Source organism: Caulobacter sp. GW456-12-1-14-TSB4 (assembly GCF_059424195.1).
Map to the genome: position 1 here is coordinate 1 of NZ_JBWKZF010000034.1, position 54,924 is coordinate 54,924.

Annotated in this window: 44 protein-coding genes and 1 pseudogene; 20 read left to right on the top strand and 25 right to left on the bottom strand. The window is 67.9% G+C overall.

Features of this window, described 5'->3' with window-relative positions:
* Positions 1–87 precede the first annotated feature (87 nt).
* Positions 88–2,496 carry a glycoside hydrolase family 3 N-terminal domain-containing protein gene (locus AC07YH_RS22950; protein ID WP_494749228.1) on the bottom strand — a complete coding sequence of 803 codons (2,409 nt, stop codon included), beginning with the start codon at positions 2,494–2,496 and terminating at the stop codon, positions 88–90.
* 250 nt (positions 2,497–2,746) lie between these two features.
* Here AC07YH_RS22950 and mrdA point away from each other — a divergent pair, with 250 nt between their 5' ends.
* Complete coding sequence (mrdA, locus tag AC07YH_RS22955; RefSeq protein ID WP_494749229.1) at positions 2,747–4,720, top strand: penicillin-binding protein 2; 1,974 nt, start codon at positions 2,747–2,749, stop codon at positions 4,718–4,720.
* 180 nt (positions 4,721–4,900) lie between these two features.
* Here the strand turns inward: mrdA and AC07YH_RS22960 are convergent, their stop codons facing one another.
* The 4 genes from AC07YH_RS22960 to AC07YH_RS22975 all read right to left on the bottom strand — a co-directional run bounded on the left by AC07YH_RS22960 (position 4,901) and on the right by AC07YH_RS22975 (position 11,095).
* Positions 4,901–5,956: an MBL fold metallo-hydrolase gene (locus AC07YH_RS22960; protein WP_494749230.1), complete on the bottom strand. Its 1,056-nt coding sequence runs from the start codon at positions 5,954–5,956 to the stop codon at positions 4,901–4,903.
* A gap of 63 nt (positions 5,957–6,019) precedes the next feature.
* Positions 6,020–7,801, bottom strand: a complete 1,782-nt coding sequence (locus tag AC07YH_RS22965) for a DUF885 domain-containing protein (RefSeq protein ID WP_494749273.1) — start codon at positions 7,799–7,801, stop codon at positions 6,020–6,022.
* A gap of 278 nt (positions 7,802–8,079) precedes the next feature.
* Positions 8,080–10,026 (bottom strand): M61 family metallopeptidase, encoded by a 1,947-nt coding sequence (locus AC07YH_RS22970; RefSeq protein WP_494749231.1) that lies wholly within the window; start codon positions 10,024–10,026, stop codon positions 8,080–8,082.
* A gap of 199 nt (positions 10,027–10,225) precedes the next feature.
* Complete coding sequence (locus AC07YH_RS22975) at positions 10,226–11,095, bottom strand: BON domain-containing protein (protein WP_494749232.1); 870 nt, start codon at positions 11,093–11,095, stop codon at positions 10,226–10,228.
* A gap of 231 nt (positions 11,096–11,326) precedes the next feature.
* On the opposite strand from AC07YH_RS22975, the gene dnaG reads away from it, so the two are divergent.
* Both dnaG and rpoD read left to right on the top strand, forming a co-directional pair.
* Positions 11,327–13,285 (top strand): DNA primase, encoded by a 1,959-nt coding sequence (dnaG, locus tag AC07YH_RS22980; protein ID WP_494749233.1) that lies wholly within the window; start codon positions 11,327–11,329, stop codon positions 13,283–13,285.
* Between the two features lie 640 nt (positions 13,286–13,925).
* Positions 13,926–15,887: an RNA polymerase sigma factor RpoD gene (gene rpoD / locus AC07YH_RS22985; RefSeq protein ID WP_494749234.1), complete on the top strand. Its 1,962-nt coding sequence runs from the start codon at positions 13,926–13,928 to the stop codon at positions 15,885–15,887.
* A 97-nt stretch (positions 15,888–15,984) separates the two neighbouring features.
* Here rpoD and AC07YH_RS22990 read toward each other — a convergent pair whose 3' ends face one another.
* The 5 genes from AC07YH_RS22990 to AC07YH_RS23010 are packed head-to-tail and all read right to left on the bottom strand — an operon-like array spanning position 15,985 to position 22,002.
* Complete coding sequence (locus AC07YH_RS22990; RefSeq protein WP_494749235.1) at positions 15,985–18,063, bottom strand: hybrid sensor histidine kinase/response regulator; 2,079 nt, start codon at positions 18,061–18,063, stop codon at positions 15,985–15,987.
* Between the two features lie 57 nt (positions 18,064–18,120).
* Complete coding sequence (locus AC07YH_RS22995; protein ID WP_494749236.1) at positions 18,121–19,185, bottom strand: endo-1,4-beta-xylanase; 1,065 nt, start codon at positions 19,183–19,185, stop codon at positions 18,121–18,123.
* A gap of 5 nt (positions 19,186–19,190) precedes the next feature.
* Positions 19,191–19,610 (bottom strand): flagellar export protein FliJ, encoded by a 420-nt coding sequence (locus AC07YH_RS23000; RefSeq protein WP_494623449.1) that lies wholly within the window; start codon positions 19,608–19,610, stop codon positions 19,191–19,193.
* A complete protein-coding gene (gene fliI, locus AC07YH_RS23005; protein WP_494749237.1) occupies positions 19,610–20,944 on the bottom strand; it encodes a flagellar protein export ATPase FliI in 1,335 nt (444 codons plus the stop codon). The genes AC07YH_RS23000 and fliI overlap by 1 nt, the downstream gene beginning before the upstream one ends.
* 56 nt (positions 20,945–21,000) lie before the next feature.
* Positions 21,001–22,002, bottom strand: coding sequence for an alpha/beta hydrolase family protein (locus AC07YH_RS23010; protein WP_494749238.1), 1,002 nt, complete (start codon positions 22,000–22,002; stop codon positions 21,001–21,003).
* Positions 22,003–22,226: 224 nt separating this feature from the next.
* Here AC07YH_RS23010 and AC07YH_RS23015 point away from each other — a divergent pair, with 224 nt between their 5' ends.
* From AC07YH_RS23015 to AC07YH_RS23035, 5 genes are all read left to right on the top strand, one after another.
* Positions 22,227–22,517, top strand: a complete 291-nt coding sequence (locus AC07YH_RS23015; RefSeq protein WP_494749239.1) for a type II toxin-antitoxin system RelE/ParE family toxin — start codon at positions 22,227–22,229, stop codon at positions 22,515–22,517.
* Between the two features lie 27 nt (positions 22,518–22,544).
* Positions 22,545–22,865, top strand: coding sequence for an addiction module antidote protein (locus AC07YH_RS23020; protein ID WP_494749240.1), 321 nt, complete (start codon positions 22,545–22,547; stop codon positions 22,863–22,865).
* Between the two features lie 44 nt (positions 22,866–22,909).
* Positions 22,910–23,692, top strand: a complete 783-nt coding sequence (locus AC07YH_RS23025; protein WP_494749241.1) for a LytTR family DNA-binding domain-containing protein — start codon at positions 22,910–22,912, stop codon at positions 23,690–23,692.
* Between the two features lie 442 nt (positions 23,693–24,134).
* Positions 24,135–24,830, top strand: coding sequence for a response regulator transcription factor CtrA (gene ctrA, locus AC07YH_RS23030; protein ID WP_295112001.1), 696 nt, complete (start codon positions 24,135–24,137; stop codon positions 24,828–24,830).
* 259 nt (positions 24,831–25,089) lie between these two features.
* Positions 25,090–26,466 carry a M23 family metallopeptidase gene (locus AC07YH_RS23035; RefSeq protein ID WP_494749242.1) on the top strand — a complete coding sequence of 459 codons (1,377 nt, stop codon included), beginning with the start codon at positions 25,090–25,092 and terminating at the stop codon, positions 26,464–26,466.
* Between the two features lie 9 nt (positions 26,467–26,475).
* Here AC07YH_RS23035 and AC07YH_RS23040 read toward each other — a convergent pair whose 3' ends face one another.
* Positions 26,476–27,744, bottom strand: a complete 1,269-nt coding sequence (locus tag AC07YH_RS23040; RefSeq protein ID WP_494749243.1) for a cytochrome P450 — start codon at positions 27,742–27,744, stop codon at positions 26,476–26,478.
* A 172-nt stretch (positions 27,745–27,916) separates the two neighbouring features.
* Between AC07YH_RS23040 and AC07YH_RS23045 the strand changes: the two genes are divergently transcribed.
* Positions 27,917–29,908, top strand: coding sequence for a di-heme-cytochrome C peroxidase (locus AC07YH_RS23045; RefSeq protein WP_494749244.1), 1,992 nt, complete (start codon positions 27,917–27,919; stop codon positions 29,906–29,908).
* An 18-nt stretch (positions 29,909–29,926) separates the two neighbouring features.
* On the opposite strand, the gene AC07YH_RS23050 is transcribed toward AC07YH_RS23045, so the two are convergent.
* Positions 29,927–31,447, bottom strand: coding sequence for an ATP-binding protein (locus AC07YH_RS23050; protein ID WP_494749245.1), 1,521 nt, complete (start codon positions 31,445–31,447; stop codon positions 29,927–29,929).
* A 274-nt stretch (positions 31,448–31,721) separates the two neighbouring features.
* Here AC07YH_RS23050 and AC07YH_RS23055 point away from each other — a divergent pair, with 274 nt between their 5' ends.
* Positions 31,722–32,657 carry a DMT family transporter gene (locus AC07YH_RS23055; RefSeq protein WP_494749246.1) on the top strand — a complete coding sequence of 312 codons (936 nt, stop codon included), beginning with the start codon at positions 31,722–31,724 and terminating at the stop codon, positions 32,655–32,657.
* A gap of 9 nt (positions 32,658–32,666) precedes the next feature.
* Positions 32,667–32,777 (top strand): annotated as a pseudogene (locus tag AC07YH_RS23060) (hypothetical protein); the annotation flags it as partial.
* 13 nt (positions 32,778–32,790) lie between these two features.
* Here the strand turns inward: AC07YH_RS23060 and AC07YH_RS23065 are convergent.
* Complete coding sequence (locus AC07YH_RS23065) at positions 32,791–34,083, bottom strand: M20/M25/M40 family metallo-hydrolase (RefSeq protein ID WP_494749247.1); 1,293 nt, start codon at positions 34,081–34,083, stop codon at positions 32,791–32,793.
* A 38-nt stretch (positions 34,084–34,121) separates the two neighbouring features.
* On the opposite strand from AC07YH_RS23065, the gene AC07YH_RS23070 reads away from it, so the two are divergent.
* A complete protein-coding gene (locus AC07YH_RS23070; protein WP_494749274.1) occupies positions 34,122–34,259 on the top strand; it encodes a hypothetical protein in 138 nt (45 codons plus the stop codon).
* On the opposite strand, the gene AC07YH_RS23075 is transcribed toward AC07YH_RS23070, so the two are convergent.
* Together AC07YH_RS23075 and AC07YH_RS23080 are read right to left on the bottom strand one after the other, a co-directional pair.
* Positions 34,256–36,289 (bottom strand): phosphocholine-specific phospholipase C, encoded by a 2,034-nt coding sequence (locus AC07YH_RS23075; protein WP_494749248.1) that lies wholly within the window; start codon positions 36,287–36,289, stop codon positions 34,256–34,258. The two genes, AC07YH_RS23070 and AC07YH_RS23075, sit on opposite strands and share 4 nt — an antisense overlap.
* Positions 36,290–36,523: 234 nt before the next feature.
* Positions 36,524–37,627: a Zn-dependent alcohol dehydrogenase gene (locus AC07YH_RS23080; RefSeq protein ID WP_494749249.1), complete on the bottom strand. Its 1,104-nt coding sequence runs from the start codon at positions 37,625–37,627 to the stop codon at positions 36,524–36,526.
* Between the two features lie 231 nt (positions 37,628–37,858).
* Between AC07YH_RS23080 and AC07YH_RS23085 the strand changes: the two genes are divergently transcribed.
* Positions 37,859–40,786 carry a beta strand repeat-containing protein gene (locus tag AC07YH_RS23085; protein WP_494749250.1) on the top strand — a complete coding sequence of 976 codons (2,928 nt, stop codon included), beginning with the start codon at positions 37,859–37,861 and terminating at the stop codon, positions 40,784–40,786.
* 6 nt (positions 40,787–40,792) lie between these two features.
* Here the strand turns inward: AC07YH_RS23085 and AC07YH_RS23090 are convergent, their stop codons facing one another.
* Positions 40,793–41,269, bottom strand: coding sequence for a chemotaxis protein CheW (locus AC07YH_RS23090; protein WP_494749251.1), 477 nt, complete (start codon positions 41,267–41,269; stop codon positions 40,793–40,795).
* Positions 41,270–41,462: 193 nt separating this feature from the next.
* On the opposite strand from AC07YH_RS23090, the gene AC07YH_RS23095 reads away from it, so the two are divergent.
* Together AC07YH_RS23095 and AC07YH_RS23100 are read left to right on the top strand one after the other, a co-directional pair.
* Positions 41,463–41,849 (top strand): hypothetical protein, encoded by a 387-nt coding sequence (locus AC07YH_RS23095; protein WP_494749252.1) that lies wholly within the window; start codon positions 41,463–41,465, stop codon positions 41,847–41,849.
* Between the two features lie 181 nt (positions 41,850–42,030).
* Positions 42,031–42,258, top strand: a complete 228-nt coding sequence (locus tag AC07YH_RS23100) for a hypothetical protein (RefSeq protein ID WP_494749253.1) — start codon at positions 42,031–42,033, stop codon at positions 42,256–42,258.
* A gap of 239 nt (positions 42,259–42,497) precedes the next feature.
* Here the strand turns inward: AC07YH_RS23100 and AC07YH_RS23105 are convergent, their stop codons facing one another.
* From AC07YH_RS23105 to AC07YH_RS23130, 6 genes are all read right to left on the bottom strand, one after another.
* Complete coding sequence (locus AC07YH_RS23105; RefSeq protein ID WP_494749254.1) at positions 42,498–42,803, bottom strand: HAMP domain-containing protein; 306 nt, start codon at positions 42,801–42,803, stop codon at positions 42,498–42,500.
* Positions 42,804–43,013: 210 nt separating this feature from the next.
* The gene (locus AC07YH_RS23110) at positions 43,014–43,583 is read right to left on the bottom strand and encodes a bactofilin family protein (protein ID WP_494749255.1); all 570 of its coding nucleotides are present in this window, start codon (positions 43,581–43,583) and stop codon (positions 43,014–43,016) included.
* Between the two features lie 93 nt (positions 43,584–43,676).
* Entirely contained in the window at positions 43,677–43,919 is a 243-nt protein-coding gene (locus AC07YH_RS23115; RefSeq protein ID WP_494749256.1) for a DUF2188 domain-containing protein, read from the bottom strand.
* A 200-nt stretch (positions 43,920–44,119) separates the two neighbouring features.
* Complete coding sequence (locus AC07YH_RS23120) at positions 44,120–44,332, bottom strand: hypothetical protein (RefSeq protein ID WP_494749257.1); 213 nt, start codon at positions 44,330–44,332, stop codon at positions 44,120–44,122.
* Between the two features lie 72 nt (positions 44,333–44,404).
* A complete protein-coding gene (gene cobS, locus AC07YH_RS23125) occupies positions 44,405–45,415 on the bottom strand; it encodes a cobaltochelatase subunit CobS (RefSeq protein WP_494749258.1) in 1,011 nt (336 codons plus the stop codon).
* 77 nt (positions 45,416–45,492) lie between these two features.
* Positions 45,493–45,867: an RcnB family protein gene (locus AC07YH_RS23130; RefSeq protein ID WP_494749259.1), complete on the bottom strand. Its 375-nt coding sequence runs from the start codon at positions 45,865–45,867 to the stop codon at positions 45,493–45,495.
* A gap of 123 nt (positions 45,868–45,990) precedes the next feature.
* Here AC07YH_RS23130 and AC07YH_RS23135 point away from each other — a divergent pair, with 123 nt between their 5' ends.
* Positions 45,991–46,728: a phosphatase PAP2 family protein gene (locus tag AC07YH_RS23135; RefSeq protein WP_494749260.1), complete on the top strand. Its 738-nt coding sequence runs from the start codon at positions 45,991–45,993 to the stop codon at positions 46,726–46,728.
* Here AC07YH_RS23135 and AC07YH_RS23140 read toward each other — a convergent pair.
* Entirely contained in the window at positions 46,698–47,135 is a 438-nt protein-coding gene (locus AC07YH_RS23140) for a hypothetical protein (protein ID WP_494749261.1), read from the bottom strand. The two genes, AC07YH_RS23135 and AC07YH_RS23140, sit on opposite strands and share 31 nt — an antisense overlap.
* Positions 47,136–47,576, bottom strand: a complete 441-nt coding sequence (locus AC07YH_RS23145) for a hypothetical protein (RefSeq protein WP_494749262.1) — start codon at positions 47,574–47,576, stop codon at positions 47,136–47,138.
* Positions 47,577–47,702: 126 nt separating this feature from the next.
* Here AC07YH_RS23145 and AC07YH_RS23150 point away from each other — a divergent pair, with 126 nt between their 5' ends.
* Positions 47,703–49,898, top strand: coding sequence for a sensor histidine kinase (locus tag AC07YH_RS23150; RefSeq protein ID WP_494749263.1), 2,196 nt, complete (start codon positions 47,703–47,705; stop codon positions 49,896–49,898).
* On the opposite strand, the gene AC07YH_RS23155 is transcribed toward AC07YH_RS23150, so the two are convergent.
* Positions 49,895–50,551, bottom strand: a complete 657-nt coding sequence (locus tag AC07YH_RS23155) for a J domain-containing protein (protein WP_494623499.1) — start codon at positions 50,549–50,551, stop codon at positions 49,895–49,897. The two genes, AC07YH_RS23150 and AC07YH_RS23155, sit on opposite strands and share 4 nt — an antisense overlap.
* A gap of 56 nt (positions 50,552–50,607) precedes the next feature.
* Here AC07YH_RS23155 and AC07YH_RS23160 point away from each other — a divergent pair, with 56 nt between their 5' ends.
* The 3 genes from AC07YH_RS23160 to AC07YH_RS23170 all read left to right on the top strand — a co-directional run bounded on the left by AC07YH_RS23160 (position 50,608) and on the right by AC07YH_RS23170 (position 54,718).
* The gene (locus tag AC07YH_RS23160) at positions 50,608–50,883 is read left to right on the top strand and encodes a BolA family protein (protein WP_494749275.1); all 276 of its coding nucleotides are present in this window, start codon (positions 50,608–50,610) and stop codon (positions 50,881–50,883) included.
* Positions 50,884–50,971: 88 nt separating this feature from the next.
* On the top strand, positions 50,972–51,388 hold the full coding sequence (gene cdd, locus AC07YH_RS23165) for a cytidine deaminase (protein ID WP_494749264.1): 417 nt from the start codon (positions 50,972–50,974) through the stop codon (positions 51,386–51,388).
* Between the two features lie 330 nt (positions 51,389–51,718).
* A complete protein-coding gene (locus AC07YH_RS23170) occupies positions 51,719–54,718 on the top strand; it encodes a TonB-dependent receptor plug domain-containing protein (RefSeq protein ID WP_494749265.1) in 3,000 nt (999 codons plus the stop codon).
* Positions 54,719–54,924: the final 206 nt, after the last annotated feature.

Genomic DNA, 54,924 nt, shown 5'->3' on the forward strand with positions numbered 1-54,924 from the left:
CCGCACGGAGGGGGCAGCTCGGCCTACGCCGCATTAGCCCCCTCAGTCGCTCCGCGACAGCTCCCCCAGAGGGGGAGCAGATTCCAACTAGGCCACCGTCAGCGTCGTCTTCTTCAGATCCACCGAGTTCGGCCCGACCAGGATCGAGAAATCCCCCGGCTCCACGACCCGCTGCATGTCGAGGTTCCACATCCACAGGTCCGACGGCTTGATCTCGAAGGTCACCGTCGTCTTGGCCCCCGCCGCCAGGGTCACGCGCTTGAAGTGCTTCAGCTCCAGCACCGGCCGGGTGACCGAGGCCTGCTCGTCGTGGACATAGAGCTGCACCACTTCGTCGCCGGCGACCTTGCCGGTGTTGGCCACGTCGATCTCGACCTTGACGCTTTCGCCCTGCCCAATCTTCGCTTTCGCCAGGCGCGGGGCCGAGATGTCGAAGGTGGTGTACGAGAGGCCGAAGCCGAACGGGTACAGCGGGCTCGTATCGCCCAGCAGGTAGCCGCGGCGGGCCGTGGGCTTGCGGTTGTAGTAGATCGGCAGCTGGCCGACGTCGCGGGCGATGCTGACCGGCAGCTTGCCGCCCGGATTGGCGCGGCCGAACAGGATGTCGGCGGCCGCGAAGCCGGTCTGCTCGCCCAGGTACCAGCCCTCGATGATGGCGTCGGCGCGCAGGGCCAGCAGGTTGATCGACAGCGGGCGGCCGTTCAGCAGGAACACCACGGTCGGCTTGCCCAGGTCAAAGATCGCCTTGGCGAGATCGTTCTGCTGGCCGATCAGGTCCAGGCTGTCGCGGTCGCCCAGGTGGTTGTCGGCCCAGGCCTCGCGGCTGGTCTGCTCGTTGTCGCCCAGCACCATGACGATGACGTCGGCGTTCTTGGCGACCTCGACGGCTTCCGCGATGAGTTTCGCGTTGACGGCAGGGTCGACCAGCTTGACCTCGTCGGCGGCCCAGATGCGCTTTTCGGTGATCCGCACGGCCTCGGCGTAGTCGAGCGTGAAGCCCTGGGCCTTGGCCTCGGCGGTCAGGCCCTCATGGATCGAGACCACGTGGCGCGGGGTGTCCGAATAGCCGCCGATCGGGGTGTCCTTGGCGTGGGTCCCCAGCAGGGCCAGGCGCTTGAAGCCCTTGCCGTTCAGCGGCAGCAGACCCTTGTCGTTCTTCAGCAGCACGACGGCCTTGCGGGCGGCCTCGCGGGCCAGGGCGACGGCGTCCGGCGTGGCGGTCTTGGCGTCGGCGGTCTTCTCGTCGCAGTAGGGGTTCTCGAAGAAGCCGCCCTCGAACTTCATGGTCAGCACGCGGGCGACGGCGGCGTCGACCTCGAACTGCGGGATGCGGCCGGCCTTCACCAGCTCCGGGATCAGGGCGTAGGCCTCGCCGTCGGGCAGCTCGACATCGACGCCGGCGTGCATCGCCATCACGGCCGTCTGGCCAAGATCGGTGGTCAGCTTGTGGCGGGCGATCAGCTCCTTGATCGCGAAATAGTCCGACTGGACCGAGCCCTTGTAGCCCCACTCCTCGCGCAGGATCTTGGTCAGCAGCCAGTGGTTGGCGTGCGAGGGAACCCCGTCGATCTCGTTGTACGACGGCATGACCGAGCGCACCGGCAGCTCCTTCACCGCGCGTTCGAACGGCGGGAAGAAGTTCTCGCGCAGGGTGCGCTCGGCGATCTGGGCCGGGCCGACATTGGTGCCGTTCTCGGGCTGGCCGTGGCCGGTCATGTGCTTGAGGGTGGCGAAGACCTTGTCCTTGGCCAGCGGCAGGGTCGCGCCCTGGAAGCCCCGGATCGCGGCCAGGCCCATCTCGGCGCAGACGTGCGGGTCTTCGCCATAGGTCTCCTCGATGCGGCCCCAGCGCGGGTCGCGGGCCACGTCGACGACGGGCGCCAGCGCCATGTTCGAGCCCCGGGCGCGCATCTCGCGGGCGGCCACCGAGAAGATCTTCTCGGCCAGCTCGGGATCGAAGGTCGAGGCGAGGCCAATCGCCTGCGGGAAGCTGGTCGCGTCGCGGGCGACATAGCCGTGCAGGGCCTCGTCGTGCATCAAGAGCGGGATGCCCAGGCGGGTCTTCTCGACAGCCCACTTCTGGGCGGCGTTGGTGTAGCGCGCGGTCTGGGCGGCGTTGCGGCCGACCGAGCCGTCATCGGCCCCGGCGGCGGCGTCGACCACCGCGGCGGCCTTCAGGCCCTTGCGGTCGGTCGGGCGCGAGATCTGACCCAGACCGTTGGGGAAGTTCTTGCTGGCCTCTTCCGGCGAGAACTCGCCTTCGACGGTCTGGATCTTGTTCTTGGTCAGCCAGATGCCGATCAGCTGAGCGGCCTTCTCCTCCAGGGTCATGCGGCCCAGCAGGTCCTTGACCCGGGCGTCGACCGGCTGGGCGGCGTCCTTGTAGAGCGGCTGGTCGCCTTTCGCCTTCTTGGGCGCGGCCATGGCCGGCGCGGCGGCGAACGAGAGGGCGGCGATACTCGCGCCGAACAAACGGCGGGTGAGGGTCGTGGTCATCCTGGGCTCCCCGAGGTAGCGCAATGGCCGGCGGCTCTGGGGCCGCCTTCGTCATGGCACTATGGGGGCGGTTGTCTGACCACTCAAGCGGGAAATGGTACCGGTCTCATTTTGCAACAAAAGAGGCGCCGTTTCGGCCGATCCCGGACTTGTGAAAGGGCCTTTCCATAAAGGCTCCGAAAGCCGTGAAAAGCGCCTTGACGGGCCCCAGCGGCGTGATGTCTTCGCGACACGGTTTGGTTGAGTCGGCATGAGCGAACCCTCCATCTTTTTCTTCGAGGTCAATGAGCGCCAGGGGGCGTTCCACCGGCGGGCATTCCTGCTGGGCGGCCTGACGGGCGCGGGTCTGCTGGCCCTGGGCGGACGCCTGGCTCAACTGCAGCTGGTCGAGGCCCAGCGCTATCAGAAGCTGTCGGCCGGCAACCAGTTCAACTACCGCCTGACGCCGCCGCCGCGCGGCCTGATCCTGGATCGCAACGGCGTGTCGCTGGCGTCCAATCGGCCGAATTTCCGGCTGATGATCACCAAGGACAAGGACCTGGACGCCGAAGCGGTGGTGACCGATCTCCAGAAGCTGGTCCCGATCGACGAAGCGCGCCGCGCGCGCGTGCTGAAGGAGCTGGCCCGCGCGCCCCGCAAGGCGCCCGTCGTGGTGATGGAGGACCTTTCCTGGGAGGAGTTCTCGCGGATCAACATCCGCGAGCCGGAGCTGCCCAGCGTCACCGCCGACATGGGTGAGGTGCGGGTCTATCCGTTCGGCGGGGCCTTCGCCCACGTCATCGGCTATGTCGCCAAGGCCTCGGATCGCGACCTGAAGGCCGCCGAGGGCGACAGCACGCAAGACCAGGTGCTGCTGCACAATCCCGGCTTCCGGATCGGCAAGCAGGGCGTCGAGAAGGCCTTCGACCAGGCCCTGCGCGGCCGCGCCGGCGCCACCAAGGCCGAGGTCGATGCGCAAGGCCGCGTCGTGCGCCTGGACCCGGCCGGCGACGTCGCCGCGACGGCCGGCAAGGAGATCCGCCTCACCCTGGATGCCGATATCCAGAACAAGGCCCTGGAAGTGATGGGCGAGGAGAGCGGCGCGATCGTCATGGTCGATTGCCGGACGGGCGACCTGCTGTGCATGGCCTCGGCGCCCAGCTTCGACGCCAACAGCCTGGTGAAGGGCCTGTCGGGCGCGGAGTACCGGGCCCTGGCCCAGTACGAGCGCAAGCCGCTGCTCGACAAGACCATGACCGGCGTCTACCCGCCCGGCTCGACCTTCAAGCCGACCGTGGCGCTGGCGGCGCTGAGCGCGGGGATCAATCCGGCCGAGCGGGTCGTCTGCTCCGGCGGCTGGTACTTCGGCGGCCGTACCTGGCACTGCCACAAGAAGGGCGGCCACGGTTCGCAGACCATGCACGACGCCATCAAGAACTCGTGCGACGTCTATTTCTACCAGATGGCGCTGCGCATCGGGCCCGACCCGATCCACACCACGGCCACCGCCATGGGGTTCGGCCAGACCTTCGATCTCGGCATCCCTGGCCAGCGCAAGGGCCTGGTCGGTTCGCGCGAGTGGAAGAAGAAGGCCTTCAAGAAGGACCCGACCTGGCACCCCGGCGACTCCGTGCCCTACGGGATCGGCCAGGGCTATATCAACGTCAATGCGCTGCAGCTGGCGGTGATGTGCGCGCGCCTGGCCAACGGCAAGCGGGCGCTGAACCCGCGCCTGGTCAAGTCGATCGGCGGGGTCGACCAGCCGCACGGCGACGCGGTGGCGGACCTGCCCATTCCGGCCGAGCATCTGGCGATCGTGCGCGAAGGCATGGCGGCGGTGGCCAACGATCCGACCGGCGGCGCCTACAAGCAGAGCCAGTTAGGTCTCGGCGACGTGCTGATGGCGGGCAAGACCGGCACGGCCCAGGTGCGTCAGTATTCCCAGACCGGCTCGCGCAGCAACCAGGGCATCCCCTGGCGGCTGAAGGACCACAACCTGTTCATCGCCTTCGCGCCCTACGACAACCCGCGCTACGCGATGTCGGTGCTGGTCGAGCACGGCGGCCTGTTCGGCTCCAGCGCCGCCGCGCCGCGCGCCCGCGAGGTGATGCGCGTGGCGCTGCTGAAGGATCCGGAGATCCGCGCCCGCATCGAGAACCCCACGCCGCTGCCGGACTTCCAGCCCGGAGAGGACGAGGCCGGCGAGGCGCCTGTCCCGACGGAGGGCGAGCCGCCGACGGGCTAGGCGCCTGAGCGGTGAGCCTCAGCCCCGCCAGCCGGACTTCCAGCACCGTTTCTTGTCGGCGGCCAAGGCGGGCGCGGCGAACGAGAGGGCTGCAAGGCTCGCGCGGAATAGACGGCGGATGACGGCCGTGGACGCCGATAGGTGCGCAAAGGCTGGCGGCTCTCGGACGTACCGGTCTCATTATCCGAACAGGACGCGGCTGCCGACGACGGTGCGGAACACCTGATCCGGCATCTGGGCGATGGCGGGCGCGATGAACGCTTCGCCCGTGCAGTGGCCGGGCAGGATGTAGTCCGGCTTGAGCGCCTGCATCAGCGCCAGGGTCTGAAGCGCCTGTTGCGGCGTCTGGGGCGGCACCAGGTGTAAGCCGCCCATGATGGCGTGGATCTTGTCGACGCCCGAGACGGCCTGGGCGGCGCGCACGGTGTTGAGGATTCCCCGGTGGCTGCACGAGCCGATCACGACCAGACCCTTGCCCTTCAGATGGAAGGCCGTGCCCAGTTCGTGGACGGCGTCGTCGACGAAGAAATCCAGGTCGCGCCGGTCGGCGTCGAGCTCGGCGCGACGGCAGCCCTGGCCGGGCAGCATGGCGGTCGGCACCTTGGGCTTCTCGGGCGAGACGAACGGGATGCGGCCGGTAGTGAAGCCGATCCCGGCCACCTCGTGCGGCGCGGCGGCCACGCGCAGGTCGATGCCCGCCGCGACCAGGTCGGCCTTCTCCAACTGTCCGAAGCTGGGGCCCTCGGGCGAGACGCCGCGCAGCCGGGCGCAGAAGGCTTCCTCGCCGCCGACATAGAGCGGGGTTCCGCGTTTGACCCGACCGACGACGGCGGCCAGACCGCCGAAGTGATCGTAATGGCCGTGGCTGAGCACCATGGCGTCGATGCTGGCGGGATCGACGCCTAACAGCGCCATGTTCGAGGCCAGCGTTTCAGGCGTGTAGCCGAAGTCGATCAGCACCCGGTGGCGGGCGCCGGCGCCGACGGCGTCCGCCAGCACCGAATAGCCCCACTCGCCACGCAAGGTCAGGCGGTAGGACGACGCCGCGCGCTCCGGCGGCAGGATCTTCAGGCCGGGCCGCTCGACGGGCGTGGCGAAGCTGGAGACCGTGCTGTCGGCCAACAAGGTCAGCGCCAGGCTGTCGATCTCGGGGACGGCGATCGTCGGCGCGGCCGCACTTGGGAACGGCGCGGTCGCGGCCAGGCCGGCGGCGAGCAGCATACGGCGGGTGAGCATGATCTGGTCTCCTGCACGGAGCCTACTCAACCCAACCGATGCTGTCGCCGCTATTGCGCGTTCCTACCCCTGCCAGCGGTCGATGACGCCTTCCAGCACCGTCAGCGGCGCGGGGCCGACCATCAGCGCGGTGTCGTGGAAGCGCTTGATGTCGAACTTGGCGCCCAGGCGCTTCCTGGCCCGCTCGCGCGCGGCCGCCCAGACCGTGTGGCCGACCTTGTACGAGCACGCCTGGCCGGGGTTGGCGCAGTAGCGTTCGACCTCGCGGGAGATCTTGCCCACGGAGTCGCCGCCGGTCTCGACCATGTAGGCGATGGCCTTCTCGCGGCTCCAGCCCTTGGCGTGGATGCCGGTGTCGACCACGCAGCGCGAGGCGCGGAACAGGCGGGCCTGGTACATGCCCAGCAGGCTGAGGTCGTCGCCCTCGTACATGCCGATCTCCATGGCCAGCTGCTCGGCATACAGCGCCCAGCCCTCGGTATTGGCCGAGAAGCCCATGTTCTGGCGCAGCTTGGGCAGGTCGCTCTGGGCGACGAGAGCCAGCTGGAAGTGGTGGCCCGGCGCGCCCTCGTGATGGATCAGGGTGGCCAGCGACAGGCGCGGCCACTCGGCCGTGTCCTTGAGGTTGATATAGACCGCGCCGGGGCGCGAGCCGTCCAGGGCCGGGCGCTCGTAATAGGCGCCCGACGAACCGGCCTCGGTATAGGTCGGCACGCGGCGGACCTCGACCGGGATCTGGGGCATCAGATTGAACCACTTGGGCAGCTCGGGCTGGAGCTTGGCGAGGCGCCCGCGGCAATAGTCCAGGATCTGGGCGCGGCCTTCGTCGGTGTTGGGGAACACCTGGTCGGGTTGCTTGCCCAGGGCGGCCATGCGGGCGCCGACCGTGCCTTCGGTCAGGCCGCGCTTCTTGAGGATCTCGTCCATCCGCGCCTGGATTTCGGCGCCTTCGTCCAGGCCCAGGCGGTGGACCTCGTCGGGGGTCTTGTTGGTGGTGGTGTAGACCTTCAGCAGGGCGGCGTAATAGGCGTCGCCGTCCTTCAGGCGGCCGATGCCGGCGTCGTGCACGGCCTTGGGACGCATGGCCTGCAGGGCGGCGATCTGGCGGTCCAGGGCCGGTTGGATCTCGCCGGTCAGCACCTTGGCGGCCTGGACGTCGTAGTCGCCGTACTGCTTGGCGCGGCGGGCGGCCGAGGCGACCATGACGTTCTGCTCGACCGGGATGGCGCGGAACTGCTGCAGCTGGGCGATGGCCTTGTCGACCATGAAGTCCGACGGGATCACGCCCTTGGCCGCGTCGCCGCTGGCGCGCTCGGTTTCCTGGTCCAGCACGACGGCGAAGGCCTTCATGCGGGCGATGTAGTTGTCGGCGTCGGCGGCGTTCTCGATCTTGTGCTTGCTGTCCAGGAAGTTGGGCGTCGAGATATAGGCCCCGTAGTACTGGGTCAGCACGAACGGCCGCGAGCCGCCGCCGTAGTCGAACTTCGACGTGCCTTCGCGGGCCTCGTAGTTGAAGAGCGCGGTGTCGTAGTTGATCGCGTCCTCGCCGGTCAGGGCCTTGCGGTCGATCTTCTTCAGGCGAGCGATGCGCTGGGCCGGCTCGGCGCGATCGCGCTTCCAGGCGGCCAGCGAACGGTCGGAGAGCTTCGAACGCGCATCGGCGTGCTTGCCGATGTCGAGGCCCAGGTTCGTGGCCTGCTCGGGGCTGTCGCTCAGGTCTTCGTCGAAGAAGGCGTCGAACAGCTTGTAGAGGTCGTCCTTCGGAGCCGCCGCGGCGGGAAGGGCGGTGGCGAGGGCGGTCGCGGCCGCTCCCATCATGATCTGGCGACGGTCGAGCATGGCGATCCCTGAACTGAAAACGCCGAAGCCCCCGCGCCCGGCGGGTCGCATCGTTCTCTCGCCGTCACACGACCGTCAATGTCCGGGAGAAAAAATGGGGTAGCCCGATCCAGGCGCGCTCCAGACGCAAAAAAGGGCCCGCTTGGGAGAGGGGGCGGGCCCTTTTCGGTACGCGTTCAGAGGGATTGAACGAGGGGGAAGATGACACCTATGTCGGCTTCCCGCCCCTCCCCAAATCGTCGCAGGCCGCGAACGGTTCGCAACCTGGCGACGAGTTCCGTTAACTACTTTCGCGGCGTCAGGATGTCGCCCAGGCGGTCCGGCGTACCGGCGATCCGCTCCAGGCGCGGGTAGCGCAGGCCGCCCCGATAGTCGATCTTGACCATCTTGTAGCGGCCGCCGTCCTTGATCAGCAGCTCGACCAGCGGGTTCTCCGGCTTCATCGCCGCCTTGACCGCGCTCTTCAGCTTGTCGCCGTCGAACTGCTCGCCGTTGACGGCAACCACCGTGAGACCTTGGGTCAGGCCGGCCTTGAACGCCGGGCCGCCCCACTGCACGTCGCTGATCACGCCGTCCGAGCCCACCGTCAGGCCCAGCGAGTAGCTGAGCGGGACGTTCTTGGCCTTGGTCTCGGACGACTTGGAGAACTCGGTGGGCGTGTCGGTGTAGACGACCTTGTAGCCGCCACGCTCGAAGCCATCGAGGGGACCCTTTTCCTGGACCTCCTGGATGCGGGTCTTGAGGAAGCTGGCCCAGTCATAGGCGTAGACGCCGTTCAGCGTGCTGACCACGTCGTCGAACGTGTAGGTCTTCTCGTTGTATGCGCCGTTGTCGACGCCGAAGAAGGCCTTGGCGAAGTCGTCCAGCGACTTCTTGCCGCCGGTCTTCTCGCGGATCAGCGTGTCGGCGTCGAGCCAGACCAGCAGGCCTTCGGAATAGTAGTCCTCGCTGCGCTGCCACGACAGCCACGACAGCGGCTTGCGGCTGGCGATGATCGGGTCGTTGGTGGTGTCCTGCACCGGACGCCAGTCGCGGCCGCGACGGTTGTCGTAGGCCGCGGCGGTGGCGGCCAGGCTGTCCATCGCCTGCTGCTTGGTCAGGAGGCCCGAGCGGGCGGCCAGGACGTTGCCCCAGTACTGGGTCTGGCCCTCATAGACCCACATCATGCTGTCGCGCATCGGCACGTTCAGGTTCGGGGTCCACAGGTCGGCGGCGCGGCGGAACTTGCCGTTCCACGAGTGGGTGTATTCGTGGCTGAGCAGGTCGCGGCCGACGAACTGCTTGTCCCACTCGTTGAAATACTTCGGGGCGACGCGGTTTTCGCTGGAGCGGTGGTGCTCCAGGCCGATGCCGCCGAGATTGTCCGACATCGCCACCAGGAAGTCGTAGTGGTCGTAGTGGTGCGAGCCGTAGAGCTTGTAGGCCTGCTGGACAAGGTCCTTGTGGATCTGGATCTGCTCGGGCTTGGCCTCGAGGTTCTCGGGCCGGTCGGCGATCAGGTTCAGGCGCACGGGAGCCGGGCCCGTCGGGTCCAGCTCGATCGACTTGAAGTACTTGCCGGCCATCATCGGCGAGTCGACCAGCACCTCGACATTGGTCGGCTTGAAGGTCGTGGTCTGGCCGTCGGTCTTGGCCGTCTCCAGCGCGGTGGCGAACTTCCAGCCCTCGGGCAGCTTGACGCTGGCCTCGACCGGGATCTGGCGGGTGTAGTAGCCGGCCGGGTACATGGTCACCTGCAGCCACTGCAGGTTCAGCATCTCGGGCGTGACCTCGATGCGGCCGACCTTGCCTTCGACGGCGGTCAGGAACTGGTAGCTGATCGAAAGCTCGGTGACGCCGGCCGGGACATCGACGTGGAAGGCGTGGACGCTGACCACGTCACGGGTCCAGGGGATGCGCTTGCCGTTGGCGGTGACCACCAGGCCCGCCAGCTTGTCCAGGTCGTTGCGCGGCGAGTGGCCGCCCGGGACCCACTGCGGATACAGGAACACGAAGTCGCCGGCCTTGCTGACCGGCATGGTCGTGGTGACGTTCCAGATCTTGCGGTCGATATCGGTGGCGTCCACCGCGACCTTCACCGTGCCGGCGGCGTAGGGGACGTCACGCGGGGCCTCGATCGGCGGGGTGGGCGGCGCCGATTCCGGCAGGGGCAGGCTCTGAGCCATGGCGCCCGTGGCGGCCAGGGTCAGGACGGAGACCGAGAAGAACAGCGCTTTCACGAAACACCCCAATGCGGCGCGCGGGCGTGCTCCCGCGACGAGAAGCCGGGATGTTTGTGGCGTTAACCTCCGCTTGTCGAGGCCAAGTTGGCCGACAGGGCAAGAACGTGGGTATGCGGCCGATTTTGCGTTTCGACGCTGAAACTAAGCGTCGGACGGGTAACGCAAAAAGGCGCTCCGCCCGCCAGTGGCGGGCGGAGCTTCCTCGTGTCTAGCCCAGCGGCGAGAGCGGAACCGTGGTCGCCGTGGTGGCGTCCGTTCCGCGGTCGATCCGCAGGTTGTTCTGGACGTTGTCGACGCCCGAAACGCTCTCTGCCAGCGCCTCGGCGCGCTTCTTGTCCTCGCGCGAGCGGACCGTGCCGGTCAGCGTCACATCGGCGTCGGAGACCGCCACCTCGATACCGTTGGCGTCCAGCCAGCTGTCGTCGGTCAGGCGGTCGCTGACATCCTCGCGGATGCGATCGTCCGAGCGGCGATAGCCCTTGGGTCCTCGCCCGCGATGGGCGCCGTCAGCTTCACGGCGGTGCAGGGCGTCGTGGTCGCCCATCCACGAGGAGACCTCGTCACGGGCCCGGTCGAACCAGGTGCGTTCCTCTTGATGCGAAGGCCGCTGCCCGTCTCGCGGGCGGACGTTGCGATAGCCGCGATCCAGGCTCGGATCGCCATAGGCATAGTCATACCGGCCGCGATCGCGGTCATGGCCGTGGTCGAAATAGCGCTCGTCGCCATAGTCGGCCGTGCGGCTGGAATAGCCGCTGGAGCCATAGTCGCCGGTCGCGCCGCCGAAGTCGTGGCCGCCGACGCGGCCATAATCGCCGGGCGCACGATAGCCGCCGCCACCGTAATTCGCGCCCGAGCGGCTGCCGCCATAGCCGATGTCACCGCCGGCTTGCGTCGCGCGCAGGAACTCGCCGCCATGACGGCGCGGGCCGCGCGGCGGGCCTTCGGTGCGATAGGCGGGGTCCTGGGGCCGATCGCGGCGCGGTGCGTGGTCGTAGCCGTAGCCGCCGCGATCGCGGTCGAAATCGCCGTCGGCCTCGACATCGAAGCGACCTTCGCGGTCATTCCATCTCTGGGGCATGGGTCTTCTCCGTGGCGTGTCTGGAAGCGGCGGGCGCGTCGAGGCGCCCCAGCTGTCAGAACGGAGAGGGCGGAGTCGGTGTTCCTAATGCCGAGCTCCGATCGGTTAATCTGTGGGTAACTTGTGAGGGACTCGCCATATGGCTTGGGACGGTCGCCCACGTCCGGTTCTGACGAGACGGCTCGCCAGATAAGGTGTCGGGTTCAAGCCCGTGAAGTACCTCCCAGCTCAATGCGTTTCGACGACCGCTTCCTCGAAGAACTGAAGTCCCGCCTTCGCCCGTCCGACGTCGTCGGCAAGTCGGTGAAGCTGCGCCGGCAGGGTCGTGAGTATGCGGGGCTGTCGCCGTTCACCAAGGAGAAGAGCCCGTCGTTCTTCGTCAACGACGAGAAGGGCTTCTATCACTGCTTCTCCAGCGGCAAGCATGGCGACATCATCAGCTTCCTGCAGGAAACCGAGCGGCTGACCTTCGCCGAGGCGGTGGAGCGGCTGGCGGCCGAGGCCGGCATGAGCCTGCCCGCCGTCGATCCGCACGCGGCCCGCGAGGAGCAGAAGCGCTCGTCCCTGGGCGACTGGATGGAGCTGGCCACCGCCTGGTTCGAGGCCGAGCTGCGCCGGCCCATCGGCCAGACCGCGCGCGCCTATCTCGAAAAGCGCGGCCTGCCCGAGAAGGAGTGGAGCCGCTTCCGCATCGGCTTCGCGCCCAACAACCGCACGGGTCTGAAGGACTACCTCGTCGCCAAGGGCGCCAAGCCGGGAGATCTGGTCGACGCCGGCGTGCTGATCTCGCCCGAGGACGGCGGCCAGCCCTATGACCGCTTCCGCGACCGGATCATCTTCCCGATCACCGACAGCCGGGGGAAGGTGGTGTCGTTCGGGGGCCGGGCCATGGATCCCAATGCTCGCGCCAAATATCTGAACGGTCCGGAGACCGGGCTCTTCCACAAGGGGCGGGTGCTGTACGGCCTGTTCGAGGCCCGCAAGATCCTGCACGACGGCCAGAGCGGCGGCGGCCAGTTTGAAGGCAACAGGCCGCCGATGGTGGTGGTCGAGGGCTATATGGACGTCATCGCCTGCCAGCGCGCGGGCGTGCCGGCCGTGGCGGCCATGGGCACGGCCCTGACCGAGGAGCAGATGGAGGCCCTGTGGCGCCTGCATCCGACCCCGACCCTGTGCTTCGACGGCGACAAGGCCGGCCAGCGCGCCGCCGACCGCGCCATCGACCGCGCTCTGCCGTTGCTGAAGCCTGGCCGCTCGTTCCTGTTCTCAATGCCGGTCGGCGGCAAGGACCCCGACGACGTGCTGCGCGAGCAGGGGCCGGCGGCGCTGAAGGCCCAGCTTTCCGACACCAAGCCCTTCGTCGAGGCCCTGTTCGAGCGCGAGAAGGCGGTCGAGCCTTTCGACACCCCCGAGCAGCGCACCAACCTGAAGGTCCGCCTGCGCACCCTGGCGGCGACCATCGCCGACAAGGACCTGGCCCACGCCTATAAAGAGGAGCTGCTGGACCGTCTCGACGAGATGCGGGCCGCGCGGCGGGCCAAGCCGAACACCGGCGGCGGTGGAGGCGGCGGCGACGGGCAGTGGGCGCCGCGCCCGCGCCGCGAGAACACGCCCTGGCGCGGCGGCAAGCCCCGCATCGAGGGCTCCACGGCCGAGGGCCGCGCGGCCGCCCAGGCTTTGCAGTACGCTCCCAAGCCGTTCTCGGCCGCCCTGCTGATCGCCGCCATCCGCGACCCCAAGGTCGTCGACGACCGCATCGAGGTCTTGATGAACCAGGGCCTGGGCGACGAGCGCCTGGACGGTATCGCCCACGAGCTGGTCAATCTGCGCATGGAGGCCGACCACATCGAGACCGCCATGCTGCGCGGCCGCCTGGCCTCGGTCGGCTATGACGCCGGGACGCTGGCGTTGCTGGAACGCTCCGCCGCCGGGGTGAAGGCCCTGGACGTGGCCCACAGCGCCGCCCAGAATCCGGAAGAGGCCATCCGCGCCCTGTGGTCGCAGGCCTTCGACCTGCTGATCCGCCTCACCGCCCTGGAACGCGCCGTCGACGACGCCAAGACCGATCTCGCCGACGAGAGCGACTTCCAGACCCTGCTGCGCCTGAAGACCGAGCGCGACGCGGTCAAGCGCCTGATCGACAGCGGCGGCTGGACCGATCCGGAGCAGGTCTCGCTGGTTCTGCACTAGCCTTCCTGCCCCGATCCAAGCCTCACCTCCGTCTCCCCGGCGAAAGCCGGGGCCCAGATCGAACCCGCTAGCTTCTGGGTCTTGGGCAAGGTCGTAGGCGCGCCCACCCAAACCGCTCCGGATGTATCTGGGCCCCGGCTTTCCCCGGGGAAGCGGAGTCAGGGGGAGCGGCCAACCATCGCGCGCTCTCTACCATGAATTGAAATATCAGGGTGAAGCATCCGGAAATTGGACGCCCAGACGCCGAAACCTGCTGTCACCATCTTGACACCAGCGTCACCCAAAGCCACATGCCGACTCAAGGATTTGCCAAGCAGCTGATTGACATCGCTCGGGCCGCCGTAGCGCGCGCCCTCATCGAAACAGGATGTCACCCTCGCCGCCGCCCCAGGTCCCCAGCGGTCGTCGACCCTTTCAGGGAAGACGTCAGGCCGCGCCCACGCCGTATGGTCTCCGCCGGGTCTCCCGCGGAGCGCTTCTACATGGCGGACCCGGGCGCGCTTGGCGAATTCTGACGGGAACGTGATCTCTGGGAAAGCGCTGACTCAAGAAGCGCGCGACCGGACCGGTAACTCCTTTTCGATACGGATTTTTTCGGCGCCGCTCTTGCACGACGGCGGCGTCGATTTCGGAGAGCTTGATGAGCAACAATTCCTCGGCCGAGACGGAAGCGCCCGAAGCCACCGGTGGTGACGGTCCTCTGCTCGACCTGACCGATGCTGGCGTAAAGAAGTTCATCAAACAGGCGAAAGCCCGCGGCTACGTCACGATGGACGAGCTGAACAAGGTGCTGCCGTCGGAAGAAGTCAGCCCCGACGCCATCGAAGACACCCTCGCCATGCTGAGCGAGATGGGCGTCAACGTGGTCGAGGCCGAAGAGGACGCCGAGGGCTCGGAAGGCGGCGAAGTCGCCACCCGCGACGAGAACACCACGGTCATCACCAGCGACAAGCCGGCCGCCTACGACCGCACCGACGACCCCGTGCGCATGTATCTGCGCGAGATGGGTTCGGTCGAGCTGCTGTCGCGCGAAGGCGAAATCGCCATCGCCAAGCGCATCGAGGCCGGCCGCGACACCATGATCCGCGGCCTATGCGAGTCCGCCCTGACCTTCGAAGCCATCATGGTGTGGCGCGAGGAACTGGGCACGGGCCGCATCCTGCTGCGTGAGGTCATCGACCTGGAAGGCACCTACGCCGCCATCAACGGCGTCGCCGCCCAGCCGGCCGCCGAAGAGGACGACGCCGAGCCGGCCGAGCCGGTCGACCAGGAAGCCGGCGCGGAACCCAAGCCCGAGGGCGAAGGCGACGACGACGATGATTTCGACGATGGCGCCGGTCCGACCGTCAGCGCCATGGAAGGCGAACTGCGCGAAGGCGTGATGGCCATCCTGGACGCCATCGCCAGCGAGTTCGAAAGCTTCCGCAAGCTGCAGGACAAGCTGGTCGGCAGCCGCCTGAAGGGCGAGGACCTGACCGACGCCGATCGTAAGGCTTACGAAGGCCTGTCGCAGACGATCATCCAGCACCTGAAGACGCTGAAGCTGAACAACAACCGCATCGAGGCGCTGGTCGAGCAGCTGTATGCGATCAACAAGCGCCTGATCGGTCTGGAAGGCCGCCTGCTGCGCCTGGCCGACAGCTACGGCATCAGCCGCGGCGAATTCCTGAAGGCCTATTTCGGTTCGGAGCTGAACCCGAACTGGTCGGATCAGGTCAAGGGCATGGGCGTGCGCTGGACCAAGTTCGTCGAGAACGACCAGACCTCGGTCACCGACATCCGTGGCGAGATCGCCGCCCTGGCCACCGAAACCGGCGTGCCGATCGACGACTATCGCCGCATCGTCCAGACGGTCCAGAAGGGCGAACGCGAAGCCCGTCAGGCCAAGAAGGAAATGGTCGAGGCCAACCTGCGTCTCGTGATCTCGATCGCCAAGAAGTACACCAACCGCGGTCTGCAGTTCCTGGACCTGATCCAGGAAGGCAATATCGGCCTGATGAAGGCCGTCGATAAGTTCGAATATCGTCGCGGCTACAAGTTCTCGACCTACGCCACCTGGTGGATCCGTCAGGCGATCACCCGCTCGATCGCCGACCAGGCGCGGACCATCCGTATCCCGGTGCACATGATCGAGACGATCAACAAGATCGTCCGCACCAGCCGCCAGATGCTGCACGAGATCGGCCGCGAGCCGACCCCGGAAGAGCTGGCCGAAAAGCTGGCCATGCCGCTGGAAAAGGTCCGCAAGGTCCTGAAGATCGCCAAGGAGCCGATCTCGCTCGAAACGCCGATCGGCGACGAGGAAGACAGCCACCTGGGCGACTTCATCGAGGACAAGAACGCCATCCTGCCGATCGACGCGGCCATCCAGAGCAACCTGCGGGAAACCACCACCCGCGTGCTGGCCTCGCTGACCCCGCGGGAAGAGCGCGTGCTGCGCATGCGCTTCGGCATCGGCATGAACACCGACCACACCCTGGAAGAAGTCGGCCAGCAGTTCTCGGTCACCCGCGAACGCATCCGCCAGATCGAAGCCAAGGCCCTGCGCAAGCTGAAGCACCCCTCGCGGAGCCGCAAGCTGCGGAGCTTCCTGGACTCGTAAGGTCTAGGCTCAGTGCGAAAACGAAGACGCCCCGGTCGCAAGACCGGGGCGTTTTTCGTTTGGAGCAATCTCCTCCCCCAGAGGGGGGGAGCAGGCTTTAGGCGTGCGCCGTGTCGCCTCGGGCCTCGGCCGGACCCTCCAGCGCCCGGGCGACGGCGGCGTACAGCTCCTCGCGGCGGATCGGCTTGGCGACGTGGCCGTCCATGCCGGCGGCGCGGCAGCGGGCGATCTGTTCGGGCAGGACGTCGGCGCTGAGCGCGACGATCGGCACGCCGGCGACGGGGCCGGGCAGGGCGCGGATGGCGCGGGCGGCGGTCAGGCCGTCCATCCCCGGCATGTGGACGTCCATCAGCACGAGGTCGAAGGCGTCGGTCTTCACCGCCTCGACCGCCTGGGCGCCGTCCTCGGCCGTGGTCACCTCGCAGCCGGCCAGGGTCAGCAGGGCCATGCCCAGCTCGCGGTTCATCGGGTGGTCGTCGACCAGCAGCACACGGGCGGCGCGCTCGGCCGTCGCGTCCGGCGCGGGACGGGCGACGGGAGCGGGCGCGGCGGCGGGCTGGGCGGTCAGGGCGATCCAGAAGCAGGCGCCTTGGCCCAGCTGGCTCTCGACGCCGATCTCGCCGTCCATGGCGCTGATCAGGGCCTTGCTGATCGCCAGGCCAAGACCCGTGCCGCCATAGCTGCGGCTGATCGAGCTGTCGCCTTGCGAGAAGCGCTGGAAGAGCTTGGCCTGCACCTCGGGCGCGATGCCGATGCCGGTGTCGGTGATCTCGAAGCGTAAGGTCCCGGCGGCGGGGCCGACGGTCAGGCGCGCGACCACGCCGCCCTCGCTGGTGAACTTCAGGGCGTTGGCCAGCAGGTTCAGCAGAACCTGGCGCAGGCGGGTCTCGTCCAGGGCCAGGGGGGCGTCGACGTCGCCCTCCAAGACCGTCCGCAGATAGAGGCCCTTGGCGGCGGCCTCGGGGGCGATGATGGCCACGGCGTCGCGCAGCAGGGCGGACGGCGAGGTGGGCGTCAGGGTCAGGTCCAGGCGGCCGGCCTCGACCTTGGCGAAGTCCAGCAGGTCGCCGACGATCTCGGCCAGCGAGCGGCCGGCGCGGCTGACCAGATCCAGGCGGCGGCGGTTCTCGGCCGACAGGGTGGGATCGTCCGCGACCAGCGAGGCGAAGCCCAGGATGCTGTTCAGCGGCGTGCGGATCTCGTGGCTGATGGTGGCCACGAAGTCGGACTTGGCCTGGTTTGCGGCCTGGGCGCGCGCCTGGGCGGCGCGAGCGGCGGCGGTGCGGCGCACCAGCAGGGCCTGCAGCCGCGCCTGGCGGCTGAGCGCCAGGGCCGAGACCAGGCCCACGGCGTAGAGCACGATGTGGAAGACCAGCGCGTGGCGCAGCGGCGCCAGGGCGACCTTGACGTCGAGGCCGGTGCGATAGAGCACGGCGGGCATGGCGACGGCCATCGAGCCGGTCACCGCGATGGCGACGGCGCGGGGGCCGCCCCGGAAGGCGGTCAGCAGCACCGGCGCGAACAGCATCACGCGGTAGTCGACGTCGACGGCGAAGATGACGGCGGCGGTCGCCACCACCAGGAACTGGGTGGCGACGCTCTCGAGGGGGCGGATATTGAAGCCTTCGCGATGGCGGCGGTCCATCAGGATCAGCACGACGGGCAAGGCGATGGCGCCGCCCAGGACGTTGGAGACCGTCCATTCGCTCCAGTTATGGAAGAACGGCCGCGCGCGGGTCATCATCAGCAGGCCGTTGACCAGCGTCGCGCCGATGGCGCTGAGGATCGAGGCGGTGGCGATCACCAGCAGCAGGCCGCGCGGATCGCGAACCCTGGGCGGCACGCCCATGGCCCGCATGAGCACGGCGATGATGATGGTCTGGGGCGTATCCAGCACCGAGACGATGGCCACGAAGCGCCAGGGTATGCCCAGCGCCAGCTCCATTCCGATATGGACGATCGCCGTGGCGATCAGGAAGCCGATCGCCTGACGACGCGGCAGCACCATCAGCGCCGCGATCGCGACCGCGTTGGCGGTCCACAGCGTCGGCATGTTGTGCAGCGTCCTGGCCAGGAACAGGCTGTAGGCCATGGCCGCCGCATAGGCGCAGACCAGGGCGACGGGCCGAGCCCAGTCGTTCAGTCCCCCAATTGTCCGAAGCTTGCTCGCGACCACCGCTTCCCCTAGCGCTCTTCGACGCCGGAGTATGTGCGGCAAAATGTCGGTGTTTCGTTAAGCGCGGCGCGAGAAGACGTCGGCCAGGGCGCGGGCCGTGGGCTTGGCCTGGCCGGCGGCGTCGAACAAGAGCGGCTGGTCGGTGGGGCGCTGGCCCGACTGGCCGCGCAGCCAGGTGTCGCTGTCGCGCAGGCCCCAGACGGTGAAGGCGAAGCGCTGGCGCTCGGGCAGGGCCATGAAGGCCTCGGCCACTTCCGTGTATTTGGCGATCTGGCGCCTGGGGCGATCGCCCGGGATGGCCGGCACGAAGCGATCGCCCAGCGAGATGTCCAGCTCCGATAGGTGGATCGGCAGGCCGAAGCTGGAGAGGTCCTTCAGCGCCGCGCCGACCGCGCCCTGAGGCAGGTCGTAGTCGATATGGGTCTGGGTGCCGATGCCGCCCAGCGGCGCGCCGCGCTTGAGGAGCCGCTCGACCATCCGCATGAAGGTGGCGCGTTTGTTGGGCTTCAGTTCGAGATGGTAGTCGTTGATGAACAGCACCGCCTGCGGGTCGGCCTCGCGGGCGTGCTCCAGGGCGCGGACGATGTGGTCGTCGACGCCGAGATTGCGGGTCCACAGGCTTTCGCGAAGGTGCTCGCCGTCGTCGGTGATCGGCTCGTTGATTACGTCCCAGCTGCGAGCCTGGCCCTTGTAGCGGCCGACGACCGCCAGGATGTAGTTGCGATAGGCGTTGGCGAAGGCCGCGCCCTTGCCGTCCAGACGCTTGAAGGGTTCGGGCTCGCCCGCGTACCAGACCAGGGTGTGGCCGTGCAGGGCCATGCCGCGCGCCTTGGCGAACAGGGCGATGCTGTCGGGGCGGTCGAACTGGAAGCCGCCATCCTCGCGCAGGATGTATTCCATCTTCATCTCCCACTCGGCGGTGAGTTGGGAGAACTGCTCGGCCAGCAGGTCGGCGTAGTCCGGCTCCTGCAGCCAGCGTTCCTGCACGCAGCAGCCGATGGGGAAGCGGGTCAGGCTCTTGAGCGGCGGCATCGGCGCTAGGGCCGGCTGGCTCTGGGCGCCCTTGCCGCAGGCCGACAGGGCCAGCGCGGAGGCGATCGCGGAGCGGCGGGTGAGCCGCATCACGTCTAGCGTCCCGCCATCGCAGCGCGGCGGATGCTCACTTCGTCCATCTGGGCGGCTTCGAACGCGCCCAGCTTCTTGGCCGCCAGGATCTTGGCCTGTTCGGCGACGTGCTCGTACTTCTTGAGGTTCTCGAAGGCCTCGGAGAGGGCGTCGCGGGCGCCGATCTCTTCCTGATGGCACTGGTCGATCTGCACCAGCATGTCGGCCTTGCGGCGCTTGTGGCCCTCGCGATAGCCGATCATGTACCAGCCGGCGCTGGCGTCGCCCTCGGCGCTCTTGGCTTCGGCTTCCGCTTCGGCGTCCAGCATGGTGATGCGCAGTTCAGCCGCCATGCGGCGCTCGGTGATCTCGGCGAGGCGCTTTTGCAGCGTCTCGACCTCGTGGTTGGAAATCCGGATTAGCGAGGCGGCCCACTTGGTCATCAGTACTCACTCGCCAGGATCTGCCCCAGGTATCCGAAAGAGTCGTCCAGAGAGGTTGCTTCTTCCTTATCCTGGCTAAGGAAAGCTTCGATCGCTGGGTTCAAGCGGATCGCGCGGTCGACCGTCGGGTCGGCCCCGGCGCGATAGGCGCCGATGCGGATCAGTTCTTCCATGTTGGCGTAGGCGGCCATCACCTGGCGCGCGCCCTTGACGATGTCGCGCTCGTGCGGGTGCTGGCAGCCCGGCATGGTCCGGCTGATCGACTTCAGGACGTTGATGGCGGGGAAGCGGCCGCGCTCGGCGATGGCGCGTTCCATGACGATGTGGCCGTCCAGGATACCGCGCGTGGCGTCGGCGATCGGCTCGTTGTGGTCGTCGCCGTCCACCAGCACGGTGAAGAGCGCGGTGATGGGGGCGGCCGTGGTGCCGTCGGCGCGGATCGGGCCGGGCCCGGCGCGCTCCAGCAGCTTGGGCAGCTCGGTGAAGACGGTGGGCGTATAGCCCTTGGTGGTCGGCGGCTCGCCGGCGGCCAGGCCGATCTCGCGCTGGGCCATGGCGAAGCGGGTCACCGAGTCCATCAGGCACAGGACCTCCTGGTCCTGATCGCGCATGTATTCGCTGATCGCCAGGGTCATGTAGGCGGCCTGGCGGCGGGTCAAGGCGGGCTCGTCCGAGGTGGCGACCACGACGACGGCGCGGCGCAGGCCGTCCTCGCCCAGGGTCTCTTCCACGAACTCGCGGACCTCGCGGCCCCGTTCGCCGATCAGGCCGACGACGACGGCGTCGCAGGTGGCCTCCTTGGCCAGCATCGACAGCAGCACCGACTTACCGACGCCCGAGCCGGCGAAGATGCCCAGGCGCTGGCCCCGGCAGGTGGTGGTGAAGACATTCATCGACCGCACGCCCAGGTCCAGGCGCTCGCCCACCCGGCCGCGGGCGTGGGCCGGCGGGGGCGGGGTCTTCAACGGATAGGGGATCTCGCCTTGCGGCAGCGGACCCAGGCCATCGATGGGCTCGCCAAAGGCGTTGATGATGCGGCCCAGCCACGCCTTGGTCGGGCGGACGACCGCGCCTTCCGGCATGAAGCGGATCTCCGCGCCCGGGCCCACGCCCTCGACGGGGCCGAAGGGCATGAGCAGGGCGCGGGTCTCGCGGAAGCCGACGACCTCGGCGGGCAGGGGCTTCTGGCCGGGACGCTCGATCTCGACGCGGGCGCCGACCGACAGCCGGGTCAGGCCGCCGCGCACCTCGATCAGGAGGCCGTTCACGGCGGCGACCCGGCCATAGATGGTCAGCGGATCGATACGTTCGACGGCGGCGATGAGGCTACGCAAGACAGCTCCTGAAGCACCCGCGCAGACTCGGCGATCGTGGTTAATCAGGTGTGAAGTCAGCCCCGGGGTGCGACAGCTTTGGGTGCGACCAATTGGTCGGTGAAGAAGCGGGTGACGTCGGCGTTGAACGCCTTGTGGAACGCCACGCGGTCGAAGCCCGACGCGCTGGCGCACAGGACCTCGACGCCCTTGACGCTGGTGCAGGGCGTCAGGAAGTCGAAGTGCCCCGCGCCCGGGACCACGTGATAGTCGTGCGGGCGGCCAAGGTTGCGGTGCACGAACTCGGCATAGTCGTCGCCGGGCAGCACCTCGTCGTCGGCGGCCTTCCACAGCTGGACCGGGGCCTTGATCCCCTTCAGCCCGTCCTTGCCGAAGCTGAAGCCCAGCGCCGGCGCGGCCGAGACCACGGCCTTGATGCGATCGTCGTGGACCCACTTGGCGGTCAGGGCGCCGGGCGGGATCGGATGGTTGGCGGTCAGCTGGCAGTCGTAGTTGTTCGGATGCGCCAGGCAGTGGGCGGGGACCTTGCCGAGATCGGGCTTGCCGCCGGCCGCGGCCAGCACCGTGAAGCCGCCCGAGGAGAAGCCGAACGCCCCGACCTTGTCCGGATCGATGCTGGCCTTCAGGGGCGAGCTCTCCAGCATCCAGCCGATCAGCGCCGACAGCGCCGCCGGCCGGTCGGCCATGGCCGTGGCGCGGCTCTGGTCCTTGTAGTTGTCGCCGGGGTGGGTGAGGGCGGCGACCACGAAGCCGGCTTCCGCCAGCGCCTGGGCGGTGTCGGCATGGCCGCCGAAGAAGCCGCCATTGCCGTGCGACATGACGATCAGCGGCAGATGCTCGCCGACGATCGGCGCGCCGGCGGCGACCGTGTGGCCCCACGACCCCAGGGCCATGAAGGCCGGCTTGGCGTCGGTGGGGTACCAGACCCCGACCTCGACCGGCGGCAGGCCGTCGGGGCGAGGCTCATGCAGGACCATGAACCCGGCATTGGCCGCGATGGCCTGGGACGAGGCGGCGGCCGTGAGCAGGACGGCGAGGAGGAGTGTGCGGAACGACATGACGGCCCTGTTGGCGAGTGACGATGAGGCCGCTGTGATGGGTGTGGAGCCCGCTCGCCAGGGCGTTTGCGCGAATGGGCGAACGGGTTCGTGGGCGGGCGGATGGGCGCTTGCGGGTGTCGCGAAATTGGTGTTCTTATTTTGTTCCAATCTGTGGTGAGGCGGCGCGGAATTCGCCGCGACCAGCGCTTCTTGCCAATCTGTATCTAATCGGATACATAAAATTGATAGAGATCGTAGAAACGGTTGAATTCAAGGCCTGGCGCGCCGGTCTGCAGGACCAACGAGCCCGGCAAGCGGTGTTCGTTCGGCTGATCCGTTTAGCCCAGGGGCTTTTCGGGGATTTTCGGTCGGTCGGCGAGGGTGTTGGTGAGCTGAGAATCCATGTCGGTCCAGGCTACCGGCTCTATATGGTCAGACGTGGCGACAGGGTGGTCGTTCTGCTGCACGGTGGCGACAAGAGTTCCCAGGCCAGGGATATTGAAAAGGCCAAGGCGATGGCGAGGAGCCTCTAATCCTCGTGGCGATGTGCGAGGACACCGATGGTGGAATTGGTTCGCTTCGATCCCGTCGAGGAAATCACCGACGCGGAAACCGTGGTTGCTGTCCTCGCCGACGCCTTCGACACTGGCGACGCCGACTACATCCAGCATGTCCTGGGTCTGATCGCCCGCTCCAAGGGCATGACCGAGGTCGCCGAGAAGGCCGGGTTGGGGCGCGAGAGCCTCTACAAGGCCCTGAAGGACGGGGCGTCGCCGCGGTTCGAAACGATCCTGCGGGTGATCCATGCCTTGGGCCTGAAGCTGGCCCTGGTCGATGCGACCGAAGTCAAGCGCGAGGAAGAGGACGAAGCCGCCGCCTGACCGGCAGTAGCGACTCCGCATAACGTCGCTCTATACCTCGCAGCATGACCACCCGCCGTTCCAACCCGCCGCTGCTGGGGACCGCCCGTGAATGGGCGATCGACCTTGGCGTGGGCGTGGGGATCGGGGTGCTGCTGGGGCTGATGGGGCCGTTCGGGAGCTTCTTCAACGACAAGCCGGCGTTGCGGATGGCCTATTGGATCGGGACGATCTCCAGCGGGATGGTGTTCTTCGGGATCGTGACTCGGCTGGCGGCGGCGGGCGCACGGCGGTTGGGCCTGCCGGACTGGGCGATGGTCGCGCCGGTGATCCTGGTCGGCAGCGCGGTCCAGGGCCTGCCGCTGCGGGGCGTGGCGATCGCGATCTGGCCGCAGATCGATCACGCCGTGCCGCCGCTGGAGTGGTACGGCCAGTGCCTGGCCATCACCAGCCCGATCGTGCTGGCCTACTACTTCCTTCGCGTGCGCCCACTCGCGCGCAGGCCCGCGCGCGAGGCCCTGGTCCCCATTGAGGCCCCGGCCGTCGCCGCCGATCCTGGCGCGGTGCTCTATCTGAAGATGGAGGACCACTATGTCCGGATCCGCACCGAGCACGGGTCGCGGCTGGAGATCGGACCACTCTCCCGGGTGACGACGGGACTGGCTGGCCTCGAGGGTCTGCAAGTCCATCGCTCGTGGTGGGTGGCCCGGCGGGCGATCGTCGGGGTCGAGCGCGATGGCCGCAACCTGCGTCTGCGCCTGACCGACGGGCAGACCGCCCCCGTCAGCCGCGCCTCGGTGGCCAAGCTGCGGGCCGCCGGCTGGCTGGCGGAAGAAAACCCGCTCTAGGCGCTGCGGCAGGGCGTCGCGCCCCTCTTCCATGGCCCAGCTTCCGTCCTGACCTCGTCCGCCGACGGACGCACTTCAAGCGCGAGCATGGCGTTCAAATTCTCGCGACGGAACGTCGCAATCTCGCCTCAAAGGCGAAAGGAAAGCGCGCTTGGCCTTAACGGCGTAACGGCGTTCGGATCGTTGCAGATGCACGGATTTTAAGGGTTTCGGAGCCCGGATTAGGGTCCTGGAAAGGCCCCCTGCGACGCCTGCGACCAATGTGTCCAGGGGCCTTCGGACCGCTTGCACCCGATTCGCAAATCATATTAACCATTCGGCCAACGGAAACATTCACCATTAACCAGTCTTAAATTAACTCTCGGGCAAAGTGGCCGAAGGGTTTAGCGGCGGACTTCCGCCTAAGACGTTCGAATACGCCAGGATTGGCGTGGAGGGGCTCATGCGCGTACTGTTGATCGAGGATGACAGCGCGACGGCGCAGACCATCGAACTGATGCTGAAGTCTGAAGGCTTCAACGTCTATACGACGGATCTGGGTGAAGAAGGCGTCGATCTGGGCAAGATCTACGACTACGATCTTATCCTGCTCGACCTCAATCTTCCGGACATGAGCGGCATCGATGTTCTGCGCACCCTGCGGGTCGCGAAGATCAACACGCCGATCATGATCCTGTCGGGCTCGTCGGAAATCGACACGAAGGTGAAGACCTTCTCGGGCGGCGCCGACGACTACATGACCAAGCCCTTCCACAAGGACGAGATGATCGCCCGCATCCACGCGGTGGTCCGTCGTTCGAAGGGTCACGCCCAGTCGGTCATCAAGACCGGCGACATCGTGGTCAACCTGGACGCCAAGACGGTCGAAGTGAACAGCAACCGCGTTCACCTGACCGGCAAGGAATACCAGATGCTGGAGCTGCTTTCCCTGCGCAAGGGCACGACCCTGACCAAGGAAATGTTCCTGAACCACCTGTACGGCGGCATGGACGAGCCGGAACTGAAGATCATCGACGTCTTCATCTGCAAGCTGCGCAAGAAGCTGGCGGCCTCGGCCCACGGCAAGCACCACATCGAGACGGTCTGGGGCCGTGGCTACGTGCTGCGCGACCCGAACGAAGCGGTCAACGCCGCCTAAGCCGGACGAATTCTTAGTAAGCGTAACAGTAAAGCGTACCCAAGACGCCCGCCGGAAACGGCGGGCGTTTTCTTTTATCGATCATATGGTTACGCTTCGTCTGCTAACGGACGTTAACCATGCCGTGACAAAACGACCGAAGCGCCGAATAGTCCTTGCCGCCGGGAGCGCGGCTCGCGCATGTTCCGGCCCGACGATTGCTGGGGGGCGACCCAGCCGTGTCATTTTGACTGAGCGGCATCGAACCGACGGGGGCACGATGCAGGAATTTGATCCGCGCCGCGGCGCGACGCGCTGGGCGCCCAAGGTGTTCACCGCCGTGGCCGGCCTGGCCGCCCTGGCGCTGGGCTGGAAGCTGACCGCGGACGACGCCGCGCCGACCAGCGTCCGCGCGCCCCTGGATCCCGCCGCCCTGACCGCCCTGCAGCACGTGGCCTTCGCCAGCGCCGAGGCCCAGCCCGGCTTCGAGCGTCCCGAGAACATCGCCGTCAAGGTCCGGCCGGGCGAGACCCTGCAAGGCGCCGTGCAGCGCGCCGGCGTCGCCCCGGAAGAGGCCCAGGCCGTCGTCACCACGCTCCAGGGCGCTATCGACACCGTCAACATCAAGGCCGGCATGGCCTTCGAGGCCGCCGTCGCCCAGCGTCGCAGCCAGCGCGGCCCGGCCCGCCTGATCGGCCTCTCGATGCGCACCAGCCCCAACTCGACCCTGACCGTTTCGCGCACCTTCGACGGCGCCCTGCGCCTGCGCGAGCTGGAAGAGAAGGTGAAGGACGAGAAGAAGGTCGCCTGCGGGGAAATGAACGGCTCGTTCTACGAGAGCGTGGCCAATGTCGGCGGCACCCCGGCCGTGATCAGCGAGGCGGCCAAGCTGTTCTCGCACAAGATCGACTTCTCGCGCGACATCCACGAGGGCGACCGCTTCTGCCTGGTGTTCGATCGCAAGGTCACCGAGAGCGGCCGCACCATCGAGGCCGGCGACCTGGAATATGCGGAAGTGAAAGGCCAGAAGTTCTACGCCTTCGACCGCAAGGATGACGACGGCAAGCCGCAGTTCTTCGACGAGCTGGGCAAGAACATCAAAGGCTTCCTGCTGCGCACCCCGGTGGACGGCGCGCGCATCACCTCGACCTTCGGCCAGCGCAAGCACCCGGTGCTGGGCTATACCCGCGCCCACAAGGGCGTCGATTTCGGAGCCGGCACCGGCACCCCGATCCTGGCGGCCGGCGACGGCGTCGTGCTGGAGGCCCGCCGCTGGAGCGGCTACGGCAACTGGCTGCGCATCCGCCACTCGGGCCAGTGGGACACCGGCTATGGCCACATCTCGCGCTACGCCCCAGGCATCAAGGCCGGCACGCACGTGCGCCAGGGCCAGGTCGTGGCCTATGTCGGCGCGACGGGCCTGGCGACCGGCCCGCACCTGCACTACGAGGTCTGGCTGAAGGGCGAGCGCGTCAACCCGATCGGCGCCAAGGTCCCGCAAGGCACCATCCTGGCCGGCTCGGAACTGGCCTCGTTCAAGTCCCAGAAGTCCCGCATCGACCGGATGCTGGCCGAAGGCGGGCAGCCGGTCAGCAATGACGATACGCCGAAGCTGGCGATGGCCGACCTGGAAAAGGCCAAGCACTCGCTGCGCTAGGGGCCGCCCTCACGTCGTCAGGATCAGGCTTTCCGGGAACGGGCCGCCCTTGAAGTCCAGGTGACCGGCCGACCCGGCCGCGCGCTTGGTGAAGCCGGCCTTGATGATCTGTTTGGCCAGTTCGGGCGCCTGCATCAGGCTGACCTGGTCGCCCAGGCAGCGATGTTCGCCAAAGCCCAGGTGCAGGTAATGATAGGCCGGGCGGCCGGGCTTGAACGTGTCGGGATCGGGAACCACCGTGGCGTCGTGCATGGCCGAGGCGATGCTGGCGAACACCAGCGTGCCGGCCGCCAGGGTGGTCTGGCGCGGCGTGCCCGCGGCGATCGTGTAGGGCTCGACCAGCAGTCGCCCCACGAACGGGGCCATCGGGTTGAAGCGCAGGGCTTCCCAGAAGATGGCGTCGAAGGTCGCGTCGTCGTCGGCCTGGGCCGCGCGCTTGGCGGCGACCATCTGGTCGGGGCGGTCCAGCAGCTGGTCGATCGCCTGGACGATGGCGGCCGAGGTCGTCTCGATGCCGCCGACCAGCAGGCCCATGGTGTTGGACAGGATGCGGCCCTGGTCGAAGCCGATCTGCGGCGGGGTCTGCAGGCGCAGCATGCGGGCCACCACGTCGTCGATCTTCGGGTCGGCCTTCACCTGCGCGGCGCGGCGCGGCAGGAAGTCGTCCAGATAGGCCCGCATCTCGGCCCCGGCGGTGAGGTTGGCCTGATGGATCCTCGGGTCGTTGGCCAGGTTGTGGAACATGTCGTTCTGGGTGGCGTAGGACCAGCGCAGCATCGCGATCAGGTCCGGACCCGGGAAGCCGAAGTACTGGCCGGTCAGGGCGACCGGGCCGGGGCGGGTGACCTGCGAGACCAGTTCCAGCCGGCCGTCGGGCGAGGCGCCCTCGGCGATCAGCCGGGCGCCGATCTTGGCCACCTTCTGGCGCACGCCGGGCAGGTCGGCCTGCTGGATCAGCGCCCGCATGATCCCCTTGTCGCGCTGGTTGAAGACCGTCCCGTCGCGGGCCAGCATGAACGGGCCGACGGCCGGATCCATCTTGGGGGCGTAGGGCTGGACCGTGAACTGCAGGTTCCGCGTCAGTGCCTCTTCGACGTCGGCGAACATCGCCAGGATGGTCGGCCCGCCGGGCGTCACCAGGATCGGCCGCCTGGTCCTCAGCTCCTTGAACAGCGCCAGGGGCTTGGTGGCGATCCACTGATAGAGCAGGGCCAGCTTCTGCGGCGGCTGGGCGGCGTCATAAGCGTCCAGAAACGATGCGGCGGCGACATCGACCATCTTTGACCTCGGCCTTGGCGGGTTTGAGTGGCGGGTTTGAGTGCTGCTGAACAGCCGCCTCGAGACGCACCCATCGTGAGAGGGCAGGCGGGGTAACGCCTAAAAATTGTATCTCATATTGATGAGTCTTCAAAATTGTATTCTTATGAGGACATCGCGGAGGGCAGCGCCGATGTCGGGACTCAAGAAAGCCATCCTCTGGGGCGTGGCGCTGATCGTCCTCGTGGTCGCCGTCGTCGGCATCCCGAAGATTCTAGCCCTTCTTGAGCCGCCGCTGCCGGCGCCCCAGCCGGTGCGCGAGGCCCGCTGGCTGGACCAGGGCTGGAGCGAGAGCGAGCGCTACTGGTTCCACCACGCCACCCAGGGCACCTCGACCCTGCCGATCCCCAACGCCTGGTTCGTGGCCCTGGCCGAGCCCAAGATCCTGCCCGGCAAGGAGCAGCTGTTCATCAGCGACGGCTACATGCAGAAGCTGGGCTTCATCCCCAGCCCGCCGTCGGGCGGCGGGAATGAGAAGGCCTACGGCTACAAGGCCAGGATCGGCGAACTGGCCGACGCCACGATCGAGAGCAACAAGGGTCTCAATCCCGTCGGCCTGCCGGTGGGCTTCGCCGTCACCAAGGGCTATCCCGACCCGACCACCGGCAAGATGCTGCCCGACCAGGTCGGCCTGACCTGCGCGGCCTGCCACACCGGCCATATCGAATATAACGGCGTGTCGCTGCGCGTCGACGGCGGCAACGCCGCCACCAGCCTCAGTCAGCTGACCACGACCCTGGGCATATCGCTGTTCCTGACGGACAAGCTGTTCTGGCGGTTCGACTCCTTCGCGGACCGGGTGCTCGGCCCGAACGCCACCAAGGCCCAGCGCAAGCAGTTGCATGCCGATCTGAGCGCCAGGGTCAAAGGTCTGTTCGCCGCGATCAAGGCGACCGAGGCCATCGACAAGCGCGACGGCGTGACGGAAGGCTTCAACCGCCTCGACGCGCTCAACCGCATCGGCAACCAGGTGTTCTACGCCAACCTGCTGCCGGCGAAGTCGGCGACCTTCGATCCCCTGGTCAACTACGCGGCCCCGAACGCGCCGGTGAAGTACCCCTATCTGTGGAACACGCCGTGGTTCAACTGGGCGCAGTACGACGCCTCGATCGGCCAGCCCGCCATCCGCAATGTCGGCGAGGCCATGGGCGTGCAGGCGCGGGTGAACATGACCACCTACGACCAGCCGCACAAGCTGTGGGACTCGTCGGTGCCGGTGGCCAACCTGGCGCGGATGGAGCAGCAGATCGAGGGCCCCAATCCGCTGACGCGCGAGGCCGACGGCCGGGTGCGGGGCTTCAAGGGTCTGTCGGGTCCCAAGTGGCCCGAGGACGTGCTGGGCAAGATCGACAGGGCCAAGGCCGAGACGGGCCGCAAGGTCTACGCCCTGCGCTGCCAGGGCTGTCACCTGCCGCCGGTCGATGATCCGAACCAGGCGCTCTACAGCCCGACCCTGTGGACCACGCCCAACGAGCATGGCGAGAGCTATCTGAAGCTGAAGGTCATCCCGCTCAGCCTGGTGGGCACCGATCCGGGCCAGGCCATGATCCTGTCGGAGCGCAAGATCAAGGCGCCGCTGGCGCTGGGCCTGCAGCCGGGCGTGACCGACCCGAGAGGCGTGACCTGCTTCACCACGCCCACCCCGCCGGCTACGGAGATGAGCTTCGGCCAGGCCCTGGCCTCGGCGGTGCAGTCGGTGGTCGACAAGTTCCACATCGACGAGAAGACGCCGATCAAGAGCGACAAGGCCGACGCCGACAAGGGCAACCGCCCCAACTGCGTGCAGACCCCGCACGGCTACAAGGCCCGGCCGCTGAACGGCGTCTGGGCGACGCCGCCCTATTTGCACAACGGCTCGGTGCCGTCGCTGCACGCCCTGCTGGGGCCGCCTGGCGAGCGTCCGCCGAGCTTCTGCCTGGGCAACCGCGCCTACGATCCCAAGCTGGTCGGGCTCGACGTCAAGGCCTGCCCGCGCGGGACCTTCAAGCTGGACACCGCCGTCAAGGGCGGCTCCAACCAGGGCCACGAGTTCCGCGACGCCCCGGCCGGGACCAAGGGCGTCGTCGGTCCGGGTCTCAGCGCCGAGGATCGCGCGGCGGTGATCGAGTTCCTGAAGACCCAGTAGGGCTTGAAGGCGGCCGGGCTACCCCACCGCCGCCTGGATCCCCGCCAGCAGGTTCGCCGCCGTGATCGGCTTGGACACGTGCAGGTCCGCGCCCGCCGCCAGGGTCTGCTCGCGGTGGGCGGTCAGGGCGTTGGCGCTGAGCATGATGATCGGGGTGCGGGGCGCGCCGCGTTCCAGCTCCAGCTCGCGGATCAGGCGGGTGGCGGTCAGGCCGTCCATGCGGGGCATCTGCATGTCCATCAGCACCACGTCGAAGGCCGCGGTCTTGAAGGCCTCGAGGGCGTCGACGCCGTCATCGACCGTGACCACCTCGGCGCCTTGCGTGGCCAGGATCAGCTGGGCGACGCGCTGGTTGGTCGGGTGGTCCTCGACCAGCAGCACCCGCAGCGGGGCGTCGTCGGGGCGCGGGGGCAGGCCGGCCTGGCCGGGGTTCAGCGCCTCGGGCTCGGCGCGGGGCAGGTCCAGGGTGACGGCGAAGCGGCTGCCGGCGCCGGGCGTCGAGGACGCGCTGATCTCGCCGCCCATCATCTCGACCAGTGAGCGGCAGATGGACAGGCCCAGGCCCGTGCCGCCGAAACGGCGGCTGATGGTGGCGTCGGCCTGGTGGAAGCGGCCGAACAGGCCCGCGGCGTGCTCGGCGTCGAAGCCGATGCCGGTGTCCTCGACCGCGAAGACCAAGGTCTCGCCGGCCTCGATGCGCAGAGTGACGCCGCCGGCGTGCGTGAACTTGATGGCGTTGGACAGCAGGTTGCCGACGACCTGGCCGATCCGGGCGCCGTCGCCCAGATAGCAGCCCCGCGTCTCGCCGATGACCTGGAACGCCAGGCCCTTCTCCTCGGCCCGGTGGCGCATGATCTCGATGCAGGGGCGCAAGCTCCGGTCCAGGCAGAACGGGCGCTGCTCCAGATGCATCTGGCCGGCCTCGATCTTGGCGATGTCGAGGAAGTCGGAGACCAGCCGCTCCAGCGCGGCGCCGCTGTCGCGGATCAGCCCGACCATCTCGGCCTGGTCGGGGTTCAGCGGCGTGCGGGTCAGGGCGTCGACGATGCCGATGACGCCGTTCAGCGGGGTGCGGATCTCGTGGCTGATATTGGCCAGGAAGTCGGTCTTGGCGCGGTTGGCCGCCTCGGCCGCGGCCTTGGCCTCGACCAGGGCCTGCTCGGCGGCCACGCGCTCGGTGACGTCGCGGGCCACGCCATAGATGCGGTCGCCCAGCCGCTGGGCGCGCCATTCGAAGGTCAGGTAGTGGCCGTCCTTGTGGCGATAGCGGTTGATGTAGCCGACCACCGGATCGTTGTCCTTGCGGTTCTCCACCTCGACCACGCTGCTCAGGGTGCCGGGCATGTCCTCGGGATGCACCAGGCGCAGCAGCTTCAGCCCCTCCATGTCCTCGGGACGGTGGCCCAGCTTGGCTTCCCAAGAGCGGCTGGCCTTCAGGACGCGGCCCTCGATGTCGCGGATGATCAGCAGGTCCAGCGAGACGTCGAAGAAGGCGCTGATGTCTTCGGCGAGGGTCGCGTGGGTGGTCGTCTGCGTCATCGTGACCGAAATCCTTGTGAGCGTCCGCAATGTCGGCAAGCCGAAGCAGTGGGGCAAAACATCGATATCAGTGACGCTAGAGAGGTGTGAACAACCTGCGAGGGATTTCCAGAAAGACTTGCGAACTGCGGCGAAACGCCACCCAATTCAGGTATAACTGATCTTCGAAGAACGACGTTATTCACAGGCGCTCGGTGATTATTTGCACACTGGCCGAGATTGAAGCCCGGGAGCCCAGGGCCTAGAAGCAGCGCTTGCCAGCCGCGAGCCCGTCTTGACCGTTTCCTCCCGCGCCTCTCTCTACAGCGACCGCCGCTTTGTCCTGGGCATCGCGGTGCTGTGCTGCCTGCTGTGGGGCAGCGCGTTCCCGGCGGTGAAGGTCGGTTTTGCGCTGCTGCACGTGGCCAAGACCGACATGGCCACGCAGATGCTGTTCGCCGGCTGGCGGTTCCTGGGCGCGGGGCTGATCCTGCTGGTCCTGGCCGTGCTGGGCCGACGCTCGATCGCCGTGCCGCGCGCGCGGGTCGGCGTGATCGTCGGGCTGGGCCTGTTCCAGACCACCCTGCAGTACGTGTTCTTCTATGTCGGCCTGGCCCACGCCACGGGCGTGAAGTCGTCGATCATGAACGCCACCGGCGCGTTCTTCAGCGTGATCCTGGCCCACTTCCTGTTCAAGAACGACCGCCTGACCCCCCGCAAGATCGCCGGCTGCGTGCTGGGCTTCGCCGGGGTGCTGGCCGTGAGCCTGGGCGGAAAGGGCTTCGACTTCGAGTTCAGCCTGCTGGGCGAGGGCTTCGTGGTCATCGCCGCCTTCGTGCTGGCGGCGGCCTCGATCTGGGGCAGGGCCATCTCGCAGAAGATGGACCCGATGGTGATGACCGGCTGGCAGCTGGCGATCGGCGGCGCGGGCCTGCTGGCCATCGGCGAGGTCGCGGGCGGGCATCTCGCCGGCTTCGACGCGCGGTCGCTGTCGCTGCTGGCCTACATGGCCGGGCTGTCGGCGGCGGCCTTCGCGCTGTGGTCCTTGCTCATGAAGCACAATCCGGTCGGAATGCTGGCGGTGTTCAACTTCCTGATCCCGGTGTTCGGCGTGCTGCTGTCGGCGGTGTTCCTGCACGAGCCGGTGCTGGCGTGGAAGAACGCCGCGGCGCTGGCGTTGGTGTGCGGGGGGATCTTCCTCGTCACACGTAAGCCAGCCAAAGCCGCCTAACCCAAAGTTTGTCATCCCGGCCGCAGCGAAGCGGAGAGCCGGGACCCAGGGGCCACCGCAGTGCGCCGGCTCCTGGGTCCCGGACAAGCCCTGTGGGCTTTCCGGGATGACAAGAATTAGGGCGGTGTGGGCCTCAGTTCACCCCCGCCACCGCCAACAACGCCGCCAGGCCCACCTGCATCCCCTTCACGCTCGGCGCCTTCTCGACGTCGATCCATTCGTCCAGCGCGTGCGCGCGGCCGGCCTTGCCGCCCGAGCCGATGGTCACCGCCGGAATCCCCAGGCTCATCGGCACGTTCGAGTCCGTCGAGCTGTCCTGGTGCTCGGGCTTCATGCCCAGCGCCGTGACCGCCGCCGCCGTCAGCACCACGATGTCGGCGTCCTGCGGCGTGGTCCCGGCCGGGCGCTCGCCGATCACCTTGGCGTCGTAGCTGATCTTGCCGGCCTGGGTGGAGCGGGCGGCGTTCTCGCCGGCGACGGCCTTGTCGAGAATGCCGATGAAGGTCTGGTCCAGCTTGGCCAGCTCGGCGGCGCTTTCCGAGCGCATGTCGAACTCCATGAACACCGAGTTCGGGATGGAATTGACCGAGGTGCCGCCGCCCGTGACGCTGGCCGAATAGGTCACCTTCGGCTCCTTGGGGACCTGCACGGCGTAGAGATCGACCACGGCCTGGCCCATCGCCGTCATCGGGTTCACCAGGCCGAACGCGCCGTAGCTGTGGCCGCCCGGGCCCTTGAAGGTGACGCGATAGCGCTTGGAGCCGACGCCGCGGTCGACGATCCGCGACGGATCCGAACCGTCCATCGAGAAGAAGGCGCTGATCCGGCCCTTGTAGGGACCCTTGTTGAACAGGAACCGCGTGCCGCGCAGGTCGCCGGGGCCTTCCTCGCCGACATTGCCGACGAACAGGATGTCGGCCTTGGTCGAAATCTTGGCCGCGTCCAGGGCGCGCATATAGGCCAGCAGGGTGGCGAGGGACCGGGTGTCGTCGCCGATGCCCGGAGCCATCAGCTTGGTCCCCTCGCGCTTGACCTTCACGTCCGTGCCTTCGGGGAAGACGGTGTCGAGGTGGGCGGCCAGCACCACGAACGGGCCCTTGCCCTTGGTCACCGTGCCGGGGCGCACGCCCATGACATTGCCTTCGGCGTCCATCTCGACGTTCGTGAGGCCGTGGGCCTTCAGCATCTCGAGATAGGCCTTGCCGCGGGCGGCTTCCTTGAACGGCGGGGCCGGGATCTCGGTCAGGGTGACGATGTCGGCGACCGTGCGGTCGAAGTCGGCGTCCAGCTTGGCGGCGGCCGCCTTGAACGCCGGCGAGGCGACCATCTTGGCGACGGCCTTGTTCGGATCGGCTTTGGGCGCGGCGGTGGCGGAGCTGGCGGCCAGGACGGCGGCGAGCGCGAGGAGAGAGGGGCGGAGGGACATGGGCGAATCCTTGAAGGTCCCGCACACCCTAGCTTGCGATATCGACGATACCCAACCCAGCTTGTCATCCCGGCCGCAGCGAAGCGGAGAGCCGGGACCCAGGGGCAACCGCACTGCGCCGGCCCCTGGGTCCCGGACAAGCCCTGCGGGCTTTCCGGGATGACAAGGAGGGTTAAGCGGAAAGCCGCGCCACCCCGCCCATCAGCGGATCGGTGATCGAATCCCGGCCGGTCTCGATCCGCCCTGCCAGGCGCCGTAGCCAGGTCGGGTCGGCGGCGTCGCGGACGGTCAGGTCGTACCAGCCATGGTCGGTGGCGAAGGTCTGGGCCTGCGTCGTCTTCAAAGTGACGCGCCAGGGCGTCTTGCCGCCCTCGACGATCAGGATGCGCGGTTCCTGGCGGGTGTTGGTCAGGGTCAGCAGCAGGGCGTCGTCCTTGGCCCGAGCAGTGACCTCGACGCCGATATCCTGGCCGGCGAAGCGGCGGTGGAAGCCGTTCGGGCCCAGCACCCACAGGTCGTGCGGTCCGGCCGGCCAGGCGTCTTCCAGCCAGGCCTTGGGACCGACCGTGTAGCGGCGCGGGACGGCGTCGAGCCGCAGGCGGTCATAGACGTGCAGCACCGCCGCGGCCGAACCGCTGTTGGCGAGGCTCAGAGTCATGGCCCCGTCCTTGATCCGGCCATCCACGGCCAGGGCGTAGGGCAGGGCGCGCGAGGGCTTCGTCCCCTTGGCCTGCACCGGCGCGACCATCGTCGCCGGCGTGGGCGGCTTGATCTCTGGCAGCTTGGACGCGCGGGCGGCGCTCTCGGCCACCGACGGCAGCGCCGGGAAGGGTTTGTCGTTGGGCGTCTTGAAGTCGAAGCACGAGGTCAGGTCGCCGCAGACCGCCCGCCGCCAGGGCGCGATATTGGGCTCCATCACCCCGAACCGCGTCTCCAGGAAGCGGATCACCGAGGTGTGGTCGAACACCTCGCTGTCGACATAGCCGCCCCGGCTCCACGGCGAGATGGCGTAGAGCGGCACGCGCGGGCCCAGGCCATAGGGCCGGTTCATCAGGTCGTCGCGCTCGGCCTTGGCCTCGGTCGGGTTGCGCACCGTGTGGTGCATGCCGGCCAGGTCCACGGTCGAGCCGCCGATCAGCTTGCCCTCGGCGTCCTTCGACGGCGGCGACGGCGGCGGCATGTGGTCGAAGAAGCCGTCGTTCTCGTCGAAATTGACGATCAGCACCGTCCGCGCCCAGACCTTCGGGTCGGCGGTCAGGGCCTCGATGACGCGCGCGGTATAGGCCGCGCCCTGGGCCGGGCTGGACGGGGCGGGGTGCTCACTGTCGGCGGCCGGGGCGATGATCCACGACACCTGCGGCAGGCGACCGGTGACGACGTCCTCACGCAGCTTGTCCAGATGCTGGGTGGTCAGGGCCAGGTCCTTCAGGCGCTTGTCCGAGCCCGGAACATCCTTGTGCGCCTCGCGATAGGCCTTGAAGCCGGCCAGCGGGTTGTCGGTGAAGTTGTCGGCCATGTCCTGGTAGATGCGCCAGGAGACGCCGGCCTTCAGCAGCCGCTCGGGATAGGTGGTCCAGCGATAGGAGTCCGCCGCGCCGCCCTTCTCGGGGAAGTCGTCGTGCGAGTTGGAGATCGACGGGCCGCCCAAGTCGCCGGCCGGGTTGTTGGTCCCGGTCCACAGGAACAGGCGGTTGGTGTTGGTGCCGGTCTGGGTCGAGCAGTGATAGGCGTCGCAGAGGGTGAAGGTCTCGGCCAGGGCGAACTGGAACGGGATGTCGGCCCGCTCGAAATAGCCCATCGACCACGGCTCCTTGGACTCCGGCCAGCGGTCCATGCGGCCCTGGTCCCAGGCGTCCTGGGCGTTGGTCCAGCTGTGCGGCGTGCTCTCGACCCGCATATGGGCGAAGGTCTTGGTGGTCTCCAGCGGGAACGGCGCGATCCGCTGGTCCTTGTAGGCCTGGGCGAAGACCGAGCGGTCATCCTTGACCGGAATGGTGAAGCGGTCGCCGAAGCCGCGCACGCCGGCCATGGTCCCGAAATAGTGGTCGAAGGCGCGGTTCTCCTGCATCAGGATCACCACGTGCTCGACGTCCTTGATCGTCCCGGTGCGGACATCGGCGTCGATGGCCGCCGCCTTGGCCAGGGCCGGCGGCAGGGCCATCGCGCCGATCGCGGCGAGCAGATTGCGACGGTCGAGCTGGGGCATGGGGAGGCTCCGGTGGAACTAGGCCGGAGTTAGCACGGGTGTTTAGTCAGGGATGTGACAGTTGGTCTAGACCAGTGGCCTTTTCCCTAACCCCGTTTCCCCGGCGAAGGTCGGGGCCCAGATTCATCCAGAGCGGCTGGGGATGATCCGAGATACGCTCGTTCAGCTCGTCGAACGCTCGTGGGTTCGATCTGGGCCCCGGCTTTCGCCGGGGAGACGGATCGTGGGTAAGGGCTAGTCAAAAACGATCACCGACCGCGCCAACTCCCCGCGCTTCAGCTCATCGAACGCCGAGTTCACGTCCTCCAGCTTGATCCGGCGCGAGATCAGGTCGTCCAGGTTCAGCTTGCCGTTCATGTAGAAGTCCACCAGCCGCGGCATGTCGACCGGGAAGCGGTTGGAGCCCATGTAGCTGCCCTGGATCCGGCGTTCCCCGAGGAAGTCGACGCCGTGCAGCTCGATCTTGGTGCCGACCGGGATCATGCCGATGACATTGGCCGTGCCGCCTCGGCGCAGCATCTTGAACGAGGCCTCCGCCGTCGCCTTCAGGCCGATGGCCTCGAAGCTGTGCTGCACGCCGCCGCCGGTCAGCTCGACCACGGCCTTGGCGATGTCGTCGACCTGCGAGCCGTCGATCACGTCGGTGGCCCCGAAGGTCCGGGCCAGCTCCAGCTTGGAGGCCACGCGGTCGATGGCGATGATCCGGCCCGCGCCGGCGATGGCCGCGCCGTTGATGGTGGCCAGGCCGACGCCGCCGCAGCCGATCACGGCCACCGTCTCGCCCGGCCGGACGTTGGAGGTGTGCATCACCGCGCCCACGCCCGTCATCACCGAACAGCCGATCAGGGCGGCGCGGTCGAACGGCATGTCCTTGCGGATGGCCACGCACGCGTGCTCGTGGACCAGCATCATCTCGGCGAACGACGACAGGTTCAGGAACTGGGCCATCTTGCCGTTGGGGCCGCCACCGAGGTCTTCCTTGAAGAGGCGCGGCTCGCCGTCCTTCGGACGCTTGGTCTCCGGGCTGATGCACAGGTTCATGTGCCCGGTCAGGCAGACCTCGCAGTGGCCGCAATAGGGGTTGAGGCAGGTGATGACGTGGTCGCCGACCTTCACGGTGCGCACCTCGCTGCCGACCGCCTCGACGATCCCGGCGCTCTCGTGGCCCAGCACGGCGGGCAGGGGGTGGCTGTAGGAGCCCTCGATGAAGTGCAGGTCCGAGTGGCAGACGCCGGCGGCCTTGGTGCGGATCAGCACCTCGCGCGGGCCCGGCTTGCCGATGGCCACGGTCTCGATCTCGAGGGGCTTGCCAACCTCGCGCAGAACAGCGGCCTTCATGCGTCTCTCCCTTTGACTTCTGAGGAGACTAGCGGGTGGGCGCAGGCCAGCGGAAGAGGGAATTCGAACAAATGTTCGAGGCGTGGCGCGCTGTGCCGGAACGACACGCGTGGCTCAATCCTGGACATCGGAGACCTCCAACACTCGCCTTTTGGCTGATTTCTCCAGGCTCAACTCTTGCAGTCGTCGGATCACGCTGAGGTTGCAGCTTGTTCCGAGGGGTTTAGGGCGATGGATTATCAGGGCACCGAACGCGCCGACGTACTGACCGGCGGCGCCGACAACGACGTGATCTATGGCTACGGCGGAAACGACACTCTGAAGGGTGGCGCGGGCGACGACGTCCTGGCCGGCAACGATGGCGTCGACATCCTGCAAGGCGGCGACGGCGACGACTACATCCTGGGCGGCGCCGGCAACGACACCATCGACGGCGGGGCCGGCAACGACTGGGCGGCCTATGAAGACGCCACGGCCGGCGTGAAGGTCGACCTCAACCTCACCACGGCTCAGAACACCGGCGGCTCGGGCACGGACAAGCTGACCGGGATCGAGAATGTCTACGGCTCGGATTTCAACGACACCCTGACCGGCGACGCCAACGACAACATGATGGTCGGCGGCAAGGGCAACGACACGGTCAGCGGCGGCAAGGGTAACGACACCCTGTGGGGCAGCGCCGGGACCGACACCCTGGATGGCGGCGACGGCGACGACTACCTGGTCGGCGGCGCGGGCGACGACATCGTCAAGGGCGGCGCGGGGTCGGACTGGGCCTCCTACGAGGACGCCACGGCCGGCGTGAAGGTCGACCTGAAGCTGACCACGGCCCAGGACACGGTCGGGGCCGGCAAGGACACCCTGAGCGGCATCGAGAACCTGCTGGGCTCGAAATTCGCCGACACCCTGCAGGGGGACGCCAAGGACAACTACCTGACCGGCGGCGCGGGCGCGGACAACCTTTATGGCGGGGCCGGCGACGACCACCTGGAAGGCGGGGCGGGCGACGACTTCATCGACGGCGGCGACGGCTTCGATGTCGTCAGCTACGAGGACGGCATCGAGGGCGGCGTCTATGTCGACCTGCGCATCCCGATCCAGAACCAGTTCCTCAGCACCGCCCACGGCAAGGATCGCCTGATCTCGATCGAGGCTCTGTGGGGCTCGTCGGGCGACGACCACTTCATCGGCAACGCGTCCGAGAACTACCTGGCGGGCAACGGTGGCGACGACATCCTGCAGGCCGTCGGCGGCCACGACACGCTGGAGGGCGGCGACGGCAATGACGTCCTGAGCTCCAGCGTCGATGGTGACGGCGACATGCTGCTGGGCGGCGCCGGCGCCGACATCCTGACGATCGCCGGGACCAAGGGGACGACCATCGTGGACGGCGGCGAGGGTTCGGACACCCTGCGCTTCACCGGCACGGTCGGCGTGACCTACGATCTCTCCAAGACCGGCCCGCAGGAAGTGGCTCCGGGCCTGAAGGTGGATGCGCAGGGGATCGAGAACCTCCAGGGCGGGGCGGGCAACGACCGCCTGACGGGGGACGCCCACGACAATGTCCTGGCCGGCGGCTTGGGCGACGACGTGCTGGACGGCGGCGCGGGCTTCGACATCGTCAGCTACGAGACCGGCGGCGAGGACTTCGGCGTCTACGTCAACCTCAGCACGGGCGGGGCCAGCAATCCGGGGCACGGCACGGACACCTTCATCTCGATCGAAGGCGTGCGCGGCACCAACTTCAACGACATCCTGTCCGGCGCCGAGGGCAGCCATCTGTACGGCGCGGGCGGCAACGACATCCTCTACGGCTACGGCGGCGGCATCCTGGACGGCGGCGACGGCAACGATTTCCTGAGCGCCTCGGTCGGCGGCGACGACATGTTCGGCGGCGCGGGCAACGACCGCATGCAGCTCTCGGTCGGCGGCAGCGAGGTCCTGACGGCCGCGACGGCCGACGGCGGCGATGGCGACGACGTCTTCCAGTTCCTGGACGCGACCGGCCACCACATCATCGACGGCGGCGCGGGCAATGACGAGCTGGACCTGTCGACCCTGGTCAGCAACAGCCTGCAGAGGCCCACGGTCGACCTGCGGATCGCCGGCATGCAGACCGTCATCACCGACCGGTTCTACGTGGATATCCGCAACGTCGAGAATGTCCTGGGCTCGAACAACGCCGACCACATCATCGGCAACGCCGCCGACAACGTCATCCAGGGCGGCATGGGCGACGACATCATCGACGGCGGCGACGGCTTCGACATGGCCAGCTATGCGTTCAGCGCCGGGGTGAAGATCGACCTGCGCCAGGAGGTGCAGGACAATAGCGCTCTTTATGCCGGCCCGGGCATCGACCACCTGATCTCGATCGAAGGCGTGATCGGCAGCCAGAGCGGCGACGACACCCTGACCGGCAATGACGGCAAGAACCTGCTCCAAGGTCTTGGCGGCAACGACACGCTCAAGGGCATGGGCGGCGACGACGTCCTGGCTGGCGGCCGGGGCGTCAACATCCTGGACGGCGGCGAGGGCTCGGACACCGCCGACTATGCCGACGCCGACAGCGGCGTGAAGCTGGACCTGGCGATCACCGACGCGCAGAGCGCCAACGTCTACGTCACCGACAAGCTGATCTCGATCGAGAACCTGACGGGCTCGCGCTGGGACGACAAGCTGTCGGGCGACGCCGGCAAGAACCTGCTGACGGGCGGTGACGGTAACGACGTGCTGGACGGCCGCGGCGGCGGCGACACCCTGGTCGGCGGCAAGGGCCTGGACATCATGACCGGCGGCGAGGGGCGCGACACCTTCAAGTTCGCCATCGGCGACTCGATGCCTGTCGACGACACCGGCGCTGGCGTCGATGTGATCAACGGCTTCGAGATCACCGACCGCCTGGTCTTCAAGACCGGCGCGTTCGCCTGGAGCTATGCCGAGAAGACGGCCGCCACCTACGGCGAGGCGTTCGGCCTGGCCCAGGAGCGGATGGCGACCGGCGAGGCGGGGATGAACTTCACCGCGGTGAAGGTCGGGTCCGACGTGTTCGTGTTCGCCGGCGAGGTCACCGGCCAGAGCTTCGCCCTGCAGAACGTCGTCAAGCTGGCCGGCGTCGGTCTGGACGCCGTCGAGTACTACGACTTCCTGGGCGGCTAGTTCGCCTTAGGCCGCGAGCGCGACCTGGCGTTCCGGCAGGATGCGGCTGACGGCCAGCAGGACCGTCATGTCGCCTTCGCCGCTGGTGATCACGGCCGAGACCAGCGGCGAGTCCTCGCCGTCGCCCAGGGCCGGGGGCGCGTTGATGTGCTCGGCCTCGACGGTGAAGCTGTCGCAGACGGCGTCGACCAGCAGGCCGGCGACGTCGTCATGGTTCTCGACCACGATGATGACCTGGCGGGCGCCGTCCTGCGCCGCGCCCTTGCCCAGGCGCCACGACAGGTCGATGACCGGCATGACCTGGCCGCGCAGATTGATGACGCCGCGCACATAGGGCGGAGCCTCGGGCAGCGGGGTCGGCGGGGTGACGCCGCGGATCTCGCGCACCGCGCTGACGGGGACGCAATAGGTCTGGGCCCCGACCTCGAACGAGAGGACCTGCAGGGCCTGGCCCTGGGCGTAAGACACGGTGTCGGTCGTCATGGCGGCGGTCTCCGTGGAGGTCGCAAGAAGGCTGTTTCGACGCCACCCTCCCTGAAAAAGATGAACAAACCGGTTTCGAGAGCCGTTGAAGGATTCCGTTCAGGCGCCGTTCAGGCGCGAAGTCCGATCGTTCACCTAACGCTTAGACGACGCGCCGCGCCGCCCAGGAGCGAAGGATCCAGAGGAGGCCACGATGGCCAACAAGATGATCACCACGGCCGGTCGGATCGCCGCCGGCCTCGCCGCGCTCTCGATGGTCGCCGCCGCGACCACGGCCTCGGCGGACTCGCGCTACCGCCACTATCGCGGCCATCGCGGCAACGACACCGCCGCCGTGGCCGTCGCCGCCGGCATCGTCGGCCTGGCGGTCGGCTCGGCGATCTCGAATAACGACCGCCGCGGTCGCGGCTACTACGACCAGGGCTACTACGCCCCGCCGCCGCCTCCGCCGCGCTACTACGGCGGCTACGGCTACTACGAGCCGCGTCCGTACTACGGCCACCATGGCCGCGATTGCTGGACGACTCGCGAGTACGACCGCTGGAACGGTTCGTACTACGAGCGGACCGTCTGCCGCTAAGCCTTCACGAGATTGGATCGCCGTTGTGAGCCGGCGATCCGATAGGCGCTGTCCGCCCCGACACGCCGCCAGCCCTGGGACCCAAGGTCCCGGGGCTTTTTCGTTTTGAGTTCGAGAGGACTCGACTCCGGCGAATAATAAGAACAAAAAAGGAACATTACTGCGCCGCCAGGAGCCCGTCATGGCCTTCGCCGATCAGACTGCCGTCTTCCAGAGCCCGTTCGGCGCTGGCTTGCGTATCACCGACGACCGGTTGGACATCGCCGAGGCCGTGCTGGCCGGGGCCTGGCGCACCTTGCGGGCGGCGGGGTTCGGCGAGGCCGAGGTCCAGGCGCTGTTCGACCAGATCGCCGACCGGCCCGAGGACCTGGCGCGTCGCCTGCGCAAGATGGCCAATGCGGCGGCCTGAATTTTTCGGGAAGGTCGGCGCATCCGTCCCGCGAGCGCGACCGTAGCTCGGAGGAACCGGCAGGCTCTGTTCCGGGTCCGATTTGGCGCGGTGTATCGCGCTGGGACAGCGGGGATGTTCAGGCCGGCCCCGCCGCGCGTCCGCCGACCGTCCCCCACACCAGGGCGGGCGAGCCTCGGAACCTCCTCGCCACGCCCCCAAATGGGCGGGGAGGTTCCGTTAGGGCGTTGTTGTTCGAATTAGTGCGAGCGGCTCAGCAGCGCGCTGAGGATTTCGGCGCGCTGGGCCGTATCGACGCCGATGCGGCTCGCCAGGTCGCGGATGCCGGCTGGATAGGCCTCGCCGCCGTCGGCGATGGCCTTGGCTTGCTCGGCCAGGCGGCGCAGGTCGCGATCGAGACGCTCGATCTCCTCGCGGGCCAGCATGCGGGCTTCTTCCTGCAGGCGTTTGACGCGCTGGGCGGTGGTCTCGGGACCACGTCCCAGGTCGTAGATTTCCGCTACACCCGAAACGGGGGGCACGATCTTCAACGGCTTGCCGGCCATGGATTTGAGCTCCTCGATCCAGGCCGGTTCACGCCGGCCTACATCTGTTCAAAGCCCGGCTTAGCGTCAGCGTTCCGAGGTTTTCCGCGAAAGCGCGACCGCGTGGCCGCCGCGCCACAGGCGAGCGCGACAGCCGAAAGTGGACGCCGGTTTCGGCGGCAGTCGCGCGCAGAAAGAATGCTCGCGGCGCCTTAAAACGCGTCAGAAAGCTCAGTGTGCGACGTGGCTGTACGGCGTCTGCGAAGCCGACGGTGGGGCGGCGGGGGCAGGGGCAGGAGCCGAGGCGGGCGCAGGAGCCGGCTGCGGCGCATAGGCCTGAGCCTGCTGCGGCTGCTGGGCTTGCGGTTGCGGCGGAGCCGGCCGGCGGAACTTCAGGCTGCGACCCTCGAACTGGGCGCCGGTTTCCATGGCCAGCTGCTCATGGGTGATGTCGCCGTCGATGCGGGCGGTGCCGTACAGGCGCACGGCCTGGGCGGTCACCGAGCCGATCACCAGGCCGTGGATCTCGACGGCCTGGGCGACGATCGTGCCTTCGACGCGGGCGTTGGGGCCGACGATCAGCTTGCCGACCTTCACGTCGCCCAGCACCACGCAGTCGAGATGCACTTCGACATCGCCGACCACGTCGCCGCGGATCGTCATGCCTTGCGTGAACATCGAGGCCGGCTTCGGACGCGGCGGCGGGGCCACGGGCGTGACCGAGACCGGCTGCCCGGCGCGCGGCTGGGGGTCCAGCGGCGCCAGGGCCAGCGGCGCGGTCTCTTGCTTCTTGGCGAACATCGGTGGCGACCCTTGTCTCAAAATGGGCTTCAGGAAGCACCATACCGCAAGAACCGGGCCGATTTCGGAACGGGACCGTTACTTGTCCTCCCGTTACTTGTCCTCGACGTGGGTCGTCGGCCGATCACCGCCGTCCGAGACCTCGCGATGCCAGACCGCGTTCTTGTCCTCGTAGGAAATGCTTTCGGTCTCGCCCGACACCTGCTGCTCGCCCGCCGCCCGCTTGGCCGCCCTGAGCGCCGCGTCGTGGTTCGGGAAGGTCTCGGAGAACGTGTCGCCCACCTTGTAGGCCCAGCCGCCGTCGTGCTCGACGATGATGTAGGTGATATCGGTCATGGGGGCGTCTCCAGATAAGCGTCGCAGGTCGAACGGGGTGTCAGGGGAAGGGGTTCCGGACGGGGCGTCTTGTCGGATCATGCTGCCAACGCCAAGCGGCGTATATTGAGCAATATGCAATCTATTCAGATCGACTCCGACCTGATGGAGCAGCGCCGGAAGATGGGCGCGGAGCTGGACAAGATCGTCCCGCGCGCGGCTTAGCGCGCCGGCGCGGTCAGGGCGCGCAGGGCGTCCAGGGACAGGCGCTTGTCGCCGGTGATGCGCAGCTGCATCCAGCGATCCTCGAACGTGATCGTCTGGCCGTCGATGGGATGTAGGCGCTGGCTCGTCCAGTCATCGAGGATATAGGGCGCGCCCACCCGGCAGCCGCCGAGGCTGGGGGCCGGCGCAAAATTGTAGAGGTCGATCACCTCGCCCTTGCCCTCTCAGCGAGGCTTCCGGTCGCGGCGAGCAGGAGCAGCGCCGCGAGCCGGAGCTTCACGTCAGGCCACCTTCACCCGCGCCGCGCTTTCCGGGAGGTCCGTGCCGAACGCGCGCTGGAAGAACTCGGCCACCGTGGGGCGCTCCAGCTCGTCGCACTTGTTCAGGAAGGTCAGGCGGAAGGCCAGGGCCACGTCGTGATCGAAGATCTCGGCGTTCTGGGCCCAGGTGATCACCGTACGCGGGCTCATGACGGTCGAGATGTCGCCGTTCATGAAGGCGTTGCGGGTCATGTCGGCGACGCGGACCATGGCGGCCAGGGTGCGCTTGCCCTCGGCCGTGTCGTACGACGGGTTCTTGGCCAGCACGATGGCGGCCTCGACGTCGTGCTCCAGGTAGTTGAGCGTCGTGACGATCGACCAGCGGTCCATCTGGCCTTGGTTGATCTGCTGGGTGCCGTGATAGAGGCCGGTGGTGTCGCCCAGACCGATGGTGTTGGTCGTCGAAAACAGCCGGAAATACGGGTTGGCGCGGATGACGCGGTTCTGGTCCAGCAGGGTCAGCTTGCCGCCGGCTTCCAGCACGCGCTGGATCACGAACATCACGTCCGGACGGCCGGCGTCATATTCGTCGAACACCAGGGCGATCGGGCGCTGCAGGGCCCAGGGCAGGATGCCTTCGCGGAATTCGGTGACCTGCTTGCCTTCCTTCAGGACGATGGCGTCCTTGCCGACCAGGTCGATACGGGAAACGTGGCTGTCGAGGTTCACGCGGACCAGCGGCCAGTTCAGGCGCGCGGCGATCTGCTCGATGTGCGTGGACTTGCCGGTGCCGTGATAGCCCTGGACCATCACGCGGCGATCCTTGGCGAAGCCGGCGCAGATGGCCTTGGTCGTCTGCGGATCGAACTTGTAGGCGGTGTCGATCTCGGGGACGTGCGGGTCGCGGTGCGAGAAGGCCGGGACCTTCATGTCGCTGTCCACGCCGAACGCGTCGCGGAGCGTCACCCACTTGTCGGGGACCAGGGTGATCAGGGGATCGTTGGCGGAGCTGGTGTCGGCGAACTCGGGCATGATTACCCGATTAAACGCTTGACCCTGGGTAGGGGAAGAGGGCGCCGCGTTGCGACGCCCCCTCCGAGCCCACTTTTTTAGTGGTTGGCGATGATCACCGAGGCGATCAGGCCGGTCGCGACGGCGGCCAGGACGTACTGGTCGTTCACGCGCTGCCAGCGATAGCCGCGCGGCGGGTGACGCAGGCCACGGGCGCGATAATCGCTGACATAGTAGGTGTTGCCGCGATAACGGCTGTCGAGGCGTTGACCCTTGGCCCAGCGACGGGCGTCGCGGCGGTCCTGACGGTCCTCGGCGCGGGCCTGGTCGCGGCGGCCGTTTTCGTAGGCGCGATCGCGAGCGTCGTAGCGGCCGTTGTTGTTGTGGTCGCGGCCATAGGCCTGGGCGGAAGCGGCGCTCGCGCCACCGGCCAGCATCAGGACGGCGAGGGAAGCGGTGATGAGGCGTTTCATATCGGATCTCCTTTGAAGGTGAGAGCACCCTAGGATGCTCGACCTAGAGCCAGCATGAACGGCCCCGCTCAGCTTAAGTTCATGTTTCTTATGAGAAATGTTGTTGCGAGAAGTGTCGACTAGATGACTATCCGCTTGATCCGTATCGACTTTCCAGGGTTGCTGGCGACCGCGCGGCGCGAGCTTGGCGCGACCTGCGCCCTGCTGGTCGTCACGCTGGGCGGCTGGGGCTTCCTGTCGATCGCCGAGGAAGTGGCCGAGGGCGAGACCCGGGCGGTCGATCTTTCGGTCCTTCGGGCCCTGCGCGTAGACGGCGATCCGCACGCGCTGATCGGGCCCAAGTGGCTGCACATCGCCGCCACCGACATCACGGCCCTGGGCTCGGTGACGGTGCTGGGGTTGGTGATCCTGCTGGCCTTCGCCTTCCTCGCGTCCCTGCGCCGCTGGACGGAAGGGCTGCTGCTGGTGGCCGGGGCGGGCGGGGGCCTGCTGATCAGCCAGGGCCTGAAGGCGGTGTTCGAGCGCGAGCGGCCAGACCTCGTCTACCGCGCCGTCGAGGCGGTCAACGCCAGCTTCCCGTCGGGTCATGCCATGCTGTCGGCCGTGGTGTTCCTGACCCTGGGCGTCCTGGCCGCGCGCTTCGCGCAGAAGCGGCGGGTAAAGGTGCTGGCGGTCGCCGCCGCCGTACTGGTCAGCCTGCTGGTGGGCGCCAGCCGCGTCTATCTGGGCGTCCACTGGGCCAGCGACGTGCTGGCCGGCTGGTGCATGGGCGCGGCCTGGGCCATGGCCTGCTGGCTGGCGGCGTTCTTCGTGCAGCGGCGGCGGCTGGATCAGTCCGCCGGGAAAACCGGGCGCTCGTAGACTAGGCGCGGCGTCTCGCGGGCGATGACCTCCAGGCACTGGTTCTGGCCGCCGAGGAGAAAGTGGCGAAGAGGACCGGTAGCCAGCGCCGTCACGCCGCGATTGAGCTCGTCCAGATAGGCGCTGCGCGCGATCTCGTAGGCGAAGGAGACGGGGGCGTCTTCCGCCTGCCGGCGTGTCCAGTAGTCGAGAAGTTCGCCCTCGTCGCAGACCCGGTAGCTGACGGGATCTTCCACGACGACCCAAGCCGATCCGATATCCCCATCGTATTCGGCGACCAAGGTCCAGCCGGTCGCCAAGCCGTAGCTGAACTGGAAGAGATCGCCGCTGTCCTTGCGGCCGCCCCGCCAGCCGATGGCGGCGTCGATCGAGGTGAAGCCCGACGGAAGTTCGGCTGTATCGCTCACCTAGGGGTTCTTCGGCTTCGGCCGCCAGCGCAGCTCCAGCGTCGTCCACACCGCGCCGACCATGTCGAACAGACCCACGGCCAGCCAGGCCTTGGGCAGCCAGTCCAGCAGGACGAAGGCGCCGATCACCACCAGCGAGAACACCCGCAGCACCACCGAGGCCCGCATATAGGTGCGCTGACCGGTCCAGCCGGCCACGTGGTAGCCCATGCCGTAGGCCAGCAGGACCAGGCCGGCGAATCGCACCCAGGGCAGGGACGCGGGTTCGACATGGGCGTGCAGCAGGTCCAGCACGGGGCGCGGCGCGACGGCCAGGGCCAGGCCCGCGGTCGAGATCAGTCCGCCCCAGGCCCAGATGCTCCAGGGCTTGCCGAACGGCACCGGGCTCACCGGCGTCGGGTCATCGACCGGGGCGCGCCAGTCTGGATCACTCACACTCATGAAGTCCTGTCCCTCGCCCAAAGGCGGCGGGAGCATGGCTCATGCGGGGTCTGCTCCGCAAGGACGACGCTTCCGGCCAGGCCGGCCAGGGCTTAAGACGGGAGCATCCGTCGTCGCGAGCGTCCCTTGGTCAGCATCAGCCCCGATCGCGCTCCCGCCTGGAAGGCCCGGCTGGCCGGCCTGATGGCCAGGTGGCCCGCGCCGCCGGTGTTCCAGATCCTGCTGGCGGCCTATGTCGGCATCCTGCTGGCGGTCGCCGTGGTCTGGATGGCCCTGCAGATGCCGGGGGCGGCGGTGCGCTTCCTGCCGGACGGCGCGGCGATCCGGGTCCAGGCGAGCGATGGCCGCGTGCTGGCGTCGCTGCCGGGCCAGACCCGGGTCACCTTCGCCGGGTCCGGGGACGTGGTCAGCGACGTCGCCGAGGCGCTGGTCCAGGACTACGCGCCCGACAGCGCCACGACCGACGTCGCCGCCTGGTACGCCGACCGCACGCGCCTGGCGCGGATGCTGGCTGGCGGCGAGGTCCGGCTGTCGTGGCCGGAGGGCAGTCATACCCTGCGGCCCATGCGCCAGACCCTGGCGGGCCTCTCGCCCGATGTCTGGATGCTGCTGGGCGGCGGCCTGGTCGTCTGGATCATCGGGGCCTGGATCTGGGTGCTGCGGCCCGCCGACTGGGGCGCGCGGATGTTCGCCCTGGCGGCCCTGGGCCTGCTGATCGCGGCGTTCTCGGGCGCGCTGTTCGACGCCCGGGCGGTCAGCGCCGACGGCCGCCTGCTGTGGGCGCTGAACACCGCCAACCTGATCGGCAGCAGCCTCTACGGCGCCGCCACCCTGGCGCAGTTCGCCGTCTTCCCACAGCGGATCGTCCGGCCCGCCTGGCTGGGCGTCCTGGCTTTGGCCGCCGTGGCCTGGGCGGTGGGCGGCGGGCTGGGCTGGCTGTCGCTGGAAACCTACTATGCCGGCCTGCTGGCCCAACTGCCGGTGTTCGCCTGGCTGCTGTGGCGGCAGTGGCGCAATGCGGCGCTCAGCCCGCTGGATCGCGGCGCCCTGCGGTGGATCGGCCTGATCACCCTGGTCGGCGCGGGCCTGCTGGTGGTGATGATGGCCGCGCCCAAGCTGCTGAAGTCGCCGTCGATCGCCAGCGACGGCACGGCGTTCGGGCCGCTGATCGTGATCTTCGCCGGCATGGCCGTGGCGGTCGGACGCTATCGGCTGCTGGACCTGGATCTCTGGGCCTACCGGCTGATCCTGGCCGTACTGGCGGCGCTGGGCTTGCTGGCGGTCGACGGGGCCCTGGTCATGGCCCTGCACGTGCAGACCGGCGCGGCGTTCAGTCTGTCGATCCTGGCCGTCGCCGCCGCCTATCTGCCGCTGCGCAGTCGCCTGTGGCGGCGGATGACCCAGCATCGGGCGGTCAGCAACGACGCCCTGTTCGAGATGGCGGCCGGGGTGGCGTTCAAGCCCGACCCCGCCGCCCGCCGCGCCGGCTGGCTGGACCTGCTGCGGCGGCTGTTCACGCCGCTGGAGATCGCGGACTTGGACGAGGCCGTCACCGCGCCGCAGCTGCGCCAGCACGGCCTGGAGCTGGTGGTGCCGGCGACAGCGGACGGGCCGGCGACGCTGCTGCGCTATCGCGGCCAGGGCCAGGGCATGTTCCGCAAGCCCGACGTGCGGCTGGCGACCCAGCTGGTCGGGCTGATGCGCCAGGCCGAGTCGGCGCGCGAGAGTTATCGGCGCGGGGTGACCGAGGAGCGGGTGCGGATCGCCCGCGATCTGCACGACGATGTCGGGGCCCGGCTGCTGACCAGCCTGCACCGCGAGGACCTGCCGGCCGCACGGCGCGACGTCCGCGAGGCGATGGCCGACATCCGGGTCATCCTCAGCGGCCTGTCGGGCGACGCCATCGCTCTTGAGCAGGTGATCGCCGACCTGCGGCACGAGACGGAAGAGCGCCTGGCCTATGCCGGCCTTGAGCTGGACTGGCCGATCAGCCTGGGCGAGGCGGCGCCGAGGGCGCTGGACTATGGCGTCTACAAGGTCCTGATCTCGACGGTGCGCGAGACGGTGACCAACACCCTCAAGCACGCGCGGGCCAGCCGGCTGTCGGTCGAAGTCGACGAGGAGGGCGATCGCCTGCGGGTGGTGCTGCGCGACGACGGCGTCGGCGGCGAGGCTGCTCCGGCCCAGGTGGGCGGCGGGCAGGGGCTGCGCAATCTGCGCGGACGGCTGGAGCCGATCGGCGGAAGCCTGGTGTTCGAGCGCACGGCCGGCGGCGCGAGGACCGAGCTGACGATCCCGCTGCCGCCCTCGGTGAAGGCCTAGGCCTTCACCATCCCTGACTTCTGCAGGGTCTTGTACGCCTTGATCACGCGCTGGAGCTTGTGCTCGGCGCTGCGGTCGCCGCCGTTGACGTCGGGGTGGCAGCGCTTGAGCAGTTCCTTGTACTTGGCCTTGATCGCCGCGCTGTCGGCGCCGGCTTCCAGGTCGAGGTCGGCCAGGGCCTGGCGCTCCAGCTTGCCCAGGCTGCGCTCGGCGGCGTCGCGCGCCGATTCGGCCTTGCGCTGCTGGGCGCGGAAGATGCCGAACGGGTCGGCGAACGCCCGGGCGTCGCGCGCGGCCGCGGCCGCGGCTTCCCGCGAATTGGCGTCGGCCTTGAAGCTCCAGGTCGGCCGGCCGCCGGTCTGGCGTTCGGCCTCCTGGGCGGCGCGGATCTGGCCCTCGCTCATGCCGGCGTAGAAGTTCCAGTTCTTGTTGTACTCGGCCGCGTGCGCCTGACAGAACCAGTAGTGCTGGTTCGGCAGGTCGCGCGACTTCGGCGCCTTGGTCGATCCCGCCAGTCGGCAGTCGGGATGATCGCAGCGCTTTTCGCCGGGCTTGAGGCCCAGCACGTCGTTGACCACGTCGTCCTCGCCCTTCTTGGGAGGGCGGACGCGGATGTCGGTGAACTTGGGGCGGTATTCGAACTCGCGGCTCATGGCGTCTAGAGTAAGCCCACGCTATTTCCGTTCAAGGATTGACAAGCAAGAGTCGCATCATGGGCGCCGTTACGGACACCATTCGCCGCAAGCTGACCGAGGCTTTTTCGCCTTCCAAGCTCGACCTCGTGGACGATAGTGACCGCCACCACGGCCACGCTGGGCACACCGGTTCGGGCGAAAGCCACTTCAATCTGCGAATCGAAGCCGAGGCCTTTGCCGGCAAGGCGCGGGTGATGCGCCAGCGCATGGTGATGCAGGTCCTGGCCGAGGAGCTTGCGGGCCCCGTCCACGCCCTGTCGATCATCGCCAAGGCGCCTGGCGAAGAGTAAGTCGGCGCTTACTTTTTTGCTTGCGCGGCGCTGCTGCGGCTGATTGCCTCTCTCCCCGGCGCGATCCTGCCGGAAGGCAAGAAACCGCATGAGCGCCGACCCCAAAACCGTTGAAACCGAAGCCGCCCGCACGCTGCCGGACCTGCTGTCGCGCGCCTATGCCCGCTATTCCAACTTCACGGTGGCCGCGGCGGTGATCGATGACGAGGGCCGCGTCCACTACGGGGTCAATGTCGAGAACGCCGCCTATCCGTCGGGGACCTGCGCCGAGCAGACGGCGATCGGGGCGATGATCACCGCCGGCGGTTCGCGGGTGATCGACAAGGTGCTGATCGCCGCCGGATCCGATGCGGTGGTCCAGCCGTGCGGCGCCTGCCGCCAGCGCATCGCCGAGTTCGCGGGCGAAACGTGCGAGATCGTCTCAATTCAAGGTGGAGAAGCGACCCAGAGGACGCTTTTCTGGACGTTGCTGCCCCATTCATTCGGTCCGCGCGACCTGGATTGATCGTCTGATCAATTTTTGTGCAATGAATGTCCTGGGTAATTCGTCGTCCGCGCAAGAATTTTCGCGGATACGGACTTCGGTTGGATGAATTCCGTCCATTCGAAAATTGGAAAATATTGCCAACCTATCGGCGTTACATGAACTAAATTCCCCAAATCGGGGCAAAAGCGTGTTCATATAGCCACGTTATGCCTAATAGCGGGCAGATTTACTTTCGGTAATGTTGGCGTTTGCGACGAAGCTGTTACAGGGCGCGCCCCGCCGATCAGGGGGCGTTCGCGCCGAGGGTCGGTTGGGAAACCTTTAGTACCGCCCTTGGGGGATTACCTGTTGAAGTTGAATAAGAATCTGCTGCTCGGCACGACCGTGATCACCGGCGTCCTGTCCCTGGCCGCCATGGCTCACGCCCAGACGACCCCGGCTCCGGCTGCCGACGCGCCCGCCGCTCAGGAGACGCAGGAAGTCGAAGCGATCACCGTCACCGGCTCGCGCATCCGTCGTTCGGAATTCACCGCCTCGGCCCCGATCCAGGTGCTGACGGCCGAGCGCGCCGAAATGGAAGGCTCGGCCACGCTGTCGGCCGTCCTGCAGAACTCGACCCTGGCGGCCGGCTCGGCCCAGATCAACAACCAGTACACCGGCTACAACGTCACCGGCGGTCCGGGCGTCAGCACGATCTCGCTGCGCGGCCTCGGCGCCAACCGCACCCTGGTGCTGCTGAACGGCCGTCGCGCCGGTCCGGCCGGCGTGCGCGGCCAGGTCGGCCCGTTCGACCTGGGCACCGTTCCGGAATCGATCGTCGAGCGCGTCGAAATCCTGAAGGACGGCGCCTCGTCGGTCTACGGTTCGGACGCCGTCGCCGGCGTCGTCAACATCATCACCCGCACCAAGATGGATGGCGGCGAGGTGAAGCTGTACGGCAGCAACCCGCTGGACCACGGCGGCAAGTCGTACCGCGCCACCGCCGCCTGGGGTAAGACCTTCGACAAGGGCTACTTCAACGTCTCGGGCGAGTACTTCCGCCAGGAAATCCTGCGTCGTTCGGACCGCGCGGACACCGCCTGCGCCGCCGACTACCTGTTCGACCCGAAGACCGGCGCCCGCAAGGACTACCTCGACTCGGTCACTGGCCAGTTCAAGTGCAACAACCTGACCAACGGCTACGTCCAGCTGGTCAACGGCTCGGTCAACCTGGTCCCGGTCACCCCGGGCGCGACCTATCCGACGGTCGCCCAGGGCAACAACTCGACGATCAACGGCTTCGCCCGCTTCAACCGCATCGGCTATCCGGGCACCTACAGCTACGCGCCGACGACCAGTCCGCTGTACGATCGCTCCAGCACGGTCTCGCCGGAAATCCGCTCGACCGTGACCTTCAACGGCGGCTACCAGATCACGCCGAACGTCGAAGCCTATACCGAGCTGATGTTCAGCGAGCGCAAGTCGGCCCAGATCGGCGCGGCCCAGCTGTTCCAGTCGTTCGCCCAGCGCAACACGCTGAACGGCGCGGCGAACTACCTGCCGGGTTCGAACCCGAACAACACGCTCGGCGAGAACGCCGTGACCGTCACGGCCTACGAGTCGAACGGCCACCAGGACGTGAAGTACTACCGCGCCGTCGCGGGCCTGCGCGGCTCGATCGACTGGAACGGCGGCTGGGACTGGGACCTGTTCGGCCAGTACTCCAAGTCGGACGCGACCTATGACTTCGGTCCGCGCGTCTATCTGGACCGCCTCGTCGCCCTGAACAGCCCGAACGTCGCCTGCACCAACAACCCGGCCGGCGGCAACTTCTCGAACTTCAACTGCTCGGCCCTGCCGAACGGTATCCCGTGGACCTCGAACCGCATCCTGCAGGGTCAGTTCACCCAGGCCGAGCGCGACTTCCTGTTCTTCAACGAGACGGGCACGACCGAGTACTCGCACGCCTATGTCGAAGGCTCGATCTCGGGCGACCTGTTCAGCCTGCCGACCGGCCCCGTCGGCGGCGCGTTCGGCTTCCAGGTCCGCAAGGAGCGCATCAACGACAAGCCGGGCTACCAGGCCGCCAACCGCAACATGGCGCTCTACAGCTCGGCCGGCCAGACCAAGGGCGACGACAGCTCGAAGGAAGTCTTCGGCGAGCTGAACCTGCCGCTGGTCCGCGACCAGTTCCTGATGGAGCGTTTCGACGTCAGCCTGTCGGGCCGCTATTCGGACTATGCCTCGTACGGCTCTGACGCCACGTGGAAGGTCGGCGCCAACTGGCAGGTGCTGCCGTCGGTGACGCTGCGCTTCACGCACGGCACCTCGTTCCGCGCCCCGTCGCTGTACGAACTGTATCTGGGCAACCAGATCGGCTACTCGAGCCAGAGCGCGATCGACCCCTGCTACGACCTGGCCAACTCGACCACGGCCTCGCAGACGATCCGCACCAACTGCGCCGCGCAAGGCATCCCGAACTCGTACAACGCCCTGGGCGGCTCCAGCGCCACGGTCTACTCGACCGGCGGCCAGGGCAACCTGAAGGCCGAGACGGCCGCGACCAACACCTTCGGCTTCGTCTGGTCGCCGAAGTTCGCGGACCTGAACGTGGCGGTCGATTACTTCACGATCAACATCGACAACGAAGTCCGCCAGTTCGGCGCGTCGAACATCCTGAAGCAGTGCTACAATTCGGCGGACTTCCCGACGAACCCGTTCTGCTCGCTGTTCACGCGTGATCCGTCGAAGTTCTACATCGTGTCGGTCCAGAACAGCTACGTGAACGTCGCCACGCAGGTGAACCACGGCATCGACCTGACCACGCACTACGGTCAGTCGCTGTTCGGCGGCAAGCTGTCGGTGAACTCGCAGTTCACGTGGATGACCAAGAACGTCATCACCCTGCTGGGCGGCGCGACCCCGCTGAACTACCTGGGCACCACCTATACCTTCGACGGTCCGGGCTTCTCGGGTAACCTGTCGGCCAGCTGGAAGAAGGACGACTGGACGCTGTATTGGGGCGTCAACATGATCGGCAAGGGTTCGGACGTGACCCAGCCGGCCAACCAGGGCGACATCTTCCCGGTGTCGAAGTACACGGACATCCCCAACGGCGTGACCACCAGCTGCACCGCCGCCGTGAATGCCTGCGCCTACTACAAGATCCACTCCGAGTTCATGTCGTACCACACGTTCTCGGTGAAGAAGGACTTCGGCGACATGTCGACCCAGATCGGCGTCAACAACGCCTTCGACGAGCGTCCGCCGGCCGCCTCGTCGGGTCAGCTCCGTACGGGCGTCGCCCAGATCGGCAACTACGACATGATCGGCCGCCGCATCTTCGTGGCCGTGACGAAGAAGTGGTAGTCTGACCGGGACTTGAGATCGGCCGGGTTCGCCCGGCCGGTCGACGGGCCAAAAAGCCCGGCTTGTCGGCTTGCCGACGGGCCAAAAAAGAAGGAGCGCGGGAGTGATCCGGCGCTCCTTTTTCTTTGTTCTCCTCCCCCTCTGGGGGAGGTGGCCCAGAGGGCCGGAGGGGGCAGCGCGGCCTACGCCGAGTAGGGGGGGGGGGG

What these genes read in the sequence shown, in the direction of transcription:
- rpoD (WP_494749234.1), top strand. Translation starts at nt 13,926, where the DNA reads ATGAGCAACAATTCCTCGGCCGAGACGGAAGCGCCCGAAGCCACCGGT.
- AC07YH_RS23130 (WP_494749259.1), bottom strand. Translation starts at nt 45,867, where the DNA reads ATGAAACGCCTCATCACCGCTTCCCTCGCCGTCCTGATGCTGGCCGGT.
- AC07YH_RS23090 (WP_494749251.1), bottom strand. Translation starts at nt 41,269, where the DNA reads ATGACGACCGACACCGTGTCTTACGCCCAGGGCCAGGCCCTGCAGGTC.
- AC07YH_RS23095 (WP_494749252.1), top strand. Translation starts at nt 41,463, where the DNA reads ATGGCCAACAAGATGATCACCACGGCCGGTCGGATCGCCGCCGGCCTC.
- AC07YH_RS23010 (WP_494749238.1), bottom strand. Translation starts at nt 22,002, where the DNA reads ATGTCGTTCCGCACACTCCTCCTCGCCGTCCTGCTCACGGCCGCCGCC.
- mrdA (WP_494749229.1), top strand. Translation starts at nt 2,747, where the DNA reads ATGAGCGAACCCTCCATCTTTTTCTTCGAGGTCAATGAGCGCCAGGGG.
- AC07YH_RS22995 (WP_494749236.1), bottom strand. Translation starts at nt 19,185, where the DNA reads ATGCGGCTCACCCGCCGCTCCGCGATCGCCTCCGCGCTGGCCCTGTCG.
- AC07YH_RS23155 (WP_494623499.1), bottom strand. Translation starts at nt 50,551, where the DNA reads ATGAGCCGCGAGTTCGAATACCGCCCCAAGTTCACCGACATCCGCGTC.
- AC07YH_RS23080 (WP_494749249.1), bottom strand. Translation starts at nt 37,627, where the DNA reads ATGAAGGCCGCTGTTCTGCGCGAGGTTGGCAAGCCCCTCGAGATCGAG.
- AC07YH_RS23075 (WP_494749248.1), bottom strand. Translation starts at nt 36,289, where the DNA reads ATGCCCCAGCTCGACCGTCGCAATCTGCTCGCCGCGATCGGCGCGATG.
- ctrA (WP_295112001.1), top strand. Translation starts at nt 24,135, where the DNA reads ATGCGCGTACTGTTGATCGAGGATGACAGCGCGACGGCGCAGACCATC.
- AC07YH_RS23050 (WP_494749245.1), bottom strand. Translation starts at nt 31,447, where the DNA reads ATGACGCAGACGACCACCCACGCGACCCTCGCCGAAGACATCAGCGCC.
- AC07YH_RS23115 (WP_494749256.1), bottom strand. Translation starts at nt 43,919, where the DNA reads ATGACCGATATCACCTACATCATCGTCGAGCACGACGGCGGCTGGGCC.
- AC07YH_RS23020 (WP_494749240.1), top strand. Translation starts at nt 22,545, where the DNA reads ATGGTGGAATTGGTTCGCTTCGATCCCGTCGAGGAAATCACCGACGCG.
- AC07YH_RS22975 (WP_494749232.1), bottom strand. Translation starts at nt 11,095, where the DNA reads ATGCCCCAGAGATGGAATGACCGCGAAGGTCGCTTCGATGTCGAGGCC.
- AC07YH_RS22960 (WP_494749230.1), bottom strand. Translation starts at nt 5,956, where the DNA reads ATGCTCACCCGCCGTATGCTGCTCGCCGCCGGCCTGGCCGCGACCGCG.
- AC07YH_RS23110 (WP_494749255.1), bottom strand. Translation starts at nt 43,583, where the DNA reads ATGTTCGCCAAGAAGCAAGAGACCGCGCCGCTGGCCCTGGCGCCGCTG.
- AC07YH_RS23085 (WP_494749250.1), top strand. Translation starts at nt 37,859, where the DNA reads ATGGATTATCAGGGCACCGAACGCGCCGACGTACTGACCGGCGGCGCC.
- AC07YH_RS23135 (WP_494749260.1), top strand. Translation starts at nt 45,991, where the DNA reads ATGACTATCCGCTTGATCCGTATCGACTTTCCAGGGTTGCTGGCGACC.
- cobS (WP_494749258.1), bottom strand. Translation starts at nt 45,415, where the DNA reads ATGCCCGAGTTCGCCGACACCAGCTCCGCCAACGATCCCCTGATCACC.
- cdd (WP_494749264.1), top strand. Translation starts at nt 50,972, where the DNA reads ATGAGCGCCGACCCCAAAACCGTTGAAACCGAAGCCGCCCGCACGCTG.
- AC07YH_RS23045 (WP_494749244.1), top strand. Translation starts at nt 27,917, where the DNA reads ATGTCGGGACTCAAGAAAGCCATCCTCTGGGGCGTGGCGCTGATCGTC.
- AC07YH_RS23100 (WP_494749253.1), top strand. Translation starts at nt 42,031, where the DNA reads ATGGCCTTCGCCGATCAGACTGCCGTCTTCCAGAGCCCGTTCGGCGCT.
- AC07YH_RS23145 (WP_494749262.1), bottom strand. Translation starts at nt 47,576, where the DNA reads ATGAGTGTGAGTGATCCAGACTGGCGCGCCCCGGTCGATGACCCGACG.
- dnaG (WP_494749233.1), top strand. Translation starts at nt 11,327, where the DNA reads ATGCGTTTCGACGACCGCTTCCTCGAAGAACTGAAGTCCCGCCTTCGC.
- AC07YH_RS23025 (WP_494749241.1), top strand. Translation starts at nt 22,910, where the DNA reads ATGACCACCCGCCGTTCCAACCCGCCGCTGCTGGGGACCGCCCGTGAA.
- AC07YH_RS23035 (WP_494749242.1), top strand. Translation starts at nt 25,090, where the DNA reads ATGCAGGAATTTGATCCGCGCCGCGGCGCGACGCGCTGGGCGCCCAAG.
- AC07YH_RS22950 (WP_494749228.1), bottom strand. Translation starts at nt 2,496, where the DNA reads ATGACCACGACCCTCACCCGCCGTTTGTTCGGCGCGAGTATCGCCGCC.
- AC07YH_RS23065 (WP_494749247.1), bottom strand. Translation starts at nt 34,083, where the DNA reads ATGTCCCTCCGCCCCTCTCTCCTCGCGCTCGCCGCCGTCCTGGCCGCC.
- AC07YH_RS23000 (WP_494623449.1), bottom strand. Translation starts at nt 19,610, where the DNA reads ATGACCAAGTGGGCCGCCTCGCTAATCCGGATTTCCAACCACGAGGTC.
- AC07YH_RS23040 (WP_494749243.1), bottom strand. Translation starts at nt 27,744, where the DNA reads ATGGTCGATGTCGCCGCCGCATCGTTTCTGGACGCTTATGACGCCGCC.
- AC07YH_RS23105 (WP_494749254.1), bottom strand. Translation starts at nt 42,803, where the DNA reads ATGGCCGGCAAGCCGTTGAAGATCGTGCCCCCCGTTTCGGGTGTAGCG.